Annotated in this window: 48 protein-coding genes and 2 pseudogenes (2 of these 50 running past the window's edge); 12 read left to right on the top strand and 38 right to left on the bottom strand. The window is 57.3% G+C overall.

Annotated features, from left to right (window positions below; all coding sequences use genetic code 11):
- On the top strand, positions 1-147 hold the final stretch of the coding sequence (narL, locus tag ACJ69_RS08380) for a two-component system response regulator NarL (protein WP_008499531.1). The gene continues 504 nt to the left of window position 1, outside the view; only the last 147 of its 651 coding nucleotides appear in the window; its start codon lies off the left edge, out of view; it ends in the stop codon at positions 145-147.
- A gap of 3 nt (positions 148-150) precedes the next feature.
- Here the strand turns inward: narL and ACJ69_RS08385 are convergent, their stop codons facing one another.
- From ACJ69_RS08385 to nasR, 7 genes are all read right to left on the bottom strand, one after another.
- The gene (locus tag ACJ69_RS08385; RefSeq protein ID WP_059346882.1) at positions 151-1,557 is read right to left on the bottom strand and encodes a YchO/YchP family invasin; all 1,407 of its coding nucleotides are present in this window, start codon (positions 1,555-1,557) and stop codon (positions 151-153) included.
- Between the two features lie 47 nt (positions 1,558-1,604).
- Positions 1,605-4,130: a nitrate reductase gene (locus ACJ69_RS08390; protein WP_059346883.1), complete on the bottom strand. Its 2,526-nt coding sequence runs from the start codon at positions 4,128-4,130 to the stop codon at positions 1,605-1,607.
- Positions 4,127-8,113, bottom strand: coding sequence for a nitrite reductase large subunit NirB (gene nirB / locus ACJ69_RS08395; protein WP_081051424.1), 3,987 nt, complete (start codon positions 8,111-8,113; stop codon positions 4,127-4,129). Before nirB ends, ACJ69_RS08390 begins: the two co-directional genes overlap by 4 nt.
- Positions 8,114-8,125: 12 nt before the next feature.
- Positions 8,126-8,914 carry an ABC transporter ATP-binding protein gene (locus ACJ69_RS08400; protein WP_059346884.1) on the bottom strand — a complete coding sequence of 263 codons (789 nt, stop codon included), beginning with the start codon at positions 8,912-8,914 and terminating at the stop codon, positions 8,126-8,128.
- Positions 8,915-8,923: 9 nt separating this feature from the next.
- Positions 8,924-9,802: a nitrate ABC transporter permease gene (gene ntrB / locus ACJ69_RS08405; protein WP_059346885.1), complete on the bottom strand. Its 879-nt coding sequence runs from the start codon at positions 9,800-9,802 to the stop codon at positions 8,924-8,926.
- Between the two features lie 2 nt (positions 9,803-9,804).
- Positions 9,805-11,052, bottom strand: a complete 1,248-nt coding sequence (locus tag ACJ69_RS08410) for a CmpA/NrtA family ABC transporter substrate-binding protein (protein WP_059346886.1) — start codon at positions 11,050-11,052, stop codon at positions 9,805-9,807.
- Positions 11,053-11,283: 231 nt separating this feature from the next.
- Positions 11,284-12,468: a nitrate regulatory protein NasR gene (nasR, locus tag ACJ69_RS08415; RefSeq protein WP_059346887.1), complete on the bottom strand. Its 1,185-nt coding sequence runs from the start codon at positions 12,466-12,468 to the stop codon at positions 11,284-11,286.
- A gap of 72 nt (positions 12,469-12,540) precedes the next feature.
- On the opposite strand from nasR, the gene ACJ69_RS08420 reads away from it, so the two are divergent.
- From ACJ69_RS08420 to ACJ69_RS08430, 3 genes are all read left to right on the top strand, one after another.
- Positions 12,541-12,894 carry a DsrE/DsrF/TusD sulfur relay family protein gene (locus ACJ69_RS08420; RefSeq protein WP_008499522.1) on the top strand — a complete coding sequence of 118 codons (354 nt, stop codon included), beginning with the start codon at positions 12,541-12,543 and terminating at the stop codon, positions 12,892-12,894.
- A 106-nt stretch (positions 12,895-13,000) separates the two neighbouring features.
- Positions 13,001-14,779, top strand: coding sequence for a methyl-accepting chemotaxis protein (locus tag ACJ69_RS08425; protein WP_059346888.1), 1,779 nt, complete (start codon positions 13,001-13,003; stop codon positions 14,777-14,779).
- 211 nt (positions 14,780-14,990) lie between these two features.
- Entirely contained in the window at positions 14,991-15,230 is a 240-nt protein-coding gene (locus tag ACJ69_RS08430; protein WP_010432930.1) for a DUF1883 domain-containing protein, read from the top strand.
- 30 nt (positions 15,231-15,260) lie between these two features.
- On the opposite strand, the gene ACJ69_RS08435 is transcribed toward ACJ69_RS08430, so the two are convergent.
- Both ACJ69_RS08435 and chaB read right to left on the bottom strand, forming a co-directional pair.
- Positions 15,261-15,956: a gamma-glutamylcyclotransferase gene (locus tag ACJ69_RS08435; protein ID WP_023344362.1), complete on the bottom strand. Its 696-nt coding sequence runs from the start codon at positions 15,954-15,956 to the stop codon at positions 15,261-15,263.
- Positions 15,957-16,133: 177 nt separating this feature from the next.
- A complete protein-coding gene (gene chaB, locus ACJ69_RS08440; protein WP_054830003.1) occupies positions 16,134-16,364 on the bottom strand; it encodes a putative cation transport regulator ChaB in 231 nt (76 codons plus the stop codon).
- Positions 16,365-16,634: 270 nt separating this feature from the next.
- On the opposite strand from chaB, the gene chaA reads away from it, so the two are divergent.
- Complete coding sequence (chaA, locus tag ACJ69_RS08445; protein ID WP_023312122.1) at positions 16,635-17,735, top strand: sodium-potassium/proton antiporter ChaA; 1,101 nt, start codon at positions 16,635-16,637, stop codon at positions 17,733-17,735.
- An 87-nt stretch (positions 17,736-17,822) separates the two neighbouring features.
- Here chaA and kdsA read toward each other — a convergent pair whose 3' ends face one another.
- Genes kdsA through hemA form a run of 6 tightly spaced genes read right to left on the bottom strand, consistent with a single transcriptional unit; the run spans position 17,823 to position 23,126 of the window.
- Complete coding sequence (gene kdsA / locus ACJ69_RS08450) at positions 17,823-18,677, bottom strand: 3-deoxy-8-phosphooctulonate synthase (protein WP_029741601.1); 855 nt, start codon at positions 18,675-18,677, stop codon at positions 17,823-17,825.
- Between the two features lie 36 nt (positions 18,678-18,713).
- On the bottom strand, positions 18,714-19,523 hold the full coding sequence (gene sirB1 / locus ACJ69_RS08455) for an invasion regulator SirB1 (RefSeq protein WP_023312124.1): 810 nt from the start codon (positions 19,521-19,523) through the stop codon (positions 18,714-18,716).
- Positions 19,524-19,526: 3 nt separating this feature from the next.
- A complete protein-coding gene (gene sirB2 / locus ACJ69_RS08460) occupies positions 19,527-19,919 on the bottom strand; it encodes an invasion regulator SirB2 (protein ID WP_029741602.1) in 393 nt (130 codons plus the stop codon).
- Positions 19,916-20,746, bottom strand: coding sequence for a peptide chain release factor N(5)-glutamine methyltransferase (prmC, locus tag ACJ69_RS08465; RefSeq protein ID WP_054830001.1), 831 nt, complete (start codon positions 20,744-20,746; stop codon positions 19,916-19,918). The genes sirB2 and prmC overlap by 4 nt, the downstream gene beginning before the upstream one ends.
- A complete protein-coding gene (prfA, locus tag ACJ69_RS08470; protein WP_021240360.1) occupies positions 20,746-21,828 on the bottom strand; it encodes a peptide chain release factor 1 in 1,083 nt (360 codons plus the stop codon). The genes prmC and prfA overlap by 1 nt, the downstream gene beginning before the upstream one ends.
- A 41-nt stretch (positions 21,829-21,869) precedes the next feature.
- The gene (gene hemA / locus ACJ69_RS08475; protein WP_023335999.1) at positions 21,870-23,126 is read right to left on the bottom strand and encodes a glutamyl-tRNA reductase; all 1,257 of its coding nucleotides are present in this window, start codon (positions 23,124-23,126) and stop codon (positions 21,870-21,872) included.
- Positions 23,127-23,327: 201 nt separating this feature from the next.
- Between hemA and lolB the strand changes: the two genes are divergently transcribed.
- The 4 genes from lolB (at position 23,328) to dauA (ending at position 27,682) form a co-directional block, all read left to right on the top strand.
- Entirely contained in the window at positions 23,328-23,939 is a 612-nt protein-coding gene (gene lolB / locus ACJ69_RS08480) for a lipoprotein insertase outer membrane protein LolB (protein ID WP_023312128.1), read from the top strand.
- On the top strand, positions 23,936-24,805 hold the full coding sequence (gene ispE / locus ACJ69_RS08485) for a 4-(cytidine 5'-diphospho)-2-C-methyl-D-erythritol kinase (RefSeq protein ID WP_029741606.1): 870 nt from the start codon (positions 23,936-23,938) through the stop codon (positions 24,803-24,805). Before lolB ends, ispE begins: the two co-directional genes overlap by 4 nt.
- 125 nt (positions 24,806-24,930) lie before the next feature.
- Entirely contained in the window at positions 24,931-25,878 is a 948-nt protein-coding gene (prs, locus tag ACJ69_RS08490; protein WP_003856663.1) for a ribose-phosphate diphosphokinase, read from the top strand.
- A 124-nt stretch (positions 25,879-26,002) separates the two neighbouring features.
- Complete coding sequence (gene dauA, locus ACJ69_RS08495) at positions 26,003-27,682, top strand: C4-dicarboxylic acid transporter DauA (RefSeq protein ID WP_059346889.1); 1,680 nt, start codon at positions 26,003-26,005, stop codon at positions 27,680-27,682.
- Here dauA and ACJ69_RS08500 read toward each other — a convergent pair.
- A pseudogene (locus ACJ69_RS08500) lies at positions 27,668-28,727 on the bottom strand (MerR family transcriptional regulator). The gene dauA and the pseudogene ACJ69_RS08500 sit on opposite strands and share 15 nt — an antisense overlap.
- Positions 28,728-28,847: 120 nt before the next feature.
- Positions 28,848-29,123, bottom strand: coding sequence for a stress-induced protein YchH (gene ychH / locus ACJ69_RS08505; protein WP_029741609.1), 276 nt, complete (start codon positions 29,121-29,123; stop codon positions 28,848-28,850).
- 274 nt (positions 29,124-29,397) lie between these two features.
- Between ychH and pth the strand changes: the two genes are divergently transcribed.
- Both pth and ychF read left to right on the top strand, forming a co-directional pair.
- Positions 29,398-29,982 carry an aminoacyl-tRNA hydrolase gene (gene pth / locus ACJ69_RS08510; RefSeq protein WP_023336005.1) on the top strand — a complete coding sequence of 195 codons (585 nt, stop codon included), beginning with the start codon at positions 29,398-29,400 and terminating at the stop codon, positions 29,980-29,982.
- 126 nt (positions 29,983-30,108) lie between these two features.
- On the top strand, positions 30,109-31,203 hold the full coding sequence (ychF, locus tag ACJ69_RS08515) for a redox-regulated ATPase YchF (protein WP_023312134.1): 1,095 nt from the start codon (positions 30,109-30,111) through the stop codon (positions 31,201-31,203).
- A 54-nt stretch (positions 31,204-31,257) separates the two neighbouring features.
- Here ychF and ACJ69_RS08520 read toward each other — a convergent pair whose 3' ends face one another.
- The gene (locus ACJ69_RS08520) at positions 31,258-31,551 is read right to left on the bottom strand and encodes a YciI family protein (RefSeq protein ID WP_059346890.1); all 294 of its coding nucleotides are present in this window, start codon (positions 31,549-31,551) and stop codon (positions 31,258-31,260) included.
- 394 nt (positions 31,552-31,945) lie between these two features.
- Positions 31,946-32,464 carry a hypothetical protein gene (locus ACJ69_RS08525; protein WP_059346891.1) on the bottom strand — a complete coding sequence of 173 codons (519 nt, stop codon included), beginning with the start codon at positions 32,462-32,464 and terminating at the stop codon, positions 31,946-31,948.
- A 145-nt stretch (positions 32,465-32,609) separates the two neighbouring features.
- Here ACJ69_RS08525 and ACJ69_RS25965 point away from each other — a divergent pair.
- A pseudogene (locus ACJ69_RS25965) lies at positions 32,610-32,681 on the top strand (hypothetical protein); the annotation flags it as partial.
- A gap of 698 nt (positions 32,682-33,379) precedes the next feature.
- Here ACJ69_RS25965 and ACJ69_RS08535 read toward each other — a convergent pair.
- The 19 genes from ACJ69_RS08535 to ACJ69_RS08625 all read right to left on the bottom strand — a co-directional run.
- Positions 33,380-33,862 carry an SMI1/KNR4 family protein gene (locus tag ACJ69_RS08535; RefSeq protein ID WP_047647500.1) on the bottom strand — a complete coding sequence of 161 codons (483 nt, stop codon included), beginning with the start codon at positions 33,860-33,862 and terminating at the stop codon, positions 33,380-33,382.
- A gap of 89 nt (positions 33,863-33,951) precedes the next feature.
- The gene (locus tag ACJ69_RS25690; protein ID WP_232248339.1) at positions 33,952-34,200 is read right to left on the bottom strand and encodes a tetratricopeptide repeat protein; all 249 of its coding nucleotides are present in this window, start codon (positions 34,198-34,200) and stop codon (positions 33,952-33,954) included.
- 289 nt (positions 34,201-34,489) lie between these two features.
- Positions 34,490-35,053 carry a hypothetical protein gene (locus tag ACJ69_RS08545; protein ID WP_059346892.1) on the bottom strand — a complete coding sequence of 188 codons (564 nt, stop codon included), beginning with the start codon at positions 35,051-35,053 and terminating at the stop codon, positions 34,490-34,492.
- 8 nt (positions 35,054-35,061) lie between these two features.
- Complete coding sequence (locus ACJ69_RS08550; protein WP_155616774.1) at positions 35,062-39,486, bottom strand: RHS repeat-associated core domain-containing protein; 4,425 nt, start codon at positions 39,484-39,486, stop codon at positions 35,062-35,064.
- A 3-nt stretch (positions 39,487-39,489) separates the two neighbouring features.
- Positions 39,490-39,930 carry a DcrB-related protein gene (locus ACJ69_RS08555; RefSeq protein ID WP_059346893.1) on the bottom strand — a complete coding sequence of 147 codons (441 nt, stop codon included), beginning with the start codon at positions 39,928-39,930 and terminating at the stop codon, positions 39,490-39,492.
- 75 nt (positions 39,931-40,005) lie between these two features.
- Complete coding sequence (locus tag ACJ69_RS08560; protein ID WP_054830000.1) at positions 40,006-41,082, bottom strand: hypothetical protein; 1,077 nt, start codon at positions 41,080-41,082, stop codon at positions 40,006-40,008.
- A 3-nt stretch (positions 41,083-41,085) separates the two neighbouring features.
- A complete protein-coding gene (locus tag ACJ69_RS08565; protein WP_223537198.1) occupies positions 41,086-41,661 on the bottom strand; it encodes a hypothetical protein in 576 nt (191 codons plus the stop codon).
- An 11-nt stretch (positions 41,662-41,672) separates the two neighbouring features.
- Positions 41,673-44,378, bottom strand: coding sequence for a type VI secretion system tip protein TssI/VgrG (tssI, locus tag ACJ69_RS08570; RefSeq protein WP_059346894.1), 2,706 nt, complete (start codon positions 44,376-44,378; stop codon positions 41,673-41,675).
- Positions 44,379-44,443: 65 nt separating this feature from the next.
- Positions 44,444-45,862, bottom strand: a complete 1,419-nt coding sequence (locus tag ACJ69_RS08575) for a serine/threonine protein kinase (protein ID WP_047647493.1) — start codon at positions 45,860-45,862, stop codon at positions 44,444-44,446.
- A 24-nt stretch (positions 45,863-45,886) separates the two neighbouring features.
- A complete protein-coding gene (tssH, locus tag ACJ69_RS08580; RefSeq protein WP_059346895.1) occupies positions 45,887-48,502 on the bottom strand; it encodes a type VI secretion system ATPase TssH in 2,616 nt (871 codons plus the stop codon).
- A gap of 34 nt (positions 48,503-48,536) precedes the next feature.
- The gene (gene tssG, locus ACJ69_RS08585; RefSeq protein ID WP_047647491.1) at positions 48,537-49,580 is read right to left on the bottom strand and encodes a type VI secretion system baseplate subunit TssG; all 1,044 of its coding nucleotides are present in this window, start codon (positions 49,578-49,580) and stop codon (positions 48,537-48,539) included.
- The gene (gene tssF, locus ACJ69_RS08590; RefSeq protein ID WP_032642282.1) at positions 49,577-51,448 is read right to left on the bottom strand and encodes a type VI secretion system baseplate subunit TssF; all 1,872 of its coding nucleotides are present in this window, start codon (positions 51,446-51,448) and stop codon (positions 49,577-49,579) included. The genes tssG and tssF overlap by 4 nt, the downstream gene beginning before the upstream one ends.
- Before the next feature lie 2 nt (positions 51,449-51,450).
- Positions 51,451-52,014 carry a type VI secretion system baseplate subunit TssE gene (tssE, locus tag ACJ69_RS08595; RefSeq protein ID WP_023312148.1) on the bottom strand — a complete coding sequence of 188 codons (564 nt, stop codon included), beginning with the start codon at positions 52,012-52,014 and terminating at the stop codon, positions 51,451-51,453.
- Positions 52,007-52,819 carry a type VI secretion system accessory protein TagJ gene (locus ACJ69_RS08600; RefSeq protein WP_059346896.1) on the bottom strand — a complete coding sequence of 271 codons (813 nt, stop codon included), beginning with the start codon at positions 52,817-52,819 and terminating at the stop codon, positions 52,007-52,009. The genes tssE and ACJ69_RS08600 overlap by 8 nt, the downstream gene beginning before the upstream one ends.
- 9 nt (positions 52,820-52,828) lie before the next feature.
- Positions 52,829-53,827 carry a hypothetical protein gene (locus ACJ69_RS08605; RefSeq protein WP_047647488.1) on the bottom strand — a complete coding sequence of 333 codons (999 nt, stop codon included), beginning with the start codon at positions 53,825-53,827 and terminating at the stop codon, positions 52,829-52,831.
- Positions 53,828-53,843: 16 nt separating this feature from the next.
- Positions 53,844-54,641, bottom strand: coding sequence for a PP2C family protein-serine/threonine phosphatase (locus tag ACJ69_RS08610; protein ID WP_023336024.1), 798 nt, complete (start codon positions 54,639-54,641; stop codon positions 53,844-53,846).
- Positions 54,638-56,401, bottom strand: a complete 1,764-nt coding sequence (gene tagH / locus ACJ69_RS08615; protein WP_059346897.1) for a type VI secretion system-associated FHA domain protein TagH — start codon at positions 56,399-56,401, stop codon at positions 54,638-54,640. The genes ACJ69_RS08610 and tagH overlap by 4 nt, the downstream gene beginning before the upstream one ends.
- Positions 56,402-56,487: 86 nt before the next feature.
- The gene (locus ACJ69_RS08620) at positions 56,488-56,904 is read right to left on the bottom strand and encodes a hypothetical protein (RefSeq protein ID WP_081051425.1); all 417 of its coding nucleotides are present in this window, start codon (positions 56,902-56,904) and stop codon (positions 56,488-56,490) included.
- Positions 56,898-57,671, bottom strand: the 3' portion of a protein-coding gene (locus ACJ69_RS08625) for a hypothetical protein (RefSeq protein WP_059346898.1). 216 nt of this gene lie beyond the right edge of the window; only the last 774 of its 990 coding nucleotides appear in the window; its start codon lies beyond the right edge, outside the window; its stop codon occupies positions 56,898-56,900. Before ACJ69_RS08625 ends, ACJ69_RS08620 begins: the two co-directional genes overlap by 7 nt.

Here is a 57,671-nt window from a genome sequence, read left to right on the forward strand (position 1 = left end):
CAGGGGCTGCCTAACAAGATGATCGCCCGCCGCCTGGACATCACCGAAAGCACGGTCAAAGTGCACGTGAAGCATATGCTGAAGAAAATGAAGCTAAAATCCCGCGTTGAAGCCGCGGTGTGGGTGCATCAGGAACGCATTTTTTAAGGATTACTCCTCCGGCAGAAGCTTCCAGCGCGGGTCGTTGTCCGGTAATGCGACCAGCGGCTGCACGACGGTCAGCACGATCTCATTGGACGAGACGCGCTGGCCTTTCTCATCTTCCACCACCGCCGACAGGTGCCAGCGGTTTGTTGCCCCTTCACGGTCATCCCAGGCAGGCATAATCACGCTCCAGCCGTCGCTGCTGTTGCTTTTAGCCGGCGACGTCAGGCTCAGCGCCTGCGTATCCCCCTGCCAGTGGATCTGACGAATGCCGTTCGCGCTGCGAACCTGCAGCTTCAGCATGACGGTCTCGCCCCCTTTGAGATCCCACGGCGGCGTTGCCAGCCAGACGGACAGCGTTTTACGCTGGCGGAACTCCATCACCGGCAGGCTATTGCGCTCCGGCGAGTCGTAGCGGCTTCCGCGCAGGGAGCGCGTGGCGGCGACTTCACCGGCGGAAAGCTGCTTCACCAGCGGCACGCCAAAGCGATAGTTGAGCTTCAGTCCGAGGTTATTCTGGCTCTCGCCGCTTTCGCCCTGCTTATGCGCGGCGGTCAGGGTGACCAGCGGAACGGGGGTATAGTTAAGCCCCAGATTCACCGCCACCGGATTGTGATAGCCCGTTCCGCTGTTGAAGAGGTCGACGTTATCGCCAAAGTATTGCTCGAAGCTGACGCTGGTATTGAGATGATGGAACCACGGCAGCCAGGCTTTAGCGGTGACGTCATATCCGCGCGCCATACGCTGCTCCTGGACGTCGGAGCGATCGCGCCAGCCGGCAAAGGGCTGATAATAGTTGGCCGACAGGCGCAGATTTTCCCCCCACGCTTCCGCGCCCAGCCCGGCACGCTGCAGGTTTTCATCCAGTAGGTTATCGTAAAAGGTGTTGTAACCCAGGAGCCATTTCCCGGCGACCCAGCGCTGACCGATTCCTGCGTTACTGACCAGGCCATCCGTCTGCTGGGTCAGGCCAAGCTGGCTCCAGCTCAGATAACGGTTGTTATCGTTCCAGGGGATAAACCAGCTCCCGCTGCTGCCATTAAATTTGCCATCGTTATCTACCAGCAAGTTCACGCTGGCGTTCCCCCAGGGCGAAAGCCAGGACTCAATCTGCTGGTTCACTTCGCCGCTCACCGCGTCGCGCACCTGGCCAAACGCAAACTGCCGCGCCTGCTCGCCCGTTGTCAGGCCGTTGTCGGTCATGCTGGCTTCACCAAACGCTTTCGCCATTTCGGCCAGGTGCTTCTCCCCCTCGCCCGTTGGCGCCGCCATGCCGAGGTCGGGCAAACTGTCCCCATTATTATCAAAGGGATTTTGCGCCTGATGCATAAAGGAATTCGACGCACCGTGAACGGCTCCGACCGTAACAAGGGAGAGTAATAACAGCAAACGAATGCGGGACGATACAGCCATCAACGTCGTAAATAAGAACCTGTGTTTATGAATAAACTCCTATTATGTTAACGCGATAAGCCTTGAAATGCAGTTCTGGCGGACATTTCAGGATTATCCTGAAACAGCCCTTTCAGCTCCGGCACGCAGGAGCCACAGTTCGTACCGCAGCGCAGCGTCGCCCCCAGCGCGGTGACGGAATCACACCCGCCGACGATCGCCTCCCGTATCGCATCCTCCCCGACGCTGAAACAGCTGCAGATGATGCGTCCCGGATCCGCCGCCTTCCCGACGCTCTGTCCGTTCAACAAGGCGTGGCGTTCTGCGAGAAGCACGGGTGGGGATTGAAAAGCGGCTTCAATCACCGCATGCGCCAGCGTCGGTAACGCGGTGCCCTCCCAGAAGCCCAGCATCAGCTGGCCTTCATGCCAGGCCAGCACGCTGCTGCGTTCGCCGGTTTGCGCAACCTGCAGCTGCCAGCCACGAGCGCTGGCGTATTCCATTACCCACGGCAGCAGCGGTTGTTCGCCCGCCACCGTCAGGCGTGAGGCTTTACGCCACCAGTAAGCCGAAGAGGGGATTTCCGGCCATTCCCGGGCATAGAGTTCCCCCTGCCAGGCGGGCTGCCAGGGCAGGATCCTGACGGCGGTTTGTTTACTCTCCGGCTGGCCCGAAACCGGATCGCAGCGCCCTTCCACCAGCGCATTCACCTTTCCCTGGCGGGCAAACCCGGCGTTCCAGTGCATCGGGGCAAACGCCTCGCCTTCCCGTATCCCGTCGCTGATGCGCACTCTTGCCACCATCACGCCGCGCGGCGAGCTGATGCGCGCCAGCTGGCCGTCGCACAGGGAAAACCGAACGGCGTCTGCCGGGCCAACCTCAACAAACGGTTCGGCGATATGCTGCATAAGCCTCGCCACGTATCCCGTTCGGGTCATGGTATGCCACTGATCGCGGATGCGCCCCGAGTTGAGAATCAGCGGGTATAACGCGCTGACCGTCGCGCCGTGCGACAGAGGGTTAACGGGAACGATGTTTCGGCGCGGAAAACTCCCCGTCGGCCACTGATAAGGCTCAAGCTGATCCCACTCTTCACGGGTTAGCGCAGCCAGTTCATGAAGATTCAATGCCCGCGCGCCGTCATTTTCAAAGGCCGTCAGCGCCGCATGTTCGCAAAAAATCTCTTGCGGATGTTGCCAGGCAAAGGCCTCGCCGTAGCCCAGCCGTTTCGCCATCTGCGCGACGATCCACCAGTCCGGCTTCGCCTCGCCCGGCGCGGGCAGAAACGCGCGCTGGCGCGAAATGCGGCGTTCCGAGTTTGTCACCGTCCCGTCCTTCTCCCCCCAGCCCAGCGCCGGAAAACAGATATGGGCGAACCGGCTGGTATCGGTATCCTTCATCACCTCAGAGATCATCACCAGCGGGCAGTTCGCCAGCGCCTGACACACCGCGTGGCTGTCCGGAAGCGACACGGCGGGGTTAGTGCCCATGATCCACACCGCCTTCACCTCGCCGCGGGCAATGGCGTCAAACAGCTCCACCGCCATCAGGCCCGGGGTTTGCGCCAGCCGTTCCGTTCCCCAGAAACGCGCCACCCGCGAGAGATCGTCCGGCTCAAAGTTCATGTGCGCCGCCAGCTGGTTAGCCAGCCCGCCCACTTCCCTTCCCCCCATCGCGTTTGGCTGTCCGGTCAGCGAAAACGGGCCGCAGCCCGGACGGTTGAACTTCCCGCTGGCAAGATGAACGTTAATGATGGCGTTACACTTGTCGCTGCCGCTGGTGGACTGGTTGATCCCCATGGTGTAGAGCGTGATGGCCCGGGGCGCCGTCATAAACCAGTCATAAAAGGTGCCTATATCCTGCGGCGAGAGGCCGCAAAACGCCGCCACGCGCTCAACGGGCCACTCATCCGTTCCCTGAATCACATTAAGCAGACCGACAAACAGCCCGGCGTCGCTGCCGGGGGCGAGCGCCAGATGCAGATCGGCAATATCACAGGTGGCGGTTCTGCGGGGATCGATAACCACCACCATCATCTGCGGGTTGTGGTGCTTCGCCTGCACCAGCCGCTGGTAGAGCACCGGATGCGTCCAGGCCGCGTTCGAGCCAGCCAGCACCACCAGATCGCTGTTTTCCACATCCTCGTAGCCGCACGGCACCACGTCTTCGCCAAAGGCGCGCTTGTAGCCCACCACAGCCGAGGACATGCAGAGCCGGGAGTTGGTATCGATGTTTGCCGCGCCGATAAACCCTTTCATCAGCTTGTTAGCGGCATAGTAATCCTCGGTCAACAGCTGGCCGGAGGCGTAAAACGCCACCGCCTGCGGCCCCCATTTATCGATAATCTCCCGCAGGCGCTCCCCTGCCGCGTTCAGCGCCTGCGCCCAGTCCACCTCAAGGCCGTCAACGACCGGGCGCAAAAGCCGCCCCTGTAAGCCCGTCGTTTCCCCCAGGGCCGATCCTTTCACGCACAGGCGGCCCAGGTTCGCAGGATGGGTTTCATCCCCATGAACGCTTACCGCTTCACCTTCCACGCGGGCGACCACGCCGCAGCCCACCCCGCAGTAGGGGCACGTTGTCCGGGTTTCCGTCATGAGGCCTCCGCACGCATTACCAGGGCGTCGCTGCCAACCCACACCTTGCCGTTTTCAATCTTCACTGGCCACGTGCGCACCGCGGGTTCGCCGTTCTCTACCTGACAGCCGTCGCGCAGGCGAATGCGCTGCTTGTAGAGCGGTGAAATCACCACAGGCTCGCCCGCCGCATCGCCAAGAATGCCGCGTGAAAGCACGTTCGCATCGCCGCCCGGCTCCCGATCGTCGAGGGCGTAAACGGTTTTGCCAAAGCGGAACAGCGCAATCGGCTTACGTCCAAGCCGCGCGCCGATGCCCGCCTGCTCGGGGATATCGTCGATGCCGCAAATTTCCTGCCAGCGCTTGCTTTCATCCGGCGCGGTCTCGTTCACCGTCGTGCGGAACAGCGCCAGGCGGCTGGGATCGCTGAGCGTGGTTTGCCATTCGCACTGGTAGGTTTCCACCACCCGGGCCATCTCCTGCTCCAGCTCGTGAGCGATGCCGAGGCTGTCGTTGAGGATCACCTCGCGCAGATAGTCGAGGCCGCCTTCCAGGTTGTCCATCCAGGTGCTGGTGCGCTGCAGGCGATCCGCCGTGCGGATGTAAAACATCAGGAAACGGTCGACGGTGCGGATTAACGTTTCGTCGTCCAGATCGCTGGCGAAGAGATCCGCGTGGCGCGGCTTCATCCCGCCGTTGCCGCACAGATAGAGGTTCCAGCCCTTATCGGTGGCAATCACCCCCACGTCTTTGCTCTGCGCCTCCGCGCATTCGCGGGTGCAGCCTGAGACCGCCATTTTGATTTTGTGCGGCGCGCGCAGGCCCTTGTAGCGGTGCTCCAGCCGGACCGCGAGGCCGGTGGAGTCCTGCACGCCGTAGCGGCACCAGGTCGAGCCGACGCAGGATTTCACCGTGCGCAGGGATTTCCCGTAGGCGTGTCCGGTTTCAAACCCGGCTTCCACCAGCGCCTGCCAGATCGCCGGCAGCTGTTCCAGGGTGGCGCCGAAAAGATCGATACGCTGTCCGCCGGTAATTTTGCTGTACAGGCTGTAGCGTTTCGCAATCTGCCCGATGGCAATCAGCCCGTCGGCGGTCACTTCCCCTGCGGGCATGCGCGGCACGATGGAGTATGTGCCGTCCTTCTGGATGTTGGCGAAGTAGCGGTCGTTGGTATCCTGCAGCGGCAGATGCGCCGGTTTCAGCAGATACTCGTTCCAGCAGGAGGCGAGCACCGATCCCACCAGCGGCTTGCAGATCTCGCATCCGTGCCCCTGTCCGTAGCGGCTAATAAGCTGGTTAAAGGTGCGGATATGGTTGACCCGCACGAGGTGGTAAATCTCCTGGCGCGAGTACGGGAAGTGCTCGCAGATGTCCTTTTTCACCTCCACGCCCTGCTTCGCCAGCTGGAACTCCATCACCTGCTTCACCAGTGCACTACATCCGCCGCAGCCGGTCGCCGCTTTGGTGCACTGCTTAACGGCGCCGATATCCGCCGCGCCCGCGCTCACCGCCCGGCAAATATCGCCTTTACTGACGTTATGACACGAACAGATCTGCGCGCTTTCCGGCAGCGCCGCCACGCCGAGCGCTTTTGGCGCGCTGCCTGACGACGCGGGTAAAATGAGCGTTTCCGGCTCTTTCGGCAGGCTGATGCCGTTAAGCATCATCTGCACCAGCGTGGCGTATTCGCTGGCATCGCCCACCAGCACGCCGCCGAGCAGCGTTTTGCCGTCGTGGCTGACCACGATTTTCTTGTAGATTTGCTGCGGGCCGTGCGTCCACTGGTAGCTCAGCGCCCCCGGGGTGCGCCCGTGGGCGTCGCCGAACGAGGCCACGTCCACGCCGAGCAGCTTGAGCTTAGTGCTCATATCCGCGCCGGTGAAGGTTTTATCCTCCCCCGCCAGCGCGGCGGCGGCCACCCGCGCCATCTGATAGCCGGGCGCGACCAGACCGAAGATTTTCCCCTCCCACAGGGCGCATTCGCCGATGGCCAGCACGTCCGGATCGGAGGTCTGGCAGCCGTCGTCAATGCAGATCCCGCCGCGTTCGCCGATCGCCAGCCCGCTGCTGCGCGCCAGCGAGTCCTGCGGACGGATGCCCGCCGAAAAGACCACCATGTCCGTTTCCAGCTGTTCGCCATCGGCAAAGCGCAGCACCAGCCCGCCGTCCGCGGTGGCGATCTCCGTCGTGGCTTTACTGGTGTGAACGCCGACTCCCAGCGCCTCGGTTTTCTTGCGCAGCATCGCCGCGCCGTCGTTGTCGAGCTGAACCGCCATCAGGTTGGGCGCAAACTCCACCACGTGGGTTTCCAGCCCGAGCTGCTTCAGGGCATTCGCCGCCTCCAGTCCGAGCAGGCCGCCGCCAATCACCACGCCGCGGCGCGAGCCCGCCGCATGTGCAGCAATGTTGTCCAGGTCGTCAAGGGTGCGGTAGACAAAACAGCCCGGCAAATCGTTGCCCGGCACGGGCGGAACGAACGGGTATGAGCCGGTCGCCAGCACCAGCTTGTCCCAGTGGGTCTCATGCCCGCTGGCGGTACGCACCACGCGCGCGTCGCGGTCGATGCCGACGATCTGCTGCGACAGGCGCAGCTCAATGCCGCTGTCGGCAAAGAAATCCCCCTCCACCAGCGAGAGCGACGCCGCGCTGCGGCCGCCAAAATATTCCGACAAATGCACGCGGTCGTAGGCGGCATAGCGCTCCTCGCCAAAGACGACGATCTGATACTGCTGATGCAGATTGCGCTTAACGCAGTCTTCGAGGAAATGATGGCCGACCATACCGTGCCCAACCACCACCAGAGTAGGTTTTGTCATAGCATTCTGTCCTGCAACCTGCGGTTGTGTAGTGAAACGATCGAACAGCCAGTCCGCGTGGGCGGGCGTGGCCGTTGCCAGTAAATCGGTAAACGTTGCCGCGCTGCGGCAGTCGCCCATCAGCAGCGCGCCAGCCAGCGCCCCCTGATGGATCAATAAACGGCGATAGTGACGGGTCATCGGATCCCATGCGCTCCAGACCACGTCGCCCTCCTGCTCCGCCGCACGGCCGAGGCTGAACAGCTCCACGCCCGTCACCTTGAGGCGCATCCCGCTGTCGGTCAGGGTAAACGGCGCGGTAGCGTCCCCGGCCAGCCGCGCGGCCAGGATTTCCGCCTGCGCCAGGCAGGGGGCGACCAGGCCAAACGTCTGCCCGTCAATTTCGCAGCACTCGCCGATGGCGTAGACATTCGGTTCGGAGGTTTGCATCTGGTGATCCACCACGATGCCGCGCGCGCAGCGAATGCCGCTGGCCTGCGCCAGCGCGACGCTGGGCTGCACGCCGGTCGCCAGCACCACGCGAGCGGCGACGACGCGGCGCCCGTTGAGCAGCGTCACGCTATTCCCGCTCACCGCTGCGATGCCCGAGGCGAGCTCACAGCGCACGCCCTGCGCCGCCAGCGCCTCTTCCAGCAGCATTCCCGCCTGCCGATCCAGCTGCTGCTCCATCAGCCACGGGCCGCGATGAACCAGCGTGACGTTGTCACCTGAGCGCGCCAGCGCTGCCGCCGTCTCAACCCCGAGCACGCCGCCGCCCAGCACCACCGCCGGACCGGCGATCGTCCGAATGGCCCGGGTATCCTCCAGGGTGCGGAACGTGAACACATGCGGCGCATCGCAGCCGGGGATTGGCGGAATAAAGGGCGTTGATCCGGTGGCAAACACCAGCGCATCCCAGCCCAGCGTGCGGGCGGTGGTTTGCACTTCCCGCGCGTCCACATTCACGGCGATCGCCTTTTCGCCCCGCAGCACCGTCACGCCGCGCGACTGGTACCAGTCGTCATCCTGCAGACAGATGTCTGCAGCCTGCTTTTCACCGCCCAGGACCGGCGAAAGCTGGATGCGGTTATAGGCATGCTCCGGCTCGTCACCGATGACGGTGATAGCGAAAAGACCGGCAGCACGCCCGGTGAGCGCGGCAATCAGCCGCGTGGCCGCCATGCCATTTCCGATAATGACCAGTCGCATCAAAACCCCTCGTTACGCCGCTTTCGGCTGCTTTTCATAGAGGAAATGGAGGATCTGCTGGCGCATGTGGTGATAGCGGCTGTCGTCGGCCAGCTGCACCCGGTTGCGCGGGCGCGGCAGGTCCACGCGCAGGATCTCCCCGACGGTGGTCGCCGGGCCGTTGGTCATCATCAGCACGCGATCGGAGAGCAGCACCGCCTCGTCCACGTCGTGGGTAATGAGCACGATGGTGGTGTTCAGCGCCTGCTGGATCTGCATCACCGAGTCCTGCAGATGCGCGCGCGTCAGCGCATCGAGCGCGCCGAAGGGTTCATCCATCAGCAGCACTTTCGGCTTCATCGCCAGCGCGCGGGCAATGCCGACGCGCTGCTTCATGCCGCCGGAGATCTCCCCCGGTCGCTTGTGCAGGGCGTGCCCCATCTGCACGCGGTCGAGGTTGTGCTCGATCCACTCCCTGCGCTCCGCCTTGCTCATGCTGTGGCGAAACACGTGATCGACCGCCAGGGCCACGTTGTCGAAGCAGGTGAGCCACGGCAGCAGCGAATGATTCTGAAAGACCACGGCGCGCTCCGGACCCGGCCCGGCGATTTCACGGTTGTCGCAGATCAGCCCGCCTTCCGTCGGCAGGGTAATACCGGCGATGAGGTTCAGCAGCGTCGATTTGCCGCAGCCGGAGTGCCCGATCAGGCTGACGGTTTCGCCCTCGTGGATATCAAAAGAGACGTTTTGCAGCGCCAGAAACTCGCCGCTGGCGGTGGAAAAACGCTGGCTCACGGCCTGGACCTGAATTAATGGTTTCATGTTCGCTCCTTATTTTTCCTGCCAGCTAAAGCGACGGGCGATCAGCATCAGCCCCTGCTCCAGCAGCAGCCCGACCACGCCAATGATGACGATGGCGATGAGAATGTTTTCGACGTTGAGGTTGTTCCACTCGTTCCAGATCCAGAAGCCGATCCCTAAACCTCCGGTGAGCATCTCGGCGGCGACGATCACCAGCCAGGCGATGCCGATGGAGAGACGCACCCCGGTCAGCACCGCGGGCAGCACCGCCGGGAAGAGAATGCGGCGCATGATGGTCCACTCGGAAAGCTGCAGCACCCGGGCCACGTTGAGGTAGTCCTGCGGAATGCGGTGTACGCCTTCGGCGGTGTTGATCACCATCGGCCAGATGGAGCAGATGAAAATGGTCCAGCTCGACGCGGGCTCCGCTTTCTGGAATAGCAGCAGGCCGATGGGCAGCCAGGCCAGCGGGCTAACCGGGCGTAACAGCGCGATCAGCGGGCCGAACATGCGAGAGAAAAAGGTGAAGCGACCAATCAGGAAGCCGAGCGGGATCCCGGCGAGCGCGGCCAGGCCAAAGCCCACCGCCACGCGCTGTAATGAGGCGAGCACGTTCCAGCCGATGCCCATATCGTTAGGCCCGTCGCGATAAAACGGATCGGCAAACAGGGTGATGGCGGAATCGAGCGTGCTGAGCGGCGTCGGGAAACCTTTGCTGTTAATCGCCGCCAGCTGCCAGAGCACCACCAGCAGTCCCAGACCGAGAAACGCCGGGATGATGCGCTGGAGGATCGCGTTAATCCGACGCGCAAACGTCGGCGTACGGCGGCGAACCTGCACCGGAGGCAGGACAATCACCTCCCCACTCTCCGGCGTCTCGTGTGAATTCGTCTTTTGCAGATGCTGCATAATCAGGCCCCTTTACGGTGAATGGCGAAACGGCTGGCGTATCCTTCCGGATCGGTACCGTTCCAGACGGTGCCGTCCATCAATGTGCTGCTGCGTAATGGTGAAGTCGGTGTGCTGATGCCCCCCACCGCCGTGGCGGCATCCTGCCAGACCGCGGTCTGGTTAATGCGCTGCGCGATGTCCGCGTAGTCCGGCGCGGATTTGAGCAAGCCCCAGCGGCGGAACTGGGTTAAGAACCACATGCCGTCGGAGAGATACGGGTAGCTGACGGCCCCCTCGTTGAAGAAGCGGATCGGGTGCGCGTCCTGCCAGCGCTGGCCCAGGCCGTTGTCGTAATCGCCGAGCATGCGTCCGGTGAGATACTGTTCCTTGCAGTTGAGCCACGCCCGGCGGGAGAGGATCTGCACGGTCTCGCGTTTGTTTTCCGGGGAGGCTTCGATCCAGCGCGCCGCCTCCAGTACCGCGCTCACCAGCGCCCGCGCGGTGTGCGGGTTTTTCTCCACCCAGTCGCGGCGCGTACCGAGGATTTTTTCCGGATGATCGGCCCAGATAGACTGCGACGTGGCGGCGGTAAAACCGATGCGGTCGTTGATGGCCCGGGCGTTCCACGGCTCGCCGACGCAAAAGCCGACCATGTTGCCAATGCGCATGTTCATCACCATCTGCGGCGGCGGCACCACCACCGTACGCACGTCGTCAAAGGGGTTAATGCCCGCGCTGGCCAGCCAGTAGTAGAGCCACATGGCGTGCGTCCCGGTCGGGAAGGTGTGCGCGAAGGTGTAGGTGCCCGGTGCCTGCTGCCCAATGAGCTTTTTCAGCCCGTCAAGGTCTCGTACGCCCTTCTCCGCCAGATCGCTGGAAAGCGTAATTGCCTGGCCGTTTTGATTGAGCGTCATCAGGTTCGCCATCTGCTGCGGCTTGCCGGCGATGCCCAGCTCCAGGCCGTACAGCAGGCCGTAGAGAATGTGCGCGGCATCGAGTTCGCCCGCCACCAGCTTGTCGCGCACCGCCGCCCAGCTCGCCTCTTTGGTGGGCACGATGGTAATACCGTATTTTTTATCAAAGCCTTTCAGCGCCGCGATAACCACCGGGGCGCAGTCGGTCAGCGGGATAAACCCGATGCGCACCGTTTCCTGCTCCGGTTTATCCGAGCCTGCCGCCCATGCGGCCTGCATGACACCCGGTAACAGCATTGCGCCACTCGCCAGCACGCTGGCCTGCAAAAAACGCCGTCTCGACAAATCCGCCATGACCAACCACTCCTGAAAAAAAACCAAAAAAAAGCGCCCACGATGCCGAAGCACCAGTGGACGCCTTTATCCCGAAGACGCATGCGCCGCCGTTGGCGCATCGTCAAAAATGGTTAATCCGATAATGCAAAGTGAATGCCAGGTTTTAACCCGCAGTTTCCGGGGCGCTAACCGAACTCCCCTCGCCTGCACGCACCTTAATCAGGCACAAAATGCCCGCTGACCGTGCAGCTACTCCTTTGGTGTTACCTGCCATAAATTCTTCACCATCAGCAGCGCGCGGGCGATATCCACCATCCTTTGGTTTTTGTCCATCGCCATTTTGCGCAGCGCCGTCCAGGCCTGTTCCTCACTCATATTCTGGTGGGTCATCAGCACGCTTTTCGCTTTATCAATGACTTTGCGCTCTTCAAGCGTATCGCGCAGCGATGCAAGCTGGCGCGAGAGCTGTTCTATCTCGCGTGCCTGCTGGCGCACCAGGGTGAGCAACGGTTTTTCCGGATACTGTATCAGCGGGTCGTCCTGCTCATCGGCGGGAGGCACGTACTCATCGTTACGGTAAATACGCTCGTCCACCGCCGTCATCAGATCGGCGATGAGCGTCTCCTCCAGCGTGCGCAGATGCTCAAGGCGCGCGGTTTGCAGAGCAAACCAGGCCAGAGCGGTAAGGCCATCATCCGCGGCAGGCTGGCGAGTACAGGCTACGCGCCGGAGTTGCTCCGTTTCACGATCGGGCTGGCAGTGGAGAGAAAAGGTGGTCTGGACGTCAGCGGAGCTGTGTGAGAGAAAAATTTCAAAGCAGGCCTGCTGCCCGTCGATGCGGTCAACCAGCCTCTGGCGAGTCACATCATCGAAAAAGCCCTGCGTGAAGCCAATCGCCCCCAGGGCCCGCTCCTGTCCCGCCAGCTCTTTCCCCTGCATCAGGCTATAAAGGGCAACAAAACGCCCGGCGATTTGCGGATCGTCAATGCTGTCATTGAGCTGCGGCACGATACTGAGCAGATGGCGAAGCATGCGGGAGTAGTGTTCCATCGCCTGCGGCGCCGTTACCGTTTGCTGAATAACACCGTCGCGCAGCGCGGGAAGCATGTCCAGGCTCTGAAGCGCGCCGCCGATACGTTCACAGACGGTACTTCCCGGGATCGGCGACTGTTTTTCAAGAATGTCATAAAGTGCAGCGAGGTTTTCATCCACCAGAGCCCGGCTGGCTTTGCATTCAGGGGCGTAGAGCTTACCCTGTGAGCAGAGCCAGACGTTGGACGCCCCACGCTCGCACTGTAACATATGCACCAGTTGGCTAATGCCGTGCACAAGCACGCCAAGCTGTGCCAGCTTGCTGAGCTGCTCCCGGCGCATCATCCTTGCGCGCTCGAGCCATTCGCCAGCGCCTGGCGAAATGCCAGCCATTAATGTCATGCTTACTCTCCAGAACAGCGAAACTCGGGAAAGCTAAGCAATATTCGTGCCTTTATAAGAACAGGAGTCAACATGCAGAAGATTGTGATCGTCGCCAACGGTGCGGCTTACGGCAGCGAATCCCTTTTCAACAGCCTGCGCCTGGCGATTGCGCTGCGTGAAAAAGAGAGCGACCTGGCGTTACGACTCTTTTTAATGTCGGACGCGGTCACCGCGGGGCTGAAGGGTCAAAAACCGGCAGAGGGCTATAACATTCAGCAGATGCTGGAGATCCTCACCGCGCAAAACGTGCCGGTGAAGCTGTGCAAGACCTGCACCGACGGTCGCGGCATTACCGGTCTGCCGCTGATTGATGGCGTAGAGATTGGTACGCTCGTTGAGCTGGCCGAGTGGACGCTGTCCGCCGATAAAGTATTAACTTTTTAATAATAAACCCGTAAAAATATTATTTTCTTATGGACGCGGTTTCAGCATCAAGTTTACCTGCGGGGTTGCCGATAGGCATGGAAACAACACAGCAGGTATTTCACTTATGTTCAGATCGATTCGTGCACGCATCATCGTGGCGACGGCAGGCTGTCTGGTCGTCGCCCTTCTCCTTAACACCGTTATCAACTTCCAGGTCACGCGCCAGGATAACCAGCAGTCCCAGCGCGATATCCTGACCAGCACCAGCCATAACATGGCGATTGCCGACTGGGTAAAAAGCAAGATGACGGTGATCGCCTCCGCGCAGACCGTTGCGCTGAATGACGACCCGGTTCCGGTGTTTAAACAGCTTGCGCAGGCGGGTGGATTCACCAACGTCTATGTTGGCTACGCCAGCAAAACGGCGAAATTCTCTGAACCGGCGGGTGTCCCGGCGGACTATGACCCGACTATTCGCCCGTGGTATCAGCAGGTAGTCAGCACGGACGGTCCGGTTGTCACCGCGCCCTACGTTGACGCGGGGACCGGTAAACTGGTGGTAACCTTCGCCGTGCCGGTAAAAGAAAATGGCACCCTTAAAGCGGTGGTGGCGGGCGATGTGGCGATGGACAGCGTGGTGGCTAACGTGCGCGGGATCCATCCAACTCCGGCCAGCAGCGGGTTGCTTCTGAACAGTGACGGCAGCGTGATTGCCGCTAACGATCCGGCCCTGACGCTCAAACCCTTTGCTGAGACGATCAAAGGCATTGATTTTGCTGCGCTGAAAAGCGGTACGCCGGTGGACGGAACGCTGAACGACGCTGAAAAAACCTTCGTGGCGACAGCCGTACCGGGCACTAACTGGCTGTTAGTCGTCGCGCTCGACAGCGGTGACGCCACCTCCGGCATGCGTTCCCTGCTCAAAGCATCGGCGATTTCGCTGGTGATCCTGGCACTCCTGAGCGCGGCCATTGTTCACTTCCTGATTGCCCGCCTGCTGAAGCGTCTGTCCGACATTCGCGACGCGATGCACAACATTGCCAACGGGACTAACGATCTGTCCCAGCGCCTGCCGGACAGCGGCGAGGACGAAGTCGCGCAGATTGCCCAGGCCTTTAACGCCTTCAGCGATAAGCTGTCGGTGGTGATGGTGCAGCTCCGGGATGCCAGTGAATCGGTGAAAAACGCGGCGCAGGAGATTGCCGCGGGTAACCAGGATCTTTCCGGACGTACCGAGCAGGCGGCATCCAGCCTGCGCGAGACGGCCAGCGCAGTAGAGCAGATCACCGCCTCCGTGACCCAGTCGAATGAATCGGCAGCAGAAGCCAACGATCAGGCGAGCAAGGCCTCAGCGGCTGCGGCGCGCGGCGGCGAGGTGGTATCGCAGGCGATCAGCACCATGCAGTCCATTGAAGTCGCGTCGGCTAAAATTGGCGATATCACCAGCGTGATTGACGGCATAGCTTTCCAGACCAACATTCTGGCGCTGAACGCCTCCGTCGAGGCGGCGCGTGCCGGTGAGCAGGGACGCGGGTTTGCCGTCGTAGCAGGCGAAGTGCGTAACCTGGCGAGCCGTAGCGCTCAGGCGGCGAAAGAGATCAAATCCCTGATAGATTCCACCACCGACAGCGTGGCAACGGGCTCCCGCTACGTGCATTTGGCTGGGGAAAGCATGGATGAGATCCGCTCCAGCATCGGCAGCGTCTCCGGCATTATGCGCGAAATCTCCATCGCCACCAGCGAGCAGATGAAAGGGATTCATGAAATCAACCACGCGGTGACCCATCTCGACAGAATGGTGCAGCAGAACGCTGAGCTGGTGGTGGAATCCGCCGCCGCCGCGGGTGCCCTGCAGAGCCAGGCGGGCGACCTTGCTGAAACAGCCGGTCATTTCCGCATTTAATCTTCTTCCGGCGCGCGTTTAGCGGGTAAAACGCGCGCAAGCGTAAATTTTGAGGAATTTTGTCATTTTTGTTTAATCGTTATGCCATTTTTTGATCAAAATCAGCATCCCACCCCCTCCCCTTTGGTGTTATGCCATGAGTGAATTGTGAACAACATCACGCTCGGATATGGCAGCAGGGAGAGCGTTGTTTAAGACTACGGGGTAAAAAATGGCACTGGTAAAAACAAGTTTGAAACTGTTTGGCGGGGATACGGTAGTGGTGCGTTGCTCAGAACGCTGTCGTATTCATCTGATGAGTTCGAAAGCACAAAAACAGTCCCAGGCGGATATTCTCACCGTACAGGACGATAAGGCCTGGCTTACCGTGCCGTATACCGGCACGTGGGATGTGCTGATCGATAGCCACAGCCAGTCGCTGGAGCATTCCGTCAGCTACGTGGCAGCATAAGTTTAAACGCCCGGCAAGCCGGGCGTATTGTCAGGCAAAACCCGGTCGCAGCGTGCCGTTGAGCGGGTTCCCTTCCAGCAGCGCCTTTACCTTCACCACCAGCTCATTCAGACAGTCGTCCTTCATGCCGAGGCGGGTTAGCTCCTGGTCGAGGGAGAACAGATACTGCGCGTTGGTGCCCAGCGGCCCGCTCGCGGCGGCAATCAACGGGGCAATCACCTGCGTTCGGGTATCCGCTTCATACAGCGGATGGCGCGGGTCCATAATAAACACCAGCGCGTTGACGGTACGACCGTCGTCCAGTTCCAGCTTGCACCAGCTCGGCATATAGCAGCCGGTGATCATCTCGCGCTTCCAGAGCAGCGTGAGCTCCTCCTCCAGCGTGGCATCCGGAAGGCGATACGCCACGCCCGTGGTGCGCCCGCCCTCTTTCAGTGCAAGCATGCGCCCCGGCTGGCACGCGCTGCCGCGTCCGGCCGTCAGGCGCAGGCAAAATGCGCGATGCCAGCCAGGCAGCGTTCCCGTTGCCGATTCGACAAATTCCAGAGCCGGGTTCCACATCAGGGAGCCGTAGCCAAAAATCCATACCGGGCCATCATCCGGGCGGCAGGCAAGCGTGGCAGCGAGAGACGCCGCACGTTGTTCAGCTGACCAGAGAAGCGATTCCTCAATAGCACCAAATGCCGTCTTACAATCTGCCTTCATTAAGAAATCACGCGTTAACACTTTCCACCTCCGCCACTGCATGCTTCCTTGCGACATCTGTAATTCGCCTTCCCGGCATTTTTTGCTGGTCATTTTGCCAGCAGTTAAATAACGATAAGCAATTAGCGGACCAGTTGCAATACAACGGAAGTTCAACCGCCTGAAAAGTCAAAATGAAGGCAGCGAATTATTTCACGGCTATTTCTTTTTATGCCATTTATCGTCGTCTCCTTTCTCATAGTCATGTTTTACTGCGGCCCAGGCGACTTTGTGGGCCGTCTCTTCACGGCTGGCATCATCCCGACGATCGTCCTTGTCTTTGTACTGATCCCAGGCGCTGTTGAACGCCTCTTTGTAGATATCCTGTGCGTGAGCGGGCAGCACGTTTTGCACGTTATCGGGTAATTCGCGTTTCGCTTTATAGGGCATCACTGACCTCTCTTTTGGTTAAAGAGATAAGTGTGGACGACGATACGCCATGGTGCCACCCGGCAATAATTTATGAGTACATTATATTTTTAATTAGCTGTTATTTAATGAGTATTCAATAAAAACATCGTATTATAGACATTAAGAACAAAAATAATGACAAAGGGTAAAATTAAGTAAAAATTAAAGGGTATTTAACAGAGATCTGTTAATTTAATGACCTCAAAAATCTATCTATAATTACAAGCACCTGCATTGATGGAGAAGCACATGACAGCAACACACGAGGCGGTAAAGACCCGCCACAAGGAGACGTCACTCATTTTCCCGGTTCTGGCACTGGCTGTGCTGCTCTTCTGGGGAAGCAGTCAGTCACTGCCAGTGGTGGTTGGTATCAATATTCTTGCCCTGGTCGGCATCTTAACCAGCGCATTTAGCGTTGTTCGCCATGCGGACGTCCTGGCCCACCGTCTGGGCGAGCCGTACGGATCGTTAATTCTCAGCCTTTCCGTTGTTATTCTAGAAGTCAGCCTGATTTCCGCGCTCATGGCAACCGGCGATGCCGCGCCGACGCTGATGCGCGACACGCTTTACTCGATCATTATGATAGTGACGGGCGGCCTGGTGGGCTTCTCTCTTCTGCTGGGCGGGCGCAAATTTGCGACCCAGTATATGAACCTGTTCGGCATTAAACAGTATTTGATCGCCCTCTTCCCGCTGGCGATTATCGTGCTGGTCTTCCCGATGGCGCTGCCGGGCGCGAATTTTTCTACCGGGCAGGCGCTGCTGGTCGCACTGATTTCCGCCGCCATGTACGGCGTGTTCCTGCTGATTCAGACTAAAACGCACCAGAGCCTGTTTGTGTACGAGCATGAAGATGACGGCGACGATGATGACCCGCACCACGGCAAACCGTCGGCCCACAGCAGCGCGTGGCATACGGTTTGGCTGATCGTGCATCTGATTGCGGTGATTGCCGTCACCAAGATGAACGCTAACCCGCTGGAGACGCTGTTAACCGAGCTGAACGCGCCGGTGGCGTTTACCGGCTTCCTGGTGGCGCTGCTGATCCTTTCGCCGGAAGGGCTGGGCGCGCTGAAAGCGGTGTTGAATAATCAGGTGCAGCGCGCAATGAACCTGTTCTTCGGCTCCGTACTGGCGACGATTTCACTCACCGTCCCGGTGGTGACGCTGATTGCCTTTATGACGGGTAACGAACTGCAGTTTGCGCTGGGCGCGCCGGAGATGATTGTGATGGTCGCCTCGTTGCTGCTGTGCCAGATTTCGTTCTCAACCGGGCGTACCAACGTGCTGAACGGCGCGGCGCATATGGCGTTGTTTATTGCGTATCTGATGACGATATTTGCGTAATTTTATGCGGCGCGGGCTGATGCCTCGCCCTAACCCTCTCCCACAGGGAGAGGGAGAACAAAAAACCCGCCGAAGCGGGTTTTTTTATTAGTTGCTGGTATCCAGCTCGTCGAAGCTCTTCACCAGATCGTCAATCGCTTTGATCTGCTTCAGGAACGGCTCCAGCTTGTCCAGCGGCAGCGCGGATGGGCCGTCGCATTTCGCGTTAGCCGGATCCGGGTGCGCTTCAATGAACAGGCCGGCCAGACCGGTCGCCATACCGGCGCGCGCCAGCTCGGTCACCTGGGCACGACGGCCACCGGACGCGGCGCCGAATGGGTCGCGGCACTGCAGGGCGTGGGTCACGTCGAAAATCACCGGAGACTGACCGGAGACATTTTTCATTACGCTGAAGCCCAGCATATCCACAACCAGGTTGTCGTAGCCGAAGTTTGCGCCACGGTCACACAGGATCACCTTGTCGTTGCCGCCTTCGATGAACTTATCGACGATGTTCCCCATCTGCCCAGGGCTGACGAACTGTGGTTTTTTCACGTTAATCACCGCGCCGGTTTTCGCCATCGCTGCAACCAGGTCGGTCTGGCGAGCGAGGAACGCCGGAAGCTGAATCACGTCCACCACGTCTGCCACCGGCTGCGCCTGTGAGGCTTCATGCACGTCGGTGATCACTTTCACGCCAAAGGTCTGCTTCAGCTCCTGGAAAATCTTCATTCCCTCTTCCAGGCCCGGGCCACGGTAAGAGTTGATGGAGGAGCGGTTGGCTTTGTCAAAAGAGGCCTTAAACACGTACGGGATGCCCAGCTTCTGGGTCACGGTCACGTAGTGTTCGCAGATACGCATGGCGAGATCGCGGGATTCCAGCACGTTCATGCCGCCAAACAGTACGAACGGCAGGTCGTTTGCTACCTTGATATCACCAATGCTAACCACTTTTTGTTTCATAGGATCGCCTTATTCAGGTGTGAATCGGAATTAAGATTAATGCAGTGTAATTTGTTTGTGCGAGATCGCGTTGATCTGCGCACGAATCATTTCGCTAATGGGATCTTCCGGACACTGCTCGACGAAATAGTTCAAATCATTCAGCGCCACGTGTTCACAGTCGAGCTGCGCATAGATCAGCCCGCGATCGCGAATTTCGTACGGATCTTCCGGGTTGAACTGCAGCAGCACTTCGCTGGCGCGCAACGCCAGCTCCATCTGACGCTCTTCCATTAACGCAGACTTCAGCGTATCCAGCAGCTTGCGGATCACTTCTGCGTTATCCGCCTCGTCGAGATCTTCGTTGAAGAGTTCGGCCACCGGGCTGATATTGCCTTTAAGCCACACATCCAGCGTATGTTCATCCAGCGTGTCGCCGTTGAAGGGATTAATGAGCCACATTTCGCCGTCCAGCCACTCTGCACGCAGGATCATCTGCGTCGGGAAAATGACCGGGACCAGCGGAATATCCAGACGGTGCGCGACCCACAGCAAAATAGAGCCCAGCGCCACGGCGCTGCCCTGACGATTTTTTAAGACCTGGTCCAGCCATAACGCGTCAGACAGGCGATACACGCCCCGCGTGTCGCAGAAACCCCATTCGCCGTAGAAAAGCTCCAGCAGCTTCTCTAATTGCCAGTCTTGCGGGCGAGCCTGATTAATCTCTTCACGCGCCAGGCTGACCAGATTCTCCAGCTCATCGTAGACAAACTGCGACGTAAAATCGTCGCGAATCATCTCAGAAATCAGGATCATGCCATCGCAAAGCGGCACTTTATTAAATTCGAAATCGGCTAAGGACCTCATGACTTACCCCAGTAACGGTATTCTTGTGGTGGCGAGTTTAATGATGATGTACAGCACCACCAGACCCAGCAGAAAGGCGATAAATCCGACCTGCTGGCTGCGCGGACGACGACGCCCAAGCGCGATAAAACCCAAAACGATGTAGATGATAACGCCAAACAGCTTTTCAGTCAGCCATGCACCTTTATCAGTAAATGGCAGATAGCCGGTCTTCCACATGAGCCCGGCACCGGAAAGGAGCAATAGCGTGTCGATGCAGTGCGGTGCGATACGCACCCAGCGGGCATCCATCAGCGGATTGTTGCTGTAGCGCCACCAGTAACGGACGATGAAAAAGCTGACGGTCAGCGCAACGGAAATGAGGTGGACGGTAATGAGCACGGTAAACAGGCTCATAGCCACTGCCCCAGCGTCAGGCGTTCGTTGCCGCCGTAGTCGCGGCAGGTTTCGACAGCGCCGTAGCCTGATTGCGTAAACAGTGCCCGCACGGCTTCTCCCTGCGTCCAGCCATGCTCCACGAGCAGCCAGCCGCCGGGAAGCAAATGTTTTCGTGACGTTGTCACAATGTGATCGAGATCGGCTAATCCCGCGTTGGCGGCCACGAGCGCCGTCAGCGGTTCGAAGCGCACGTCTCCCTGCGCAAGGTGCGGGTCATGTTCGTCGATGTAGGGAGGATTGCTGACAACCATCGCAAATGAGCGATTCTCCAGCGCCTCAAACCAGCTGCTTTGCAGCACCGTCACGTTGCTGAGTCCGAGACGTTCCACGTTACGCTGCGCCAGCGCCACCGCATCGGGCATTACATCCACCGCCGTCACCGTGCAGTCGGGCCGCTCGGTAGCGAGCGCCAGCGCGATAGCACCCGTGCCGGTACCGAGGTCGAGAATGCTGCAGGCCGCCGCAGGTAAACGCGCCAGCGCCTGCTCCACCAGACACTCGGTGTCCGGACGCGGGATCAGCGTCGCCGCCGAGACGTACAGCGGTAACGACCAGAACTCGCGCTCACCGACAAGGTGCGCCACCGGCTCGCCGGTTTTACGGCGGGCAAGCAGCGCGGCGAGCTGCGCTTCCTGTTCCGCGGTCAGTTCGGTTTCGCCAAAAGCCAGCAGATACGTGCGGGCTTTACCCGTCACATGCTCAAGCAAAATTTCGGCGTCGCGTTTCGGGCTTTCGCTTTCTGAAAGCTCTCCGGCCGCCTCACGTAACCAGCGCTGAAAATCCATTATTCCTGCTCGGACAGCGCCGCCAGCTGGTCGGCCTGGTATTCCTGCACGATAGGCTCGATCAGCATATCCAGCTTCCCTTCCATCACCTCGTCCAGACGGTACAGCGTCAGGTTGATGCGGTGGTCGGTTACGCGCCCCTGAGGGAAGTTATAGGTGCGGTTACGGTCGCTGCGATCGCCGCTGCCCAGCAGGTTACGGCGCGTAGACGCTTCCGCCTGCTGGCGTTTCGCCATTTCGGCTGCGTGGATACGCGCGCCCAGCACGGACAACGCTTTGGCTTTGTTTTTGTGCTGTGAACGCTCGTCCTGACATTCAACGACGATGCCGGTCGGCAGGTGAGTAATACGGATGGCGGAATCGGTGGTGTTAACGTGCTGACCGCCCGCGCCAGAGGAGCGGAACGTATCAATACGCAGGTCCGCCGGATTGATATCCGGCAGTTCAGCTTCCGGCAGCTCCGGCATCACCGCAACCGTACAGGCGGAGGTGTGAATGCGGCCCTGAGATTCGGTGGCCGGCACGCGCTGCACGCGGTGACCGCCGGATTCAAACTTGAGACGACCGTACACGCCGTCGCCGCTGATCTTGGCGATAACCTCTTTGTAGCCACCATGTTCGCCTTCGTTGGCGCTCATGATCTCCACGCGCCAGCGACGCGATTCGGCGTAGCGGCTGTACATGCGAAACAGATCCCCGGCAAACAGCGCCGCTTCGTCACCGCCGGTACCGGCGCGCACTTCCACAAACGCGTTACGCTCATCGTCCGGATCTTTCGGCAGCAGAAGCACCTGAAGCTGCTGCTCCATCTCTTCAGAACGCGCTTTCGCATCCTGCAACTCTTCCTGCGCCATCTCGCGCATTTCAGGATCGTCGAGCATCATCTGCGCGGTTTCGATATCTTCCTGAACCTGTCGCCAGTCGGTAAAGCATTTAGAAACATCACTTAACTGCGCATATTCACGCGAGAGCGCGCGAAAACGTTCCTGGTCAGCGATGGTCCCGGCATCCCCGAGCAGCGCCTGTACTTCTTCATGGCGCTCGTGCAGAGCTTCCAGTTTAGCGACGATAGAAGGCTTCATAGGCGTAAGTGCACCTTGTCTTAGAAAATGGGTATAGGGCGCTATTCCAGCCCGAGGCTGTTGCGCAGAATAGTCAGGCGTTCATCATCCCCGTCACGGGCAGCCTGCTGAAGAGATTTGGTTGGTGCATGGATCAGGCGGTTGGTTAGTTTCCACGCCAGGTCCTGCATAATCGCATTCGCGTCGCCGCCCTGTTCAAGGGCTGCTAACGCTTTGGCAGTCAGGTCATCACGCACCTGCTCCGCCTGCCCGCGGTACTCGCGGATGGTCTCGCTGACGCTTTGCGCGCGCAGCCAGGCCATAAACTCACTGGTTTCCTGCTCGACGATGGTTTCCGCCTGAACCGCCGCCGCTTTACGCTGGGCAAGGTTGTGCGAAATGATGCTTTGCAGGTCATCCACGCTGTAGAGATAGGCGTTAGGCAGCTTGCCCACTTCCGGCTCCACATCGCGCGGGACGGCGATATCCACCAGCAGCATCGGCTGATTACGGCGGGACTTCAGCGCACGCTCCACCATCCCTTTTCCGATAATCGGCAGCGGGCTGGCGGTAGAACTGATGATAATGTCCGCCTCTTTCAGGCGTTCATCAATGTCGCTCAGGGCAACCACCTCTGCACCCACTTCATCCGCCAGCACCTGCGCGCGTTCGCGGGTGCGGTTAGCGATAATCATCTTTTTCACTTTATGCTCGCGCAGATGGCGCGCAACAAGTTCGATGGTTTCGCCCGCTCCCACCAGCATCACGGTGACGGTAGACAGGGATTCAAAGATTTGGCGTGCAAGGGTGCAGGCCGCGAAAGCAACAGAAACCGCACTGGCACCAATGTCGGTTTCGGTTCGCACACGCTTCGCCACGGAGAACGACTTCTGGAACATGCGCTCCAGCTCGCTGGCCTTCAGATGCCCTTTTTGCGAATCCGCAAACGCTTTTTTCACCTGACCCAGAATTTGCGGCTCGCCCAGCACCAGCGAATCCAGCCCGCTGGCGACGCGCATCAGATGGCTGACCGCATCGTTGTCCTGATGCCAGTACAGGCTGTTGCGCAGCTCGTCTTCATTGAGGTTGTGGTAGTCACATAGCCAGCGGATCAGCGCTTCGTGCAGGTTGTCCTGCTCTTCCACGCTTAAATACAGCTCGGTACGGTTGCACGTCGAGAGCACCACGCCACCCTGCACCATCGGCTGTGCAAGCAGGCTGTCCAGCGCCAGGTCAAGCGTATCCGGCGAAAACGTCACGCGTTCTCGCAGCGAAACCGGAGCCGTTTTGTGGTTGATGCCGAGTGCTAATAGGGTCATGTTGAGCGGGAGTAGTACCAGCGTTAATAAGGTTAGCAGAACGCATCATACAGGATGCGCGAGATCAATAAAAGGGACTGCCCCCTTTCGGAGTAATAGGTTACACACCGCTTTGAGATAATTTGAACGTAGACGGTAGCCCCCTTCGACGCTAGCATTAACAGTTATAACTGCAACGTATCTCAAGGATTTGTCCTCATTATGACCCGACTGATTCGCCTGCTGCCGCTGGCAGCACTGGTTCTGACCGCATGTACCGTCACTCAACCAAAAGGCCCGGGCAAAAGCCCTGATTCACCGCAGTGGCGTCAGCACCAGCAGGACGTCCGTAATTTGAACCAGTATCAGACCCGCGGCGCTTTCGCTTATCTCTCTGACGAGCAAAAGGTTTATGCCCGCTTCTTCTGGCAGCAGACGGGTCAGGACAACTATCGCCTGCTGCTGCTGAACCCGCTGGGCAGCACCGAACTGGAGCTTATCGCCAAACCGGGTGAAGCGCAGATCACCGATAACAAAGGCCAGCACTATACCGCGACCGATGCCGAAGAGATGATTGGCAAGCTGACCGGGATGCCAATCCCGCTCAACAGCCTGCGCCAGTGGATCCTCGGCCTGCCGGGCGAGGCAACTGACTACACCCTTGACGATCAGTACCGTCTGAGCCAGGTGAACTACACGCAGAACGGCAAAACCTGGAAAGTGGTGTACAGCGCCTATGACAGCAAGAGTAAACCATCGCTGCCATCAAACATGGAACTGACCCAGGGCAGCCAGCGTATCAAGCTGAAAATGGACAACTGGATCGTTAAATGATGACCCACTGGCCCTCTCCGGCAAAGCTGAACCTGTTTTTATACATCACCGGCCAGCGTGCTGACGGTTATCACACCCTGCAGACGCTGTTTCAGTTTATTGACTATGGCGACACGATCTCCATTGAACTGCGCCAGGACGGGCAGATTTGCCTGCTAACGCCCGTCGAAGGCGTGGCGCATGAGGACAACCTGATCGTGCGCGCCGCGCGTCTGCTGATGAAAGCCGCGGCGGAATCGGGCCGTCTGCCCGCGGGAAGCGGTGCGGATATCCGTATCGAGAAACGCCTGCCAATGGGCGGCGGTCTGGGCGGCGGCTCATCCAACGCCGCCACCGTGCTGGTTGCGCTGAACCACCTCTGGGGCTGCGGGCTGTCAAAGGACGAACTGGCAGCCCTGGGCCTGACGCTGGGGGCTGATGTCCCGGTGTTTGTGCGCGGTCATGCGGCCTTTGCTGAAGGCGTGGGTGAGATCCTCTCCCCGGCTGAACCGCCGGAGAAATGGTATCTGGTTGCCCACCCTGGCGTGAGTATTCCGACGCCGGTCATCTTTAAAGATCCTGACCTGAAAAGGAATACCCCGGTTCGGTCAATAGAAACGTTATTAAATTGTGAATTCAGCAACGATTGCGAGGATATCGCAAGAAAACGTTTTCGCGAGGTTGATGCGGTGCTTTCCTGGCTGTTAGAATACGCGCCGTCGCGCCTGACTGGTACAGGGGCCTGTGTCTTTGCTGAATTTGACACCGAATCCGCCGCTCGTCAGGTGCTTGAGCAAGCGCCGGTTTGGCTGCATGGTTTTGTAGCACGCGGGATGAACACCTCCCCCCTACAGCAGACCATTCTGGCGCAGACTGAGTTTCGGTGACAACGTCACCCTGTTCCAGACGTTGCATCGCGCTCTTTAATACACCGCCTGGATAGCCTTCGCCTGGCCCGCACAGTTTGCGGCGAGCGCTATCCACCACTGGACGCATGCCTGAGGTTCTTCTCGTGCCTGATATGAAGCTTTTTGCTGGTAACGCCACCCCGGAACTAGCACAACGTATTGCCAACCGCCTGTACACTTCCCTCGGCGACGCCGCCGTAGGTCGCTTTAGCGACGGCGAAGTCAGCGTACAAATTAACGAAAATGTACGCGGTGGTGATATTTTCATCATCCAGTCCACCTGTGCTCCAACAAACGACAACCTGATGGAATTGGTTGTTATGGTCGACGCCCTGCGTCGCGCTTCAGCAGGCCGTATCACTGCTGTAATCCCTTACTTCGGCTATGCCCGTCAGGACCGTCGCGTCCGTTCCGCTCGTGTGCCAATCACCGCTAAAGTTGTCGCTGACTTCCTGTCCAGCGTCGGCGTTGACCGCGTACTGACCGTTGACCTGCACGCAGAGCAGATCCAGGGCTTCTTCGACGTCCCGGTTGATAACGTATTCGGCAGCCCAATTCTGCTGGAAGACATGCTGCAGCTGAACCTGGATAACCCAATCGTGGTTTCTCCGGACATCGGCGGCGTGGTACGTGCCCGTGCTATCGCTAAGCTGCTGAACGATACCGACATGGCAATCATCGACAAACGCCGTCCGCGCGCTAACGTTTCTCAGGTGATGCACATCATCGGTGACGTTGCTGGCCGTGACTGCGTGCTGGTTGACGACATGATCGATACCGGCGGTACGCTGTGTAAAGCAGCTGAAGCGCTGAAAGAACGTGGTGCCAAGCGCGTATTCGCTTACGCGACTCACCCGATCTTCTCCGGTAACGCGGTAAACAACCTGCGCAACTCCGTCATTGACGAAGTGGTGGTATGCGATACCATCCCACTGAGCGACGAGATCAAAGCACTGCCAAACGTGCGTACGTTGACCCTGTCCGGGATGCTGGCCGAAGCGATTCGTCGTATCAGCAACGAAGAATCCATCTCAGCAATGTTCGAACACTAATCGAACACGGCCGAAAAACCCGCTGCGGCGGGTTTTTTTGTCTCCGGGTTTTATTTGTATGATTAATGCCTCCTTCACCTGCCATTCACATGACAGATGATGCGCATACGGATGATAGATAATTGTGAAAAACGTAGCCTCCTCACATGTTCTGCCCTTTCGCGCCCTCATCGACGCCTGCTGGAAAGAGAAGTACACCTCGTCACGATTTGTCCGTGACCTGATTGCCGGGATCACCGTCGGCATTATCGCCATCCCGCTGGCGATGGCGCTGGCAATTGGCAGCGGCGTTGCGCCGCAGTACGGTCTGTACACCTCGGCCGTTGCCGGGATAGTCATTGCCCTGACGGGCGGCTCGCGCTTCAGCGTCTCCGGCCCGACCGCCGCCTTCGTGGTGATCCTCTACCCGGTTTCGCAGCAGTTTGGTCTGGCAGGCCTGCTGGTCGCCACCCTGATGTCCGGCGTCTTTTTGATTTTGTTTGGTCTGGCACGCTTTGGTCGCCTGATTGAATATATTCCCCTTTCCGTGACGCTGGGGTTCACATCGGGGATTGGTATTACCATCGGAACCATGCAGATCAAAGATTTCCTCGGCCTGCAGATGCCCCACGTACCGGAACACTATCTGCAAAAAGTGGGAGCGCTGTTTATGGCGCTGCCGACGGCCAATCTGGGCGACGCCGCCATCGGGATTGTGACGCTGGGCACGCTGATCGTCTGGCCTCGCCTCGGTATTCGTCTGCCGGGCCATCTGCCCGCGCTGCTGCTGGGCTGCACGGTAATGGCTATCGTCAATATGTTCGGTGGTCACGTCGCGACTATCGGCTCGCAGTTCCACTATGTTCTGGCGGACGGTTCACAGGGCAGCGGCATTCCGCAACTGCTACCGCAGCTGGTGCTGCCGTGGGACATGCCCGGCTCCAGCTTTACCCTAAGCTGGGATTCCCTGCGCGCCCTGCTTCCCGCCGCGTTCTCTATGGCAATGCTGGGGGCGATTGAATCCCTGCTCTGCGCCGTCGTTCTGGACGGCATGACCGGCACCAAACACAAAGCCAACAGCGAGCTGGTTGGTCAGGGATTAGGCAACCTCGTCGCGCCGTTCTTCGGCGGTATTACCGCAACGGCAGCCATCGCCCGCTCTGCTGCCAACGTGCGCGCAGGGGCAACTTCACCCTTTTCGGCGGTCATCCACTCCGTGCTGGTGATCCTCGCCCTGCTGATCCTCGCCCCGCTGCTATCATGGCTGCCGCTTTCCGCCATGGCCGCCCTGCTGCTGATGGTGGCCTGGAACATGAGCGAGGCGCATAAGGTGGTGAACCTGCTTCGTCGCGCGCCGAAAGACGACATCATCGTGATGCTGATCTGCATGTCGCTGACCGTGCTGTTCGATATGGTTATCGCCATCAGCGTCGGGATCGTGCTGGCTTCCCTGCTGTTTATGCGCCGCATCGCGCAGATGACGCGCCTTTCCCCGGTTAACGTCGAGATTCCTGACGATGTACTGGTGCTGCGCGTGATTGGCCCGCTGTTCTTCGCCGCGGCGGAAGGTTTGTTCAGCGATCTGGAGTCCCGCATCGCTGGCAAACGGGTTGTGGTGCTGAAATGGGATGCCGTACCGGTGCTGGATGCAGGCGGCCTGGATGCCTTCCAGCGCTTTGTGGCACGTCTGCCGGAAGGCTGCGAGCTGCGGGTGAGTAACCTGGAGTTTCAGCCGCTGCGCACCATGGCGCGCGCCGGCGTGCAGCCTATCCCTGGCCGACTCTCCTTCTACCCTAACCGTGAAGCCGCGTTAGCGGATCTGTGAGTGACCTGATGCAGAGAAACGTCTCTGCATCAACACCCCGATCGCCTGCTGGAGCCATGCAAGCACGGCAGGCGTCATCCAGGTTCCTTTCATCAGGTGCGGCTCCTGCTGCATGGCAGTACGAAACTTTTGCTGAGTTTCCGGGCTGGTGCCCGCGTAAGACTGGAACAATGCCAGCCAGTTTTCAGCCAGCTTTTGCGCCTCCTCCGAAGCGGGATCGATATTATCCCGCTGCGCCTGATGCAGTTTCGCCACCAGCGGCGGCCACTCCATCATGCGGTCAAAGTAGTGTGCCCGGGTAAAGGCCATCTCTTCGGCAGTGAGATACTTCTCCCATATGCTGAGCTTAGACTCAGCAAACGCGCGCGTGATGTAATCCGTCATCTCTGGCGTGATACCGGTCTGCACCTGCATCTGCGGTTCAACGCTGTGCATCTCGTTCAGCCGGGTGAGAAACTCCGGCTTGCCCGCCGTGTCCTGCTCCAGGCGTTCCATCCAGCGCGTCGCCAGATCCATCACCCGGGCGTCCGTAGCGGGGATATGTTGCTCCAGTAGCGCACTGGCCTCTGCAACCAGCCCCGACCAAATAGCCGCCAGCGCATCCTTCTGCACCGCAAACGGCAGCTGCTGTAACTCTTCTTTGCTAAACCAGCGATCGTACATATTCATTAACTCCAGAGTCTGTAGCCAAGATTCCAGATCCGGCGTCGCATCGTCGATAAGCCCGGTCCGCAGCTCCACCAGCCGATCGCGCAGCGTATGTATGCTGCGCAGCTGTTTATCCAGCAGCGTGATTTGCGCATCGAGTAACTCGGTTAACGACAGCGACTCCTGTTCCAGGAAATCCCTGATTTTCAGCAAGTTCCAGCCCCGCTTTTGCCAGCGCCTGGATCATGTGCAGACGCTGGACATCCGCCAGGTTGTAAAGCCGGTAACCTGCTGCGCTTCTGGCAGAAGGCAGCAACAACCCTGTTTGCTCATAGTGGTGCAATGTCCGCACGGTGATCCCGGCGCGTTTCGCCAGCTCACCCACCTGAATCAACATAACTGCTCCTTTTTCTTTGCCAGTGGCGCCACTCTGGAGCCTTACGTTACGTGAGGGTCAACCCTTGATGCAAAAAAAAACGACTCCCTCGGGAGCCGTTTCGGCGTTCTTTTTCAGGCACTAGCTGTGCTTATGCTGATCGCGACGACATCGTTTATCGTAGTGGCGCACCCACCAGTATTTATCGCAGACTTCCTCATGGCCGCTCACGCGCGCCCCGGCGAGCCACAATACCGCACCAACGAAGATGCTCAATATCGCGCCGTGCGCGAAGTATTGCGGGAGGTTAATCTGAGGTAACTGGTTTAAAATGGAATAACCCACGCCGCCAACCATCACGAACAGCCCCAATCCCATCAGTACGTTACCGAGTAACGAAGCGTTTTTGCGTTTCATGTGTCACCTCCGGAACTTTGGGTTGTCAGGGGAAAAGCCCCTAATCCTTGTGTGTAAAGTATAGACAACGCCCCTTTTATGAGTTGCGTGAATGATCACAATTACAGATAACTCCCAAACAAAAGTTTACAAATAACACTTTGAACAGCTTGAAATTCTAATTGTTCAAATCAGAAATTATTCGTATTTCGTTGAGAAGATCGCAGAATTTTGTCAAGCGGCGCGCCAGACAGTAAACTACGCGCCAGATCTGGAACCCATTAGGAATTAAATCGTGACGATTAAACTGATTGTCGGCCTCGCCAACCCGGGCGCAGAATACGCGGCCACCCGCCACAACGCCGGGGCATGGTACGTCGATCTGCTGGCCGAGCGGTTACGTGCTCCCCTGCGTGAAGAACCTAAATTCTTCGGGTATACCTCGCGTATCAACCTTGCTGGCGCGGATGTTCGTTTACTCGTGCCCACCACCTTTATGAACCTGAGCGGTAAAGCCGTGGCGGCAATGGCAACGTTTTATCGCATCAATCCGGATGAAATTCTGGTGGCTCACGATGAGCTGGATCTCCCGCCCGGCGTGGCAAAATTCAAACTGGGCGGCGGGCACGGCGGCCACAACGGCCTTAAAGACATCATTAGCAAGCTGGGCAATAACCCGAATTTCCACCGTTTGCGCGTTGGAATCGGCCATCCGGGCGATAAAAACAAAGTTGTCGGTTTCGTACTCGGTAAGCCCCCGGTTTCTGAGCAGAAACTGATTGACGAGGCGGTAGACGAAGCGGCGCGCTGCACCGAAATCTGGCTGAAAGATGGGTTAACCAAAGCGACAAACCGCTTGCACGCTTTCAAAGCGCAATAATCCGCCCGATCCGGCTTTTTTACCGCGCATCATGCGGGTTACGTGTATAATAGGCGTAGTTATTTACTTTTCATCAGTCGGTTATCGTTAACGGATTGATTATCAAGATATTAAGGTGATTTAGAAATGGGATTCAAATGCGGTATCGTCGGTCTGCCAAACGTGGGCAAATCCACCCTGTTTAACGCGCTTACCAAAGCGGGTATCGAAGCGGCGAACTTCCCGTTCTGTACCATCGAACCTAACACCGGCGTTGTGCCAATGCCGGACCCGCGTCTGGACCAGCTCGCGGAAATCGTTAAGCCGCAGCGCATTCTGCCAACCACCATGGAATTCGTGGACATCGCGGGCCTGGTAAAAGGCGCATCCAAAGGTGAAGGCCTGGGTAACCAGTTCCTGACCAACATTCGTGAAACCGAAGCGATCGGCCACGTTGTGCGCTGCTTCGAGAACGACAACATCATCCACGTAAACAACAAAGTGGATCCGGCTGACGACATCGAGGTCATCAACACCGAGCTGGCGCTCTCTGACCTCGACACCTGCGAACGCGCGATTCACCGCGTGCAGAAGAAAGCCAAAGGCGGCGACAAGGACGCGAAAGCGGAACTGGCTGCGCTGGAAAAATGCCTGCCACAGCTGGAAAACGCCGGCATGCTGCGCGCGCTGAAAAACCTGACTGAAGAAGACAAGGCGGCGATCAAATACCTGAGCTTCCTGACCCTGAAGCCAACCATGTACATCGCCAACGTTAACGAAGACGGTTTTGAAAACAACCCGTACCTGGACAAAGTGCGTGAAATCGCAGCGGCTGAAGGTTCTGTGGTTGTGGCTGTTTGCGCTGCCGTTGAATCCGATATTGCCGAGCTGGACGACGCCGACCGTGAAGAGTTCATGGCCGAGCTGGGTCTGGAAGAACCTGGCCTGAACCGCGTCATTCGTGCAGGCTATGAGCTGCTGAACCTGCAGACCTACTTCACCGCTGGCGTGAAAGAAGTGCGTGCGTGGACGATCCCTGTGGGTGCGACTGCACCTCAGGCGGCCGGTAAGATCCACACCGACTTCGAGAAAGGCTTTATTCGTGCGCAGACTATCGCGTTTGAAGACTTTATCACCTACAAGGGTGAGCAAGGCGCGAAAGAAGCAGGCAAGATGCGTGCGGAAGGGAAAGATTACATCGTTAAAGATGGCGATGTGATGAACTTCCTGTTTAACGTTTGATTTGTTTTGAATGAAAAAAATCCACGCTTTGGCGTGGATTTTTTTATTGCGGGGTTAAAACACATTTTCCAGGAGTTCTGTTTTCATGCTGGGTTCAAAGGGAATGATTTCAACAGTCGCAAGCTTTAACGCCTGAAAAGGATCCTCGCGTAAGCGCTCTTCAAGAGAGGTAAGACTCTCGCACTTAGCGAGAATGACACCGCCATTTCTTGGGATCCGTCTACCGGACGCCAGGAAAATCCCCTCTACATACCCCTTTTTTAGCCACTCAACATGAGCAGGTATCGCTGCATCGATTTCTTCGAGTGGTTTTATATAGGTCAAAATGACAATGTAAACGGTGCTCATCCTTTGCCTCTCAGTTAGGTTTTATGCCTTTTGTTGGAACTGCTTATGCAGCTCCTCTTTTGTCCCCCGGTATTGTTATAACGTTTATGTGTATTTTAATCTTAATAAGCGGGTCCGGATTGGGACAACACGTTATGCATCATAGGAAAAAACCAATCATGCCAGCCGTTTTTTACCGCATAGCTACAGACAATGACGACTTCCCTTGGAAGAGTGAGTGTTAAGCAATAAAAAAAGTCCCTTTAGGAGGTGCAGACAAATATACTTCTTCACAGATTGCATGGAAGTTTGTCAAAACGGCTGGTAACGGCTTTTTTTCATTTAATACAAGGACTAATTAACGTGTTCAATCTAACATTACATAGTATAAAAATGATATGCCGAAAGTATATTTTTACCCTTTAGCGATCACAACGCTCCTATAATCTGTTTCATTTTTTATCCAGAACATTTCATCTTGAGGTAACGATCCATCACTGCAGAAATCAACAAGTTCGCCGAACCAACCATCAGGAACATATTTGTAGTAATGCATACTCTCAACATATTCAGAATATAATCGCTTACTTTCAAAGTCTATAAATAAATCCGGCATTAGATCATAAATATCCCACCAGGTTGTTTTTTCTGAAAGCCTATTGTAAAACGCCTCAGCTATATCATCCTTATCGTATAAATAACCATCTTTAATTAAGTTACCAATGAATATCTGTGCGTTTTTTTCATTTACTACTGGTATGTCATATCTTTCCTTATGGATATCCTGTAGGTTTATTTCCACCCCGTTTTTCACAAAATCGTCTATCCATTTAACTCTGTCCAAAACCCACATTTCTTTAAAGGCAACGAACCAATAAAATCTTCCTTCGTTCTTTACTATTACAAGGAGTTCATCATCTTTATTAACGTTCATATAGTAACCTATTTTACATTCCCCGAGCCTGGAATCGCTACTTCTTCAAGCCATTCTGCCCATATTGATGGTAATTCATACGATCTACCTGGCGTTGTCGGATCGACACGCTTAGGAGCTAACCCACCTTGATTTAACGGATTGCAAGATGCGTGCGGAATGGAAAGATTACATCGTTAAAGGTGGCGATGTGATAAACTTTTTGTTTAACGTTTGATTTGTTCTGAATGAAAAAATCCACGCTTTGGCGTGGATTTTTTTCGCGTAATCTATCAATAGATTACTAGTTTGCCCGCTGGCCAGGAACCTGACAATACACAGGGCATATGCTCAGACTTATAAACATTAGTTAATCCGTCAAAAAAGAATGGCTCTTATAATAGAGTATTATACGCATCTTCAAGCAAGTAATTCACAAGGTCCCATTTTAAGTTCTCAGTCATTGAACCTTTCCTAAGCTCCGGGTATGTTATTTTTGGGATAATAACATTCTCCACAACTTTCTTAGCTTCTTTGACCAAAAATTTCCAGCATTGAAATTTGTTAGTCTCTTTTTTGCGAGATAGCCCGTTATTTCATTACCTGCCCCCAGGGTGGCGATCTCACATTAATAACTATTCATTCCTTTTACAAATAAGCTAAGGGACTGAGCTTGGATAACACCAATGAGTGTCGTTGCAATACCAAGATTAACAAACCAATTAATATTATTTAACATATACATTGCTACTTGGAATATTTTTATGTTTTAACCGAATTTATTTTACCTGGAATCCTAGATATCTTCACACCCACAAGCACCATGCTGTTTTATAATAAAACCCTATGGTTTGTGCCACAGAGTTTTATTAAAAATATGAATAGCAAAATAATAGCAATTGAATTGAATAAATCGATTAAATTCTTAAGTATTCTTTAAGAAAGATCCTCTTCTGCTACTAATCCGTTAACAAAGTTAGCAAATGAATTTGTCAGATATCTTTGAAGATTTGTGTGATTCTCTTGCATAGTCAAATCCTCATCAAAAGAATCTGTAGCAAAATATACAATTGAGTAATTATCTAAATCCAGGCAGAAGAAATTCCCTCCCCAATCATTTGCGAAAGGAAGCAGATTTTTAGGAATCACTTCCCTATCCACCATGCTGATATAGCAACCGTCAATTAAAGATCCAGGGGCATTATTTGTCTGACTATTATAAACAAACGGCTTAAACGCAGCCACCTCTATTGGCTCAAAATCTTCATCACCGTCCCACCAACTTTTCTCTGGAGTGCCACCATTAAATTGCAGATAATGTGAAACGAAATCATCCGGAAGAGTAATAGATAATTTCTCTTCCGTTTTAGCAATATCTGCACGTCCGATCTTTTTTTCACAGTTAATGATATTATTCATGAGTATGTTGCTTAATGATTATTCTTCGTATGCACTTATGTGGAACACGCTTATTCTAGCTGTCTAAGTAATGTAAAACAGCGAGGGCTTCACGTTCTTTTGCCTAAATAAAATTCCAGATATTTTTTAGGCCTATGCTTAAACGCACGCTCTTTGCCGTAGTTATAAGCATCGTTGAAATGTTTATACGCTTCATCGAATTGATTCAACCCGTAACAGACCATGCCGAGGTCGATTGATGGTGCAGTGTCTATATTCGATCCACGTGTGCGCAACGTCGTCTCTCCCCATTTCTTCGCCTCATCGTAATCCTCAAGATCAAAATAAGCGCTGTACATGCACGCAGCGATCCAGTTAGCAAATTCCGATTCAAACTTTGGCTCAGGAAGAGCTTGCCAGGCTTTTGGTATTGTTCTAAAGCTTCGGCGTATTTTTGGTTGTCGTGAAACTCGTTTCCTTTTTCTACAAGAGATGTAACTCTTTTTTCATCGAATTTATAGCATACGTTTTTCATATATTTATTCATTATCATTCGAAAAGAGACCTCCTTGCCTATATAAAAGGGATAAAAGCGATAAATGCCTTCAGAAGCATGGAGGTCTCTAAAAGAGTAAGTTTTATTGTTAACTAACCAAAAAAGAAATATTTAAAAGCTTCTACCTCAACATCCTTAAGCTTGCTTTTTAGCATTAAATCGATATCCTCCAGAAAGTCCTCTCTGAAATTAAAATCATCATCTGTAGCATCACCATCATATTTACTTTGTTCTATCTCAATGGCAGAACAAAAAACATCCAAAAAGTCAGCTAACGAATTGGAAATAATGAAATTTCTTTTTTGAATACTACCATAAACAGGTGATGTAATATTTTGGGTATCACAAAAAAGAACATCTCCATTTCTTTCAGCAAAGATTATATATTCATCGCGCCAGGTCGTGTCATTTTGAACTCGCCAGCCTGATAACATTTCATTAAGCTCTTGGGACTCAACAATCTGTATAAAGAAAGTACCATCAAATGTTGGGTGGTCATTTAAAATCAAATGGCTATAAAAAAAACGAATTTCGCCATTTAAATTCACTGGAAAAGAAGTTTCATTTTCATCGTCTGTATAGTCTATCTCTCCCATATTTAAATCATTCATTTTGAATTTGCTAACAAAGTCTTGGACTGCATTTTTTATGTTCATCTTTCCCCCTATAATTGCTTACATCGTTGTCTGGATTTTAGTGTTCTTTCTCTATCGATTAAGCGCCCGCGCGTCGAGTTTTTAGTATTCCCTCTATGTCCTTGATCACCATGGACATGCTCATTGAACTTGTCGGGATGGTTATGATTTTTCAAGAAAACAATATTCCTCGGATCACCTTGCCATTTAGAACCAAGTGTACCATTGCCTTCTACCGAGTTGATATGATGCCCAGTATAGCCTGCCCGTGACATCACGGAGGTAAGACTTTTGTTCGGAGTCTTCAATATTAAATCTCTCTCTTGCGCAGTCCAATTCCTGGTGCCAGCCCCACCATCCTGCAATAAGGCTTTTTCTTGCACCCATGCCCTAGAGATAGCAGAGCTTCTAGCTCCGTTTTGAGCAGAAAGAGAATCGTGTGGGCGGTAGCGAATCAGATCCTCAGGAGTTAACCCCCACGGATCCACCCACCCCAGCGCATTCGGCGCATACTGGTAAAGGTTTATCCCCCCCGCCAGCCCTATCGGGTCCTGCTGCGTAAACCGCCCGCAGTCCGGGTCATAATACCGGAACAGATTGTAGTGCAGCCCTGTCTCACGGTCCAGGTATTGCCCCTGCATGCGCAGGTTCTGAGAATATCCTGATACCTGCGTCTCGCTTTCCCGCAGCAGCTTGCCCCAGGCGCTGTTCACCCCTTCCCAGCGCACCTGCCCTTCGATATCCGTCATCCGCTCCGGCGTGCCGTTGGGCTGGCAGTGGAACCAGAAGATCTCCGGAGCATCCACGCCGTCAATACGTGCCAGCGGGTCGTAGCTGTCCTGATCGCTGTAGACGTAGGTGAGCGGCACATCCCCGTGCACCTCCTGCAGCAGGCGGAACCCTTCCCATACAAACCGGGTGGTGACCGGCTTGCCGGTTGGCTGTCCGCCCAGCGTCTGGCGTCGCGTTTTGCTGATGCGTCGCCCGAGCGGATCGTAGCGGAAGCTGACCTGCGTCTGCGGCCTGTTGCGGTCCCGCGGCAGGCTGATGACTTCCGTCAGGCGATGTTCACCGTCGTAGCGATAGTGCCAGCGGGTCTGGCCGTTATCTTTTTCCACGGTGCGGCCGTGGATGTCATAGCGCCAGCGAATGCCGTTCAGCTGCGTCAGGCGGTTGTGCGTGACCTTCTCAGCAGCACCTTCCAGCGGGTTACCGGCAGCGTCCCAGCGCCACTGCTCCTGTCCGGGCAGCGTGCCGTCCTGAACGAGCAGACGCCCGGCGCTGTCGTACTGCCAGCGGTACCAGCTGAACGGATTATCGTCCCGCTCTTCCCGCACCAGGTTATTGCGGTAGTCGTAATCCCAGCGGCGGGACCAGCGGCGCGGCGACGGGCGCTGCGCATTGCCGGTAAAGACGTCCCGGCGATGCAGTCGGCCGAGGCGGTCGTACTCGCTGCGTGTGGTCAGCAGCCCCTGGGTGCGGCTGGTCTCACGGTGGAGTTCGTCGCGGGTAAAATCAGAGACCGACAGCTTATCGAGAGCAATGCTGAGCAGATGCCCGCTGCCGTAGTAGAACTGCTTCAGCTCGCGTCCATCGGGCAAAGTAATCGAGGTGCGGTTGCCCAGCGCGTCATACTCCCACGCCAGCTCGCCGTGCTCGCCCGCCTCGCGCGTCACGCGACCGAGCGCGTCATAGTCAAAGGCGAGCTCCTGCTCTGCCTCGGTGGTCCACGCGTCGGCTGCAAGCGCAGGATGTAGCCCAATCCGGCTTAACAGTCCGGCCGGAGTGTAGTGGTAGCGGGTCTGCCCTTCCGGCGTGGTGCGGGCGACCAGCTGGCCGCTCGCGCTCCAGGCGAAGGCGTGGGTGATGGCCTCCGGATGACCGGCGGCAAACGTGCGCGCTATCGTGCGTCCGCAGGCGTCGTAGCGATACTGCGAGGTTACGCCATCCAGCCCCACTTCTTCCAGCAGCAGCGAGTCCGCGCCCCAGCGGAACTGATACGCTTCGCCGTTTTCGTTTTCCAGGGCAATCAGACGCCCGCGGCTGTCCCAGCGGCGACGCACCTCTTCGCCCTGGGTATTGCGCGTCGCGGTTAAGCGCCCTGCCTCATCGTATCTGAACTCACTTTCTTTCCCGTCGGCGCCCGCATGCTTCACCGGCAGACCACGTTCGTTCCATTTGAGCGATTCCGTCCAGCCTTCCGGGCGATCGAGCTGCACCGGACGCCCTGCGGCGTCGTAGCGATAACGGGTCTCTTCCCCGTCGGCGCTAGTCTCGGCCACCAGCCAGCCCAGCGGGTGATAGCGGTAGCGGGTAATACGCCCGGAACAGTCCGTCGAACGAACGATCTGCCCGGCCTCGTTGTACTCCTGGTAGCGGCTGTTTCCTGCGGCATCGACCTCTTCAACGACCTGGCCGAATTCGTCCCGGCGCAGCTGCGTGGTCTGCCCCATCGGGTCCACCACGCGCTTAAGCCCGTGATGTTCGTCGTACCAGAACCGGGTGGCGCTGCCGTCGGCTTCGATAATGGCCGCAGGAAGCGCGCGGTGCTCCAGCCAGGCGGTGGTGCGGGTATTGCCGTCGGCGTCGATCTCCTGAACCCGGTTGCCCATCTCGTCGTAGACGAAGGTAACGGCATTGCCGAGCGGATCGATGCGGCGCGTCAGAAGCTCGTTCTCATCCCACTCGTAGCGCCAGTTTTCACCGCGCTCGTCAACGTAGCGGACGATCAGATTCTGCGCGTTCCAGTAGTGGCGGCGCGTCTGGCCGTCGTAGTGCTCGACGGTCGTCAGCCCGGCGGCTAAATCGTAGCTAAAGCGGCACCCGTCGCCGGTGCTGGTGCGGTTTTCCACCACGCGCCAGTGGTCGAATTTTTTCCAGCGGTATTCGCTCTCCAGACCGCCCGGCATCCGGTGCCAGACCATCAGCCCGTGCTCGTTATAGCGGTATTCACGCGTCACCACGCCGGAGGCATCCGTCGCGTTCGCCAGCTGGCCGCGCGCGTCGTAGCCCCACTGCATCAGCGGCCAGGTTTGGCTACCGTCGAAATGGCTGGCAGCGGTAACGCGCTGCGGGAAACGTTCATCTTCATAGCGCAGGGTGACGTCTATCGCCCGCGGCTCGTCGTGAAGGCCTACCAGCCTGCCGTGCTCGTCCCACTCCGTCAGCAGCGCGTTGCCGTATTCGTCGCTGAGGGAGGCCAGACGCAGGATAGATGGATTCGCCCGGGTCTGTTTATACAGACGCCATACCGCACCGTCATCGTCGGCAATCGCCACGTCGCCGTTCTCATTGCGGCGGATGATAATGCCTTCGCTGATGCTGTAAAACGCGCGGTCGACAGGCGGCAGCTCGAAGCTCAGCTCGCGCCCGGTTTCGTCGAACCAGGTAGCGTTGTTATCTTCCAGCACCAGATAGCTGTCAAAGGTGGTTGCCCAGCCCAGACCAAACAGCCCCTCGCGGGTGGTCAGGCTGTTGTAGCTGCGCTGCCAGCGAAGCGGGAAGCGCCCCGGCAGCGAGAAGTCGAGCTCGTCGTCGTCATTCAGCACCTTCACGCCGGTGGCGGCGTGAACCGGGTGCGAGGAGCCAAACACGGCATTCACTGCCATATCGGCCAGCATCCCGCCGCCGGCCGCCGCCAGCGCGCAGGGCATGTTTTTCAGGATCTTGCCCGGTCGCCCGCGCAGCAGGGAGAGCGCAATCATCCCCAGCGCCAGCCCCGCCGTTTTACCGCTTTTGATATCGCGAACCGTGAGCGTGTCCCCGCCGATGATCACGTTCGGGGAGACGTCGTCGGAAACGGTGCCTTCGCAGGTGGTGCGATCTTTCGCGCGCACCGCGGGCTGTCCGTTTATGAAGACGCTTTTAGAGCCTTCCGCCAGATACTGCGGCCCGGAGTGCTTTTCGCACGCCACCTTGTCTTCTTCCAGCGGCGAGGTTCCCGCGGCGGCAGAGGCCACGCTCGGCTGCCACATTTCGCTGCCAAACTGTCCGGCGGCGGAAAGCAGCATGCCCGCGTAATCGGCAAAGCTGCCCGGCGACTGCGGCTCAGGAGACGGCGTATCGGCGGGCGTCAGCGTTCCTGCCGCCCGCGCGGCGGGGATTGCGTTGGTCAGCACGTTACTGGAACCGGTGGTGATTTTACCCGCAGGCGACGGCGGGAAAAGCGCATTGCCTAATCCTTCCGCGGCGTTACTGATATCGTCGGTAATACCCGCCACGTTCGCCAGCACGCCACCGATAATCCCGCTTAACAGACAGCTGGATCCAATTGCTGCCACGCCAGCTGCTGCTGCCCCCGCCCCCAGCAATGGCGCCGCTACGGTTGCTGCTGCGCCTACAGCCGCGCCGATCACCGCATAGGCGGCACCTTCCGCAACAATGCTGGTGATATCAGCAAAAATGCTGGAGTGAATAATCTCGTCGCCCTTACGGGCCGCGTTGTTATCGCTCATGCCTTACACATTCCGGTTGTCGTTTAGCGTCAGACTCTGCTTAAGCGCGCTCCAGCGCACCTCGTCCTCTTCGGTGAATGCCCTGAGTGCCGAGAGGGTAAAAATCATCAATACCGGTTTGCCCGGCGTCTGCACTGCCAGCTGTTTTTGCCACAGGCGCTGCCCGTTACGGTCAAACGTCGTCTCAACTTCCAGCCCGTTAATTTTTCCGTCAGGCCCGGCCTTTACGTTCCGGAATTCGCTTTGGGCAATTTCGCCCATCTGAGGACGCAGCACATCCCACTGGCGGCGGAACTCTTGTTCATAGTCGCTGCCATCGGGGATAACGCCGCGGCTGACCACCACGGACAGCCCGCTTTCGTCATCGCGAATAATGTTCATGCTGTTATCCTGCCAGGCAGCAGGGAAAAGGGAAAACGAACCTTCCTGGAGGGTGTATTTCATAAGTGAACTCGGGATGATTAATATTGTGAGAAACAAAAAGGCCAATCCATGCTGGCCCTTTGGCTGGCTGTTTTATTATTTACGCCATTGACCTGACTGTTCGACTAAAACCTGGCTGCCTTTACTGACAACCAATTTCGCAGGTGCATACGTCACGGTATAAACGATCTCGCCATTCTTGTACGTTGAGCCGATTATTTTACCTGCGGAGTCGTGCTGCGTTTTTCCCCTTAAGGAGATCGTACTGTTATCGCTTTTGCGCACGCCGAGATAAACCATCTGGTCACATTCGCTATCAAAATGGCCACACCTGTTCATCAGCGAAATAGCGAACTTTTCGGTGTCCAGTTTTCTGGTTTCAGCGTTATGAACCGAAGCGGCTTTACGTAACGTATAACGCAGCGGAGCATAATAATTTCCTTTTTGAGGAGGAGTAACTAAGCGCCATTCCATTTCACTCCCCTTTATTTCAAGAACAGCCCGTCCGCCTACGCCGCCAAACGATGAGTTGAACTCAACGCTGGCGCGATTGCCAGCGATAGTACCGCTAAGATTACGCTCATGATCTTCCGGGCAATCTATGCGGTTTCCTTTTTGGGAGATATAGCAATAAGACCCGGTGATGCGGTTGCCTGATTCAGCTAACCGCAGGGTTAACGTCGAGTCGTTCCCGAATTCGCCAGCCCAGTCCCCGTCAAACGCGAGGCCTGACTGGCTGTTCGTTGCAAAATGCATCGCATTAAATCTGGCGGCCCATCGCTGAATATCGGCATTAATAACCGGGCTATTTTCTGAAGACTGGTAATGAATAACGTCCGACTCCGGAACCACCCAGGCCGCAAAGATTTTGCCGTCAGGATTGATGACCAGCGCTGACGCGTTCTCCAGGTAGAGATCCTTTAGCCAGCCTTCAACAAACAATCCGCCACCTGCGGTGGTATGCGGTTCACCGAAGACATCAAAGTTATCAATAAAGATCTTGTAATGATTTCCCAGCAACGTCCTGAGACTGTCTGTTACTTCTCTGTCGTTAACGATGCGGCTAACCGTTTCGAGCTTATTGTATTGCGATAATTCAAGCGCCGATGACGCTTCAACGACGCCTGTCAATAAAGCGGTGAACAATACGGCTGCCAGATATTTTTTGGTCATAAATTACTCTGAAGAACCATTTTCGTAATTCATTGTAATTTTCACAACCTTACTGTCTTTAACCTCAAAAGAGAGCAATTTCTTACCCAATTCATAGGAAATCCACTGTTCCCCGGAATCATTTTCAACCTGGCCACTACCATAAGCGTTATTCAGTTCATTTATTGTTGAACCAATATGGATCCCTCGGGCTGTTTTGCCATCCACAGCAGTTAGCGTAATCTGCGACACAATATAATCATCAACACTTCTCTCGGCTTTATCCCACCAAAGATTGGAAGTGAATATTTCTAACCCAGACTTTTGATGCTGGAAGAATTTATAATTTATTCCGTCAAAAGGAACTTCCCCGACAAAATGGCCGTCAATCGGCAACTCAAATTTACGTGCAACGTCATTAGTCCACCTGTCGCCCAATGCGACAGACTGTTTGTTTATTTGTACAGAAAAGTCGGGATTTGCTAAAAGATTATGGGATGAATTTTCAACTTTTTTATTGATTTGAGCAGTCGTGGCATTACTGTTCAAGCTGCAGAGCACCAGAACCGAACATAAAACACTCAGAATTTTCTTACTCATAAGTTGATCCATTACTTAAACTTTGGAATATCATATGATAGGTTTGCCCCAGGGAAATTATCAAACATTTTCTTCATGTTTGATGTTTGGGCTACAGCCCAGTTAACATCAGTTGCATACTGATGTGTTCCTGGCGAAGCTGGGTTCCATCGCATCTTATAAAGATTGTTTTGGGCATAATCCGCATTATTGATGTATTTTTCGGAAATCCATTTCGCACCACCATCTATCGCTTTCTCTGGCGAAGTCCATCCCATTTTATATGCGTAATTGGATCCTGTTTTAACAGCATTGCCATCTAAAGCGCCAATACCGTACATATTATAAACTTTTACACCATTGACCTCGACACCTTTCGCCAGTTCACTCGCTCCGTTACCTGTTTCGAGAGCAGAATGTGAGGCCAGGTAAACTTCACTGACATTGTATTTCTTTGCTGCATCAAGATATGTTTTTTCTTGACCTTCAAGTACGCCTTTACCTTTCAGGAAGGAAGCCATATCAGTTTCAGAAACACCTGATGAAGATGAGAGATCAAGGAACTGATATTTATCAGTTCCAGTATTGTAGTTATCCGGGTTTGCATATTTCTTAATATCATCTTCAGAGGCGTTGACAAAACCGCGTCGCGTCCACTTTTGAGGTTTGGCCTTTAAATTCTTTTGCTTATCCACCATGTCCTGCAACGAATAATTATATTCACTGGTTTTGTCTGTGCCCGTTGTAGCAGCAGAATTGTTTTGCGCAGGCGCCGCTTTACCCGATCCTCCGGCAACTCCCACACCGGCAGATTTTTTAGCCTGATCCGGAGAGAAATACGCCTGCACCGCCGCATCAATATCCCCTTTATGCCCCGAACCCGGTGCCGTTGTGCCCGGCTTGGTTCCCGAGGTATTCAGATGCAGCTTACCGCCCGTGGTGATATACCCATCCCCTTCCACGAAGAAGTTAAACTCTTTGCCGATCAGGTTAATCTTGCCGTTAGCGTTCAGCTCAATGGCGCTCTCACCGGAGACCAGCCGCAGCTTCGTCCCGGAAGCAATAACGTACTGCTCCACCGCCGCATCCAGCTTGCCTTTCCCCGTCAGGATCTCGGTTCCGCCCTTCACGGCCTGGGTTTGGTTCGCTTCCACGCGATGCAGTTCATTTTTCTTCACGTAATGGCTGCGCGCCCCGCCGACGCTGTGCGTTTCATCGTTTTTAACGCTGGTGTCCATGTTGCGTTCGGCCTGGATCCACACCTGCTCTGCGCCCGCCTTGTCCTCAAAGCGCAGGGCGTTGGCGTTGTCCACGGAGCCCCCCTTAGAGCGGCTCATAAAGCCCATCTGCGTCGCCGCAGCCGGCAGCGCCCACGGCGGCATGCTCGCGTCGTTGTACACGCGCCCGGTGATAATCGGCCGGTCCGGATCGCCGTTGATAAAGTCCACCACCACCTCATCGCCGACGCGCGGGATCTGCACCCCGCCGTAGCCCTGGCCCGCCCACGCGCTCGACACGCGCACCCAGCAGGAACTGGTGTCATCGCCCTTCGCCAGGCGGTCCCAGTGGAACTTCACCTTCACGCGACCGTATTTGTCCGTCCAGATACTCTCGCCCTTCGGCCCCACTACCTTCGCGGTCTGCGGGCCGTAGGTGCGCGGCCACGCCGTGGTCTGCGCCGGACGGTAGACCACCGCCGACGGAATCACCGTAAAATCGGTGCGGTGAATGGTTTCACCCTCGCCGCTGGCGTAGCGGTTCTCTTCGAAGTGGTAACCCGCCGCCGTGACCAGATACTCGCCGTTGTCGCTGAAGAACGGCGCGTTGGTTAACGTGAAGGTGTGCCCTGGCGCAATCCCCGCCGCCGTGGCGGTGGCCTGAATCTGCTGATGCTCAACCTGCCAGCGCTCCTGACGGATGCGGGCATAGAACTCCCCGTGGCCTTTGTCCACAAAGCGCCCCGGCCAGTCGTACACGTCGATGCTGCCCGGCTTCGGCGACGCCGGGTTCTGCTGGGCCTGGAACAGCCACGCGTTCGGCTTGCGGAAGTCATAGTCGTCGAGGCTGTAAATACCCGGCGTCACGCTGTCCTCCAGCGCCCACTGGCTGATGCCCTCTTCGTCCGTACTGCCGCCTGACGGCGTCTGATGGTAAGGAATGACCTCATAGCCGCTGAACGGCTGATGCTGCGTGGCGGCATCAGTCAGTACCAGGGTGTGTTTGTCGGCCTCATGGCTGAAGTGATACGCAATCCCCTCCAGCTCCATCAGGCGGCTGATGAAGTCCAGGCTCGACTCCTGATACTGCACGCAGTAGTCCCATACGCGGTAGCTGCCGGTGAGTTTATCCTCAACGTTAACCTGATGCTCACCCAGCAGGGTTTTGACAATCTGTGGCACCGTCTGCCCCTGGAAGATACGCAGGTTACGGTCGCGCTTCATCGGCCACAGGTCCGGCTCCACCGTCAGCTGGTACACCGCATAGCGGGTGCCCGTCAGCTCGACGGCGCTGACCGCCACGCGGGTAATCTTGCCGTTAACATAGCGGGACGTCAGCAGGTTCTGCGTCGGGATGGTCACCGTGACCGGCTGGCCCAGCAGCTTGCTGCGGTCGAGGCGCGCGTCCGTGCCGAGCACGGTCAGCGTCAGCGCGAACGACTCGGACATCGCCTCGCGGCCCGTCAGTTTCCAGAACAGAAGCCCCTCCACCGGGAGCTGAACGGTAATTCGGTTGAGCATAATCTTTATTCCATCTAGCTTATGCGATTCAGAAAAGAGGTTCGCATCTGTGACTGAGCGTAATTCTAAGGATTCACCAGCCAGGTACCCGGCTTAGTGATATCCAGCGTCTGGCCACGCGTTCTCCCGTTGCCCTGCAGTTCAATCTTCACCTCGCCGGCCGGCAGCTTGAGCGATGCATAGCCGTTGGTCGCCGGACGCAGCGCTTTTGGCTCGCCGTTCACTTTCAGCGTTTCGCCGTCGAGGATGCGGATATAAACCAGCGCAACAGGGCTCTCGACAGGCGGTGGCGTCTGCTGGGCCGTCGCCTGCTCGTTAACCTTCGCCGTTTCTGGCTTCACGTCCGGCGTGTTAGCGGTGGTTTCAGTCGGACGCGTCTCTGCCGGTGGCTGTGCAGCCTGCTCGGGAGCATCATTACCGCTGCTGAACAGCATCGCCCCGGCGACAACGCCCACCAGCACGCCCGCGGCAACCAAGCCCGGGATCTTGTAGCGGCGCCAGTCGAGTAGCGAAGCCGGTTGTTCCTCCTCCACCGGTACCAGCATCGTGCCGGGCTTTTTCGCCGTCAGCACATCGTTGATACCGGCGACCGGCATCTCTATCAGCGCGGCGAACTCGTCGATTGACTGCGGACGATCCTCCATGTGCAGCGCCAGCGCGCGGTCGATGGCCTGCAGCAGCGGAATGGAATAGCCCTGCGGCATGATTTCCACCAGCGGTTTGCAGGTATCCTGAATTGAGCGCACCACGCTGACCGGCGGCGGAGAACCCACAATCAGGGTACGCAGCACCGCGCCGAGGGCGTAAATATCCGTCCACGGGCCCTGCTCGCTTTCGTTGTCGTCGGTATACTGCTCAATCGGCGCAAAGCCCGGGCGCAGCATGGTTTCCGTTTCGTCGGAGAGGTTACCGATGGTGCGGCGCGCGGAGCCGAAATCGAGCAGCACCGGCAGGCCGTTATCCTGGATCTGAATGTTATCCAGAGAGATGTCGCGGTGCAGATAGCCTTCGTCGTGAATGGTCTTGATCGCACCGAACAGCATCGGCAGCGTGCGGCGGATCCAGGCCTCGTTGATCAGCTCCGGCTTTTCTTCGCGCAGGCGCGAAAGCGTGGTCCCGCTGTAAAACAGCGTCCCCATGTAGGCCGTGTCGTTTTGCACCCAGAAGCGCAGGACGTGCAGCAGGTTCGGGTGGTTAAAGCGCGCCAGCAGACGGGCTTCCTGGATGAAGCTGTTCAGGCCTGCGGAAAACGCTTTGCCAAAGCGCTCGCTGCGCAGCACCAGGGTCATGTCGTCGCCGCGCACGGCGAGCGAGGAAGGCATAAATTCTTTGATAGCGATAGTGCGTTCGAGCTGGTGATCCCACGCGCGATAGACGATGCCAAAACCGCCGCCGCCGATCACCTCTTTGATTTCAAACTCGTTGAAGCGGTACCCTACCGGGAGCGCGTTTGGGACAGTCCGATTGTTATCATTATCCGTCATCTTTTACAGTTCTCTTGATGATTATTACGCGGCAAACTGACAGTGAAACTCGCCCTGCTCGCAGGTGACGTGCAGACGTCGGTACTGCTCGTCGCTGCGGCTGGCGGTAAGTAAGATCTGGCTCATCTGAGGCAGCAAGGTATTGGTCAGAATAGCATCCACCATGCGGCCCCCGGACTCCACCTCGGTACAGCGCTGAACAATCTGTTCCACCACGCTGTCGTCAAACTCAGAAATAATGCTGTGATTCTCTTCCAGACGACGCTGAATGCGCTTGAGCTGCAGGCGAACAATCTGCCCCAGCATCTCGTCGCTGAGCGGGTAGTACGGCACCACCAGCAGGCGGCCCAGCAGCGCCGGCGGGAATACCTCCAGCAGCGGCTGGCGCAGGGCGCCGCTTAACGCATCAGGCTCCGGCATCAGCTCCGGATCGGCGCACATGGCGCTAATCAGGTCGGTACCGACGTTAGACGTCAGAATAATGATGGTGTTACGGAAATCAATGTGGCGCCCCTCGCCGTCTTCCATCCAGCCCTTATCAAAGACCTGGAAGAAGATTTCGTGAACGTCCGGGTGCGCTTTTTCAATTTCGTCCAGCAGCACCACGCTGTACGGGCGGCGGCGCACGGCCTCGGTTAACACGCCGCCTTCACCATACCCTACGTACCCCGGAGGCGCACCTTTTAAGGTGGAAACGGTGTGGGCTTCCTGGAACTCACTCATGTTGATGGTGATAACGTTCTGCTCGCCCCCGTACAGGGATTCCGCGAGCGCCAGCGCGGTTTCGGTTTTACCGACCCCGGACGGGCCGCACAGCATAAAGACGCCCACCGGTTTGTTGGGATCGTCGAGCTTCGCCCGCGAGGTTTTCACGCGGCGGGCAATGAGATCCAGACCGTGACGCTGGCCGATAACGCGCTGGTTCAGCGTGTCGGCGAGGTTGAGCACCGCGTCGATCTCGTTTTTCACCATCCGGCCCAGCGGGATCCCGGTCCAGTCAGAGACCACCGCGGCGACCACGTTTTCATCCACCGCCGCAAACAGCAGCGGCTCATCGCCCTGCAGGGCGTTCAGCGCCTGCTGCTGTTCCGCCAGCTGGCCGCGCAGCTCGGCGGTATCTTCATCGCCCGCCGCGAACAGCGCCGCGCGCAGGCGGATAATCTCCTGCACCAGGCTGCGCTCTTCTTCCCAGCGCCGGGACAGGGCTTCACGTTTGGTTTCATACGCGTCGCGCTCGGCGCGCAATGCCGTGACGCGCTCGGCTTCACCGGCTCCCACGCGCGCTTCGCGTTCAGCAATCTCAATTTCCACGTCCAGCGCGGCAAGGTGGCGCAGGCAGTCTTCCAGCTGCGCAGGCGGCGCGCTCTGGCTGACCGCGACGCGGGCGCAGGCGGTGTCGAGCAGCGCAACGGCCTTATCCGGCAGCTGACGCGCCGGGATGTAACGATGCGACAGCTTCACCGCCGCGCTGACCGCTTCGTCGAGCAGCAGCACCTGGTGGTGCGTCTCCAGCGGCGACACGGTGCTGCGCAGCATCAGAATGGCTTTCGCTTCGTCCGGCTCGTGCACCTGCACCGTCTGGAAACGACGGGTCAGCGCCGGGTCTTTCTCGATGTACTTTTTGTATTCCGCCCAGGTGGTAGCGCCGATGGTGCGCAGCTGTCCGCGCGCCAGCGCGGGCTTCAGCAGGTTCGCCGCATCGCCGGTCCCCTGCTGGCCGCCTGCGCCAATCAGGGTGTGGATCTCATCGATAAACAGAATGATTGGCGTGGCGCTGGACTGGACTTCATTAATGAGCGCCTGCAGCCGGGCCTCGAACTCGCCTTTCATGCCTGCCCCAGCCTGCAGCATGCCGATATCCAGCAGCCACAGCTGAATATTTTGCAGCGGCTCCGGAACGTCGCCGTCGGCGATACGCAGCGCCAGCCCTTCCACCACCGCCGTTTTCCCGACCCCGGCTTCTCCGGTCAGCAGCGGGTTGTTCTGGCGGCGACGCATCAGGATATCCACCATCTGGCGGATCTCCTCGTCGCGCCCGACAACCGGGTCAATCTTCCCGTCGCGGGCGCGGGCGGTCAGGTCCTGGCCGTACTGGGCCAGCGTCCCCTGCGCAGCCGGTACCGCACCCGCCGGTGCGTCTGCGGCGGCAGCGGCCTGCTGCGTCTCTTTGCTGTTGGCGCAGATGGCGTCGAACTGCTCAATCAGCACCTCGACGTTAAGGCGGGTGAACTGCGACGAAATGCTTTTCAGCACGTTGGCCAGGTTCCAGGTTTTAAGCATGCCGATCAGCAAATGGCCGCCGCGAATACGGCTGACGCCAAACTTCAGCGAGCCGAAGACCCAGGCGCGCTCCACGGCGCTGTCGATATGTTCAGAAAGATCGGAAACGGAACTCGCCCCGCGCGGAAGGACATCCAGCGCGGCCACGATATCGCGCGTCAGCTGCTGTTCATCAAGGGCAAAGTGGTGGATGACCTGCTGCAGATCGCCATCCTGCTGCTGCATCAGCTGATGCAGCCAGTGCACCAGCTCAACGTACAGATTGCCGCGCAGCTTGCAGAACGCAGTGGCGCTTTCCAGAGAGGTAAATAACAGCGTATCCAGTTTGCCGAAAAGCACGGCACGGCTAATTTCTGACATGTTCGGTTCCATTGATAACAATGCGTTAGAAAAATTATCGCTCTGCGCAATACACCAGATCGCCACGCGGGACAGGCTGCGGCTGAAGGCCCAGCCAGGTGTTATAGCCTAATCGCCCATTGCTGCCGAGCGTGGTACCCTGCACCGCGTCTTCACGCAGGATCACCCGCGTTTCCCATTCAAACTCCACCCCGGCGTACTGACGCACCCAGTCGCGCAGTTCGGCGACCCACGCTTCTCCCGGCAGAAAGCGGTTGTACTCCTCCGCGCTCAGCGGGCCAATTTCGATGCGAAACTTGTGCTGCACGTCGCGGACGGCGACGCCGAGAAAGGCGGATTCCCCCATGCGCGGCATGCGGCGTCCTGCGCCAAGCTGCGCCTGCTCGCGCGCGGAAAGCGGCATCCACTGCGGCACGTTGCTCACCAGCTTAACCGGCGCTTTAAAATAGTTGCGCAGGATCTTCTCCAGCCCCTCCGGATCCCGCCCGTGACGGGTCAGGTGTCCGGCGTGGGTAAAGCGAGCATGCGAGCTCAGGCTGCCTTTGTTCATCTGCCCCGGCTGGCCCATGCCAATCAGCGACGCCAGGTACCCCTCAAAGCGCCTGTTGTCGGCGCGGTCCAGAGAGACGGCCGGTTGCGCATCCGCCCAGGCGCGATAAAACAGCAGCGCAAGGCGGTGATGGAACAGGTCGGCAAACGCGCTGAGGCTGGTGTCCTGATGATGATAAATACGCTCGCGGGCGTATTCGGTCATGTGGACAGGCAGCGGGCCGTTCGGGCCAAACAGGCCGAAGCTGAGGATAGACACCTCGTGCAGCCCGCTTTCCTCCCGCTGGCGTACCTGAGCCAGCGTCGACGGTGCAAAACTCATCGACGGCTGCTGGCCGATGCGCAGCGGCTCAAATTTCGGCAGCGGCGCGCGTCCCAGCGGGTAGCGCTCGCCGCCCTGGGCATCAATGCGCCTTAACAGCTGAAACAGATCGTAGCGCCAGGGCGTCTCGCGGACCCCGTGCCAGAACGCATCCGGCAGCCGGGTCAGGCGATGCACGCGCAGCGGTGCGGTGGCAGCGTCACTCATATCAGCGCCCTTTTACCCATGCGCGGCGCCCAGTAGCCAATCTCGCCGCGCTGCTGACTCTTCAGGGTGAACTCCGTAAAGCTGTTGATGGACACCAGACGGGCAAAGAGACGTTCCATCACGCTGCCAAAGAGCCACGGACTGGCGCCGGAAAAGGCTCGCTCATCGACAGTCAGGGTGATGCCGATCCCGCGGGCGAAAACGACCGGGCCGGGTTCAGGCACGCGGCGGTGAACCGGCTCCAGCACGCAGTGGCGTACCCCCTCCACCTGGCGCGCAACGGGCGTTTCTGCCAGGTTGGCGTACAGCCCTAACAGCTGGCGCAGCGCGGCCGCGCCGTCTTCGTTTTCGCTGTCCATCAGGCTGAGGTAGTTCATCTGCAGCTGGCTGATGAGCCGCCAGGTGCTGAACCCTTCCGCCAGCGCCGGGCGCGGCGGCGTCGGGCCTTTGCGCAGGGTGAGGGATTTCACCGGCATGGAGTCGGCCATAATGAACTGCCCGAGCTCCTGCTGCAGCATCAGCGGCAGGTCGCGGCTGGTGCAGAGCACCTCGGCAGAGATATAGCGCAGGTTTTCCTGCCACGGGGCGTGCTGTTCATCCACCAGCGAAACAAACACCTCCGAGCCGATATAGCCGGTACGGGTGCCGTAGCGCAGGGCGTGCTCGGACAGCACGCGCTGTTCGCGGCGCAGGGAAAAATAGGCCCCGTAGTTGCCCGCATCACCGCTCCAGGTGCTCCAGAATGGACGAAACGTCTGGTCATCGCGCTGGCCGTCCGCGCTGCCATAGATTTTTTTGACCGCGTAAATTTCATAATCCAGCGGACGAATGTTATCGACCACCAGATGGTATTCATGCTGGCCTTCATTCAGCTTCTGACGCGCCGCGACCTTTGGGAACAGGTTGATGACCGGCGTACAGTGCAGCGCCAGATGGCTGGCATCGACCACGCGCTCCAGCTGTTCATCCGACTTATCCAGCAGAATGAAGATGTCGAAGGCTTTTTCGCCTTCACAGCGTTCGATAAGCGTGCTCAGGCCGCTCAGGCTGATGAAGCGGAAGCGGGCCGGAAACGCGAAATACTCCTGCAGCAGGCGGTAGCCGTCAAAGTTGCGCAGATCGTCAGGAAGCAGGGCCTGGTCAGGCTCAAAGCCCTCCTGGCGCAGCGCGTCAGACGTCAGCAGCTGTCGCTGCGGCTGCGGGCTGACCGTCTGACAGACGATCCCGGCGTGGTGCTCCATCACCAGCTCCAGCAGCTTCAGCGCTTCAATGTCCGGACCACCGAGGAAAAATTCCAGACGGTCGAAATCCAGGTGCCCGAGGTTTTGCGGGCCGTCGCAGGCGATGCGGATCCGCAAGGCGCTGCCGATCCCCCGCTGGCTCAGCCCCAGCTGCGCCAGCGGCAGATCGGCGGGCACGCCGCCCAGCTCGACCTTGTCGATTTTCAGCGGCAGCAGGTTGACCTCGTGCGCCGTGGTATAGCTGCAGGTCACGCCGGTTTTTTTCAGCGCCAGGCTGTCCATCATGGTACCGCGCGGCACAATGAAGCCCTTGCTCAGGTCGCCCCGGCTGCTGTCCGGCTCAATCTCCGCGATCGCCATCGACGGCGTGGGCGCGAGATAGTTAGGCGCAATCATCTCCAGCAGACGCTGGGAGAAGCGCGGAAACTCCGCGTCCATTTTCATCTGCACGCGGGAGGTCAGGAAGGCGAAGCCCTCCATCAGACGTTCGGTATACGGGTCCGCCACTTCGATGCCGCGCATGCCCAGCCGTCCGGCGACTTTTGGGTAGCGTTCGGCAAACTCGGCCCCCATTTCTCGCAGGTAGGCCAGCTCGCGGTTGTAATATTCGAGCAGTTTACTTTCCATGATTACCCCGCATCTTTCAGTTCAAAATGGCCGTTTTCCAGATCGACATCGGTACGAAACAGAAACTCCAGCGGGTACGGCACACACCACAAACGCCCTTTGATCTCGATGGAGAGCACGTTGTGCAGATCCAGCGAGGAGGTATCCGACACGCAGCGGACCTGCAGCCCCTGCGGCAAAATGCGCGGCTCAAAATTGATGATGGCCTCGGTGAGCTTGCGCTGAATGTCGTGCCATTCAATATCCGACATCCTTTTCCCGGCCAGCGGTGCGACGCCGAAGTTGACCACCGAGCGCTTCACGTGCGGCAAGGCGCTCAAATCGCCGGAGGCATCGTGGTTGATGGTGTTAAACAACCACTGCAGATCGCGCAGGACGTTGCGACGCAGGGCGGCGTGGGTGATCAGATTGCTGTTGGCCGACTCGCGTTTTTTTTCCGGGTCGTTATCGGTGAGGCGATCCAGCAGCGAGGGCTGCATTTTGTCGCGCGCCCCCACCTTCTCCTGCCTGCTGCGGGCTTGCCAGCCGCTGCGCAGCAGATCGCCTTCGCCAGCGGGATTACTCATCGGCTCCATCCGTCGCAAACGTCACGAGGCTTAAGGACAGCAGCGGGTATTCGCTTTGCTCGCTCAGCCAGGCCTTCTGGCCCCGGCCTTCGTAAAGGGTGCCGTCTTCGTCGAGCTGCAGCCATTCGGTGGTGCGGCCCAGCTTGACCGCATCGGTGGCATCGGCAGCAAACGGGTAACGCGCCGGGATCTGACATACCTGCTCCGTACCGTCGGTCAGGCGCACCAGCGTGTGACGCCAGACCAGATCGGTCACGCTGGCGGGCGCCTGGAAACGGATCTCCGCAATGGCGCTGAACGGCAGCCAGAAATAACGGCCGTTCACGATGGTTTCGCAGACCGGGCCGAGACGGGCATCGCCGTCCATCAGCCACTCGAAAGCCTGCGTCTCCTCGTTTTCGAGGATAATCTGGCCGGCAGTGGCCTCAGCCCGATCGAGGGCGTCCAGACGCAGCGCCCGGGCGCGCTCGCCCTCCTCGCTTAGCGCCGAGGCCAGGGTCGTCAGCCACGGCCACTGGGTTTCAGGCATGGCCGGACGCGCCTCTCCCGCCATCACCTGCGCGCGCTGCAGTTCGCCCTGAATGGATTGCTCCAGCAGCGTGACGGTGGGCTTCGCCTGAGGCTTCAGCGCCAGCCAGCTTTTCAGCTGGGTCAGCGCGCGCGTCCAGTTGCCGCTGAGGGTTAAAAACTGCACGAAAGCGGCGCGGAGGTCGGCATCCGCCGGACGGGCTTTGATTTCAGCTTCAAGGCGCGCCAGCGCATCGCTGAGCGGCTCGCCCGCCAGGTGTTGATAGAGCGTATTCATAGCCACTCCTTAATTCGCCGCGCGCCATGCGCCGACGGCCGGATCGCGCAGCTGAGGACGCAGGGTATCAATCAGCACGATATTCAGCGGCGTGCCGGGTGCGACCCAGGCGCTCCAGGTTTTTTTCACCGCCGCAATACGCGCCTGCAGTTTTGCATCATCGCTGGCGATTTCACGGGAGATCTCCACCGCTACGGTGCCGTTGCTTTTCCAGCTGTTCAGGGCGTTATCGTAAGGCAGGATCATCCAGCTCTGGTCGCTGTCTGGGGTGCTGAACACCATGCGCTCTTTGTTGACGGAGGTGATCAGCGCGTTTTCAGGATCGGCGCTTTGATTCAGACCCGTCACCGGGAAGCCATGGATGTACGTCACCGCCATCTCTTTCTGTCCGCCATTGCGGGACTGCGAAACTACGGTGTGCCCGCTAAGCCAGCTGCCGTTACCGCAGCGGGTGGTGTCAGAATCCGGAATAAAGAGCGCCGGAGCGGAAGCGCCACCTTCCCAGAAGGTGCGCAGGTGGCAGCCGTCCTGCAGGGTAAATTCCTGCCACGGCGTGCGGTCAGCGGCAACCGTGCGGGAAGCCACGTTCTGGTCCGGCGGCAACAACGCGCCGCTGGCTGGGGTTGCGGTGACGGTCGCAGCAGGCGCGGCCTGCTCCTGTTTCACCACCAGCGCCCAGTCCTGCGCTTTGCCTGCCGTACCCTGCGCCAGCGTGGTACCCGCCGGATCGTTGAGCGTCCAGCTAAGCTTATTCACTTTGCTGCACTGGTGTTCCAGCAGGGAGCCAAGACGCGGCACAAAGCTCTCCAGCACGGAGACGTCTTTCTTGCCGTTCGCCACAATGCGCAGCGCCACCTCAGGTTTACACCAGCTCTGCGGCGTGTTGTCTTTGATGTTGTCGATCCAGATATCCAGCTTCTGCGCAGGAGACTGCACGATGCGGAAATTCTCAGCCTGCGCGGTGGAGGTGACCGCCAGAAGTGCCAAACCCGATAGCCAAAGTTTCATATCGTTCCTTGTGTGTCTAATCAGTTCCGCAGGGAAGAAATTGTGCTGCGTCAGAGAGGGTGTGCAGCAAAGTGGTGTCCTGAGGGTTGCCCATCCATACCGCCAGGGCAGTATAGTTATCCTGAGCATTCCCCTCCTGTTCGCCATTCTTTTGAATGATTTGGTTCATTAAGGTCAGCCACTCCTGCGGCGTATTGACCATATGCAGCGACTGCTTCATTTGCTCTTCGCTAACGCCGTGCCAGAACCCGTCGGTGCAGAGTAAGAATGCATCGCCGTCTTCCACCTGCACCACGTCGCTGTAGCTCGCTTCCGGCCCGCCGTTTTCAATCCCCAGCGCGAGGTACAGCAGGTTGCTGTTGAGATCGTCGGTCTGGTGCCCGGCGTCTTTCATCTGCTGCACCAGGCTGTGGTCGGTGGTCACGTGCCACAGCCATCCCCGGCGAAACAGATACAGGCGGCTGTCTCCGGCGTGCGCCCAGTAGGCCAACCCGTAATCGCGGTCAATGAACAGGCTGACCAGCGTCGTGCCCATCCGGCGATAGTCCTGCACGGCCTGCTGTTCGCTGAGGATCGTGCGGTTCGCCGTCTGCACGTAGTCGCGGATATGCTGCGCGTTAAGATGCTTGTCGCCATCGAAGCGGGAGATAATGCTGTTGCGGGCCAGCTCTGCAGCCACCTCACCGCCCGGCAGGCCCGCGATGCCGTCGCAGACGACAAAGCAGGCCGAACGTTCCCCTATGGTTTCTCCCGTCTGGTCCTGGTTGCTGGCGCGCGTCCCCTGGCGGGAGAGAGAAGCCGTTGCGATATTCATTTGTCTTCCGATCCGCTCTGTGAGTCTTTGTACTGATTCACCTCCATGTCGTACGCATGAAGGAAGGCTTCGCCGAACAGGGTGTGGAAGTCATCCTCAATCTCGCCAGCCGTCTCGCCATAGCTGCGAACAAAATAGTCCCACAGGGCGGCTTTGCGGCTGCCCGGCAGCGCCAGACGAGAGGTCATTCCGTTCTGCTTCGCCTGCTCTTCCAGCTGCTCAGGGTTAAAGGACTGCAGCATCGCGGCAATGATGGCGCGGATACCGGAGATCATGCCCAGCTGGTGCGCCTGCAGATCGATCAGCGCGTCGCGCACGGATTTGGTCGGCGGCATAAAGCCCGGCATTGGGGTGCCGAACATCTGGATCAGCACGGTTTTGCCGGTCGGCAACAGCTTGAACGGGTTGTTGGCATCGTCCAGCACCATGGTCATATCGGCCTTCACGCCACGCTTGAGGATGGAGCGCGAGGAGAGCAGCGCCACGGTTCCCTGAGAGAACATGCCGAGGATCTGCCCCAGCTGACGCATGTTTTCACGGTCAAACTGCGGGACGGGCTGCATTTCGCTCAGCCCCATGCCTTCCAGCAGCGCCTCCAGCAGCTCGCCCTGCAGCACTTCGCCCTTCTCACCGCTGTTCGCCGTGGCGGTTGGGGCGGAGGCGTTATTGACCGGGTCGATGCGCAGTCGGCCCTTCGGGGCCTGAGCGCTGCTGCGCGCAACGGCCTGTGGCGTAGGCATGGTGAAGCCTGCGTAATCCGGTCGCGCGGGCTCTTCTTCAGCACGCGGTTCTTCCTGCGGCTCAGGGGCGAACAGCGGAGAATCGGCCAGCACGTCCTCTTCCTGCTCGGGTTCCGGCACTGGCGCAGGCTTTTCGGCAAGAATGTCATCCGGATGGGTTAACGGTGCGCCGCCCATCAGCCCGAGCGGGTCGTCATTACGCGCGGCTGGCGCGCTGGCCTTACCGCCAAACAGGGCCAGCGGATCGAGTTCGTCCGTCGCCTCGTCTTCTGGCTTAGCGGGGGTCGTCTCGCCCGGCGGCACCAGCGTTGACGGGGTGACGTCGTCAAAAATACTCTCTTTTTTGAACAACGCTTCGTCGCTGAACAGCGTGTCCGGGTCGACATTCTTACGCTCAAACTTTGGATCGCTGTCGTTGAACATCGCCAGCGGATCTTCAGCGTTACGCTCCGGGGCGGCAGGCTGGGAGAACGGATCGTGCGATGCAGCAGGCTGCGGTTTTGTACGGTTGCTGGAGATGCTGTCGGAGATGGAGAACTCCTGCATCAGGCTATCCCAGATTTCCGTTGGCACGGCGGTCGGTTCGGCTTTCCCGCGCGGTGCGGCGCTCGCCGGCTTCGGTTGCGCAGCGGGCGCGGACGCGGCTGCCGGACGCGCCTGCTGATGCATGCTGGCCGCCATACGGCTTACGGGCTGGGTATCGTGGATCAGTTCGGTCACTTCGATGCGGTAGTCATCAATACCGAGAATGTCGCCATCCTGCAGCTCAACCTGACGCCCTCGCTCCAGCGGAATGTCATTTAATACCACGCGGGTGACGCTGCCACGGTTGGTCACGCGGCATTCGCCCTGGGCGTCCACGTGAACAATGGCCTGCAGACGAGAGATGGTGCGGTCATTATCCGGCAATACCAGATTGTTATCCGTACCGCGCCCAATGGTGCCGCCCGGGGCGTAAAAATCACAGCTGCTTTGCGGCGGCTGATGACCGGGTTTCGTAGAAATAATCGTGAATCGCATGGCGTATTCCTGCTGGTATGATTAGCGCTCAAACGCTGCCGCTCTCGGAGCGAGAACGGCGGCGTTTGAGAAATTGAATATCAAAACTATTTAATGAAGATGATAAAATATAATCCAACAATGAGCCATAGAGTGAATATTAACGCCTGTAACTTATAGCGGCGATGTAACTTTAGTATCCAACCAATTCTTTCTTCAGGTAACGACTGTACATATTTATAAGCATCTTCCTGAACAAGCCTTTCACGCGTAAATTTCATTTTAACGCCTTTATAAAGGCGAACAAACCAGATTATTTTTTGATAATTGGCCAGCGAACCAAAAAAAGAAGCATAGTCGGTTACAAGATCCAGATCATATCCCTTGCGCCGATAGTCTGAAAGTAACTGATTATAATCAGCCTCGTGCTTTTTGAAATAACGAGAACTGAACAAATCCATAATTACAACAACCAGCAATAAAACCACGATAAGAAATAATGATAAATTCTCTATATTCACCATATTTTATCCATCATATACTCAGTCGCTCCGCCCGCTATCTCGCCACCAACGTATCCTCCTGCAGCAGCCCCGACAATGGAGCAGGCGAGCAGTCCTACACCCCCCGTCGCAACACCAAGCGCAACGCATACACCAGCACCTGCCATTGCTCCGTATTTACCACCGTAAATACCCCCTGCCAGGCTTGCACCAAAGCTGCTGTATTTTTTCACAGCGACTTTAGAGCAACTCTGCTCTCGTCCTACGGTGCAGGCATTGTAAACTTCATTAGTGGTATTTGCACCTGCAAAACCTATTGCAAGCCACCCTCCCGCTTTAAGAAAACGAGCGGCCTTAGAGGCATTATCGATATAAGTTGAATAACCACGAATAGAGGCGACCCCGGCTGTACTCCATTCATGTACAATGGATCTGCTTGACAAGCCTAATGCATGCTTCAATTCGTTATAGGGTTTCATCTTTAAGGTCAGTCGGGACAATTTGTTTAATAAACCATCCAACTCAGAAAAGAGGCGCTGACGTTCAACAAAAAACTGTTGGCTTATCAATGTCCCTTGTGCTCTGTACTGATTCTGGTAAGCCAATTCAATGGATTTAAGTTTTTTTTCTATTTCACTAAAATATTTTTCACCTGCATCAGCAACGACACCAAGGGACTTATCCATAAAATTAGTGACTGCAGCTATGGTACTAAAATGTTGATTAAAGAAATTCGCTTCACCAGAGTTAAGATCGGCCAGAGCACCGTTGACTTTCTTTTTAGCGAG

Source organism: Enterobacter asburiae, assembly GCF_001521715.1.
In the GTDB taxonomy this organism is placed as follows: Bacteria; Pseudomonadota; Gammaproteobacteria; order Enterobacterales; family Enterobacteriaceae; genus Enterobacter; species Enterobacter asburiae.

Bases quoted from the DNA above. Each gene is read 5' to 3' on its own strand.
- ACJ69_RS08385 (WP_059346882.1), bottom strand. From the start codon at position 1,557: ATGGCTGTATCGTCCCGCATTCGTTTGCTGTTATTACTCTCCCTTGTT.
- ACJ69_RS08390 (WP_059346883.1), bottom strand. From the start codon at position 4,130: ATGACGGAAACCCGGACAACGTGCCCCTACTGCGGGGTGGGCTGCGGC.
- nirB (WP_081051424.1), bottom strand. From the start codon at position 8,113: ATGCGACTGGTCATTATCGGAAATGGCATGGCGGCCACGCGGCTGATT.
- ACJ69_RS08400 (WP_059346884.1), bottom strand. From the start codon at position 8,914: ATGAAACCATTAATTCAGGTCCAGGCCGTGAGCCAGCGTTTTTCCACC.
- ntrB (WP_059346885.1), bottom strand. From the start codon at position 9,802: ATGCAGCATCTGCAAAAGACGAATTCACACGAGACGCCGGAGAGTGGG.
- ACJ69_RS08410 (WP_059346886.1), bottom strand. From the start codon at position 11,052: ATGGCGGATTTGTCGAGACGGCGTTTTTTGCAGGCCAGCGTGCTGGCG.
- nasR (WP_059346887.1), bottom strand. From the start codon at position 12,468: ATGACATTAATGGCTGGCATTTCGCCAGGCGCTGGCGAATGGCTCGAG.
- ACJ69_RS08420 (WP_008499522.1), top strand. From the start codon at position 12,541: ATGCAGAAGATTGTGATCGTCGCCAACGGTGCGGCTTACGGCAGCGAA.
- ACJ69_RS08425 (WP_059346888.1), top strand. From the start codon at position 13,001: ATGTTCAGATCGATTCGTGCACGCATCATCGTGGCGACGGCAGGCTGT.
- ACJ69_RS08430 (WP_010432930.1), top strand. From the start codon at position 14,991: ATGGCACTGGTAAAAACAAGTTTGAAACTGTTTGGCGGGGATACGGTA.
- chaB (WP_054830003.1), bottom strand. From the start codon at position 16,364: ATGCCCTATAAAGCGAAACGCGAATTACCCGATAACGTGCAAAACGTG.
- chaA (WP_023312122.1), top strand. From the start codon at position 16,635: ATGACAGCAACACACGAGGCGGTAAAGACCCGCCACAAGGAGACGTCA.
- kdsA (WP_029741601.1), bottom strand. From the start codon at position 18,677: ATGAAACAAAAAGTGGTTAGCATTGGTGATATCAAGGTAGCAAACGAC.
- sirB1 (WP_023312124.1), bottom strand. From the start codon at position 19,523: ATGAGGTCCTTAGCCGATTTCGAATTTAATAAAGTGCCGCTTTGCGAT.
- sirB2 (WP_029741602.1), bottom strand. From the start codon at position 19,919: ATGAGCCTGTTTACCGTGCTCATTACCGTCCACCTCATTTCCGTTGCG.
- prmC (WP_054830001.1), bottom strand. From the start codon at position 20,746: ATGGATTTTCAGCGCTGGTTACGTGAGGCGGCCGGAGAGCTTTCAGAA.
- prfA (WP_021240360.1), bottom strand. From the start codon at position 21,828: ATGAAGCCTTCTATCGTCGCTAAACTGGAAGCTCTGCACGAGCGCCAT.
- hemA (WP_023335999.1), bottom strand. From the start codon at position 23,126: ATGACCCTATTAGCACTCGGCATCAACCACAAAACGGCTCCGGTTTCG.
- lolB (WP_023312128.1), top strand. From the start codon at position 23,328: ATGACCCGACTGATTCGCCTGCTGCCGCTGGCAGCACTGGTTCTGACC.
- ispE (WP_029741606.1), top strand. From the start codon at position 23,936: ATGATGACCCACTGGCCCTCTCCGGCAAAGCTGAACCTGTTTTTATAC.
- ychH (WP_029741609.1), bottom strand. From the start codon at position 29,123: ATGAAACGCAAAAACGCTTCGTTACTCGGTAACGTACTGATGGGATTG.
- ychF (WP_023312134.1), top strand. From the start codon at position 30,109: ATGGGATTCAAATGCGGTATCGTCGGTCTGCCAAACGTGGGCAAATCC.
- ACJ69_RS08520 (WP_059346890.1), bottom strand. From the start codon at position 31,551: ATGAGCACCGTTTACATTGTCATTTTGACCTATATAAAACCACTCGAA.
- ACJ69_RS08525 (WP_059346891.1), bottom strand. From the start codon at position 32,464: ATGAACGTTAATAAAGATGATGAACTCCTTGTAATAGTAAAGAACGAA.
- ACJ69_RS08535 (WP_047647500.1), bottom strand. From the start codon at position 33,862: ATGAATAATATCATTAACTGTGAAAAAAAGATCGGACGTGCAGATATT.
- ACJ69_RS25690 (WP_232248339.1), bottom strand. From the start codon at position 34,200: ATGTACAGCGCTTATTTTGATCTTGAGGATTACGATGAGGCGAAGAAA.
- ACJ69_RS08545 (WP_059346892.1), bottom strand. From the start codon at position 35,053: ATGAACATAAAAAATGCAGTCCAAGACTTTGTTAGCAAATTCAAAATG.
- ACJ69_RS08550 (WP_155616774.1), bottom strand. From the start codon at position 39,486: ATGAGCGATAACAACGCGGCCCGTAAGGGCGACGAGATTATTCACTCC.
- ACJ69_RS08555 (WP_059346893.1), bottom strand. From the start codon at position 39,930: ATGAAATACACCCTCCAGGAAGGTTCGTTTTCCCTTTTCCCTGCTGCC.
- ACJ69_RS08560 (WP_054830000.1), bottom strand. From the start codon at position 41,082: ATGACCAAAAAATATCTGGCAGCCGTATTGTTCACCGCTTTATTGACA.
- ACJ69_RS08565 (WP_223537198.1), bottom strand. From the start codon at position 41,661: ATGAGTAAGAAAATTCTGAGTGTTTTATGTTCGGTTCTGGTGCTCTGC.
- tssI (WP_059346894.1), bottom strand. From the start codon at position 44,378: ATGCTCAACCGAATTACCGTTCAGCTCCCGGTGGAGGGGCTTCTGTTC.
- ACJ69_RS08575 (WP_047647493.1), bottom strand. From the start codon at position 45,862: ATGACGGATAATGATAACAATCGGACTGTCCCAAACGCGCTCCCGGTA.
- tssH (WP_059346895.1), bottom strand. From the start codon at position 48,502: ATGTCAGAAATTAGCCGTGCCGTGCTTTTCGGCAAACTGGATACGCTG.
- tssG (WP_047647491.1), bottom strand. From the start codon at position 49,580: ATGAGTGACGCTGCCACCGCACCGCTGCGCGTGCATCGCCTGACCCGG.
- tssF (WP_032642282.1), bottom strand. From the start codon at position 51,448: ATGGAAAGTAAACTGCTCGAATATTACAACCGCGAGCTGGCCTACCTG.
- tssE (WP_023312148.1), bottom strand. From the start codon at position 52,014: ATGAGTAATCCCGCTGGCGAAGGCGATCTGCTGCGCAGCGGCTGGCAA.
- ACJ69_RS08600 (WP_059346896.1), bottom strand. From the start codon at position 52,819: ATGAATACGCTCTATCAACACCTGGCGGGCGAGCCGCTCAGCGATGCG.
- ACJ69_RS08605 (WP_047647488.1), bottom strand. From the start codon at position 53,827: ATGAAACTTTGGCTATCGGGTTTGGCACTTCTGGCGGTCACCTCCACC.
- ACJ69_RS08610 (WP_023336024.1), bottom strand. From the start codon at position 54,641: ATGAATATCGCAACGGCTTCTCTCTCCCGCCAGGGGACGCGCGCCAGC.
- tagH (WP_059346897.1), bottom strand. From the start codon at position 56,401: ATGCGATTCACGATTATTTCTACGAAACCCGGTCATCAGCCGCCGCAA.
- ACJ69_RS08620 (WP_081051425.1), bottom strand. From the start codon at position 56,904: ATGGTGAATATAGAGAATTTATCATTATTTCTTATCGTGGTTTTATTG.